The sequence below is a fragment of the Pseudobutyrivibrio sp. genome (assembly GCF_015057185.1).
Lineage (GTDB): Bacteria > Bacillota > Clostridia > Lachnospirales > Lachnospiraceae > Pseudobutyrivibrio.
On record NZ_SVEV01000021.1, the window covers coordinates 1 to 57,671 of the forward strand.

Annotated in this window: 55 protein-coding genes (1 of these 55 running past the window's edge); 10 read left to right on the top strand and 45 right to left on the bottom strand. The window is 38.7% G+C overall.

Annotated elements, in window-relative coordinates; genetic code table 11:
• Positions 1-117: 117 nt before the first annotated feature.
• Both E7276_RS09520 and galT read right to left on the bottom strand, forming a co-directional pair.
• A complete protein-coding gene (locus E7276_RS09520) occupies positions 118-324 on the bottom strand; it encodes a hypothetical protein (RefSeq protein WP_294216779.1) in 207 nt (68 codons plus the stop codon).
• Between the two features lie 90 nt (positions 325-414).
• The gene (galT, locus tag E7276_RS09525) at positions 415-1,908 is read right to left on the bottom strand and encodes a UDP-glucose--hexose-1-phosphate uridylyltransferase (RefSeq protein WP_294216781.1); all 1,494 of its coding nucleotides are present in this window, start codon (positions 1,906-1,908) and stop codon (positions 415-417) included.
• A 112-nt stretch (positions 1,909-2,020) separates the two neighbouring features.
• Here galT and E7276_RS09530 point away from each other — a divergent pair, with 112 nt between their 5' ends.
• Positions 2,021-2,764, top strand: a complete 744-nt coding sequence (locus E7276_RS09530; RefSeq protein WP_294216782.1) for an alpha/beta hydrolase — start codon at positions 2,021-2,023, stop codon at positions 2,762-2,764.
• A gap of 42 nt (positions 2,765-2,806) precedes the next feature.
• Here E7276_RS09530 and E7276_RS09535 read toward each other — a convergent pair whose 3' ends face one another.
• Positions 2,807-3,835, bottom strand: coding sequence for a glycoside hydrolase family 5 protein (locus E7276_RS09535; RefSeq protein WP_294216784.1), 1,029 nt, complete (start codon positions 3,833-3,835; stop codon positions 2,807-2,809).
• Between the two features lie 279 nt (positions 3,836-4,114).
• Between E7276_RS09535 and E7276_RS09540 the strand changes: the two genes are divergently transcribed.
• Positions 4,115-5,629 carry a DUF5722 domain-containing protein gene (locus E7276_RS09540; RefSeq protein WP_294216786.1) on the top strand — a complete coding sequence of 505 codons (1,515 nt, stop codon included), beginning with the start codon at positions 4,115-4,117 and terminating at the stop codon, positions 5,627-5,629.
• 187 nt (positions 5,630-5,816) lie between these two features.
• On the top strand, positions 5,817-7,382 hold the full coding sequence (locus E7276_RS09545; RefSeq protein ID WP_294216787.1) for a DUF5722 domain-containing protein: 1,566 nt from the start codon (positions 5,817-5,819) through the stop codon (positions 7,380-7,382).
• 63 nt (positions 7,383-7,445) lie between these two features.
• On the opposite strand, the gene ade is transcribed toward E7276_RS09545, so the two are convergent.
• From ade to E7276_RS09665, 24 genes are all read right to left on the bottom strand, one after another.
• On the bottom strand, positions 7,446-9,161 hold the full coding sequence (gene ade, locus E7276_RS09550) for an adenine deaminase (RefSeq protein ID WP_294216790.1): 1,716 nt from the start codon (positions 9,159-9,161) through the stop codon (positions 7,446-7,448).
• A gap of 9 nt (positions 9,162-9,170) precedes the next feature.
• Positions 9,171-9,431 (bottom strand): hypothetical protein, encoded by a 261-nt coding sequence (locus tag E7276_RS09555; protein WP_294216791.1) that lies wholly within the window; start codon positions 9,429-9,431, stop codon positions 9,171-9,173.
• Between the two features lie 14 nt (positions 9,432-9,445).
• The gene (gene hypB, locus E7276_RS09560) at positions 9,446-10,120 is read right to left on the bottom strand and encodes a hydrogenase nickel incorporation protein HypB (RefSeq protein WP_294216794.1); all 675 of its coding nucleotides are present in this window, start codon (positions 10,118-10,120) and stop codon (positions 9,446-9,448) included.
• 340 nt (positions 10,121-10,460) lie between these two features.
• Entirely contained in the window at positions 10,461-11,219 is a 759-nt protein-coding gene (locus E7276_RS09565; RefSeq protein ID WP_294216796.1) for a class I SAM-dependent methyltransferase, read from the bottom strand.
• Positions 11,220-11,239: 20 nt separating this feature from the next.
• On the bottom strand, positions 11,240-12,016 hold the full coding sequence (locus E7276_RS09570) for a class I SAM-dependent methyltransferase (RefSeq protein ID WP_294216798.1): 777 nt from the start codon (positions 12,014-12,016) through the stop codon (positions 11,240-11,242).
• A 42-nt stretch (positions 12,017-12,058) separates the two neighbouring features.
• Positions 12,059-12,814: an ABC transporter ATP-binding protein gene (locus tag E7276_RS09575; RefSeq protein ID WP_294216800.1), complete on the bottom strand. Its 756-nt coding sequence runs from the start codon at positions 12,812-12,814 to the stop codon at positions 12,059-12,061.
• Between the two features lie 9 nt (positions 12,815-12,823).
• Positions 12,824-13,606 carry an ABC transporter ATP-binding protein gene (locus E7276_RS09580; RefSeq protein ID WP_294216803.1) on the bottom strand — a complete coding sequence of 261 codons (783 nt, stop codon included), beginning with the start codon at positions 13,604-13,606 and terminating at the stop codon, positions 12,824-12,826.
• 15 nt (positions 13,607-13,621) lie between these two features.
• Positions 13,622-15,181 (bottom strand): ABC transporter substrate-binding protein, encoded by a 1,560-nt coding sequence (locus E7276_RS09585; protein ID WP_294216806.1) that lies wholly within the window; start codon positions 15,179-15,181, stop codon positions 13,622-13,624.
• Positions 15,182-15,206: 25 nt separating this feature from the next.
• On the bottom strand, positions 15,207-16,055 hold the full coding sequence (gene nikC, locus E7276_RS09590; RefSeq protein WP_294216808.1) for a nickel transporter permease: 849 nt from the start codon (positions 16,053-16,055) through the stop codon (positions 15,207-15,209).
• Positions 16,048-16,992: a nickel ABC transporter permease gene (gene nikB, locus E7276_RS09595; protein WP_294216810.1), complete on the bottom strand. Its 945-nt coding sequence runs from the start codon at positions 16,990-16,992 to the stop codon at positions 16,048-16,050. The genes nikC and nikB overlap by 8 nt, the downstream gene beginning before the upstream one ends.
• Positions 16,993-17,138: 146 nt before the next feature.
• Positions 17,139-17,282, bottom strand: a complete 144-nt coding sequence (locus E7276_RS09600) for a FeoB-associated Cys-rich membrane protein (protein WP_294216813.1) — start codon at positions 17,280-17,282, stop codon at positions 17,139-17,141.
• Between the two features lie 241 nt (positions 17,283-17,523).
• The gene (gene feoB, locus E7276_RS09605; RefSeq protein ID WP_294216818.1) at positions 17,524-19,899 is read right to left on the bottom strand and encodes a ferrous iron transporter B; all 2,376 of its coding nucleotides are present in this window, start codon (positions 19,897-19,899) and stop codon (positions 17,524-17,526) included.
• 22 nt (positions 19,900-19,921) lie between these two features.
• The gene (locus E7276_RS09610; protein WP_294216822.1) at positions 19,922-20,140 is read right to left on the bottom strand and encodes a FeoA family protein; all 219 of its coding nucleotides are present in this window, start codon (positions 20,138-20,140) and stop codon (positions 19,922-19,924) included.
• Between the two features lie 38 nt (positions 20,141-20,178).
• A complete protein-coding gene (locus E7276_RS09615) occupies positions 20,179-20,388 on the bottom strand; it encodes a FeoA family protein (RefSeq protein ID WP_334298476.1) in 210 nt (69 codons plus the stop codon).
• A 216-nt stretch (positions 20,389-20,604) separates the two neighbouring features.
• Complete coding sequence (arcC, locus tag E7276_RS09620) at positions 20,605-21,537, bottom strand: carbamate kinase (RefSeq protein WP_294216828.1); 933 nt, start codon at positions 21,535-21,537, stop codon at positions 20,605-20,607.
• 13 nt (positions 21,538-21,550) lie between these two features.
• Positions 21,551-21,994: a VanZ family protein gene (locus tag E7276_RS09625; protein WP_294216831.1), complete on the bottom strand. Its 444-nt coding sequence runs from the start codon at positions 21,992-21,994 to the stop codon at positions 21,551-21,553.
• Positions 21,995-22,738: 744 nt separating this feature from the next.
• Positions 22,739-24,049 carry a S1C family serine protease gene (locus E7276_RS09630; protein ID WP_294216833.1) on the bottom strand — a complete coding sequence of 437 codons (1,311 nt, stop codon included), beginning with the start codon at positions 24,047-24,049 and terminating at the stop codon, positions 22,739-22,741.
• A gap of 65 nt (positions 24,050-24,114) precedes the next feature.
• A complete protein-coding gene (gene glmS / locus E7276_RS09635; RefSeq protein WP_294216835.1) occupies positions 24,115-25,947 on the bottom strand; it encodes a glutamine--fructose-6-phosphate transaminase (isomerizing) in 1,833 nt (610 codons plus the stop codon).
• Positions 25,948-26,081: 134 nt separating this feature from the next.
• On the bottom strand, positions 26,082-27,575 hold the full coding sequence (locus tag E7276_RS09640; protein WP_294216837.1) for an LCP family protein: 1,494 nt from the start codon (positions 27,573-27,575) through the stop codon (positions 26,082-26,084).
• A gap of 147 nt (positions 27,576-27,722) precedes the next feature.
• The gene (locus E7276_RS09645) at positions 27,723-29,081 is read right to left on the bottom strand and encodes a glycosyltransferase family 2 protein (RefSeq protein WP_294216839.1); all 1,359 of its coding nucleotides are present in this window, start codon (positions 29,079-29,081) and stop codon (positions 27,723-27,725) included.
• A complete protein-coding gene (locus E7276_RS09650; protein WP_294216842.1) occupies positions 29,081-30,505 on the bottom strand; it encodes a sugar transferase in 1,425 nt (474 codons plus the stop codon). The genes E7276_RS09645 and E7276_RS09650 overlap by 1 nt, the downstream gene beginning before the upstream one ends.
• Positions 30,506-30,544: 39 nt before the next feature.
• Positions 30,545-31,771, bottom strand: a complete 1,227-nt coding sequence (locus tag E7276_RS09655) for a UDPGP type 1 family protein (RefSeq protein ID WP_294216844.1) — start codon at positions 31,769-31,771, stop codon at positions 30,545-30,547.
• Between the two features lie 16 nt (positions 31,772-31,787).
• On the bottom strand, positions 31,788-33,638 hold the full coding sequence (locus tag E7276_RS09660; RefSeq protein ID WP_294216847.1) for a glycosyltransferase family 2 protein: 1,851 nt from the start codon (positions 33,636-33,638) through the stop codon (positions 31,788-31,790).
• A gap of 5 nt (positions 33,639-33,643) precedes the next feature.
• Positions 33,644-34,708 (bottom strand): acyltransferase family protein, encoded by a 1,065-nt coding sequence (locus tag E7276_RS09665; RefSeq protein WP_294216849.1) that lies wholly within the window; start codon positions 34,706-34,708, stop codon positions 33,644-33,646.
• Between the two features lie 115 nt (positions 34,709-34,823).
• On the opposite strand from E7276_RS09665, the gene E7276_RS09670 reads away from it, so the two are divergent.
• On the top strand, positions 34,824-36,446 hold the full coding sequence (locus tag E7276_RS09670; RefSeq protein ID WP_294216851.1) for an LTA synthase family protein: 1,623 nt from the start codon (positions 34,824-34,826) through the stop codon (positions 36,444-36,446).
• 688 nt (positions 36,447-37,134) lie between these two features.
• Here E7276_RS09670 and E7276_RS09675 read toward each other — a convergent pair.
• Positions 37,135-37,758, bottom strand: coding sequence for a M15 family metallopeptidase (locus tag E7276_RS09675; protein WP_294216854.1), 624 nt, complete (start codon positions 37,756-37,758; stop codon positions 37,135-37,137).
• A gap of 270 nt (positions 37,759-38,028) precedes the next feature.
• Between E7276_RS09675 and E7276_RS09680 the strand changes: the two genes are divergently transcribed.
• Positions 38,029-38,823, top strand: coding sequence for a hypothetical protein (locus E7276_RS09680; RefSeq protein ID WP_294216857.1), 795 nt, complete (start codon positions 38,029-38,031; stop codon positions 38,821-38,823).
• A 14-nt stretch (positions 38,824-38,837) separates the two neighbouring features.
• Here the strand turns inward: E7276_RS09680 and E7276_RS09685 are convergent, their stop codons facing one another.
• The 4 genes from E7276_RS09685 to E7276_RS09700 form a co-directional block, all read right to left on the bottom strand.
• Positions 38,838-39,428 (bottom strand): hypothetical protein, encoded by a 591-nt coding sequence (locus E7276_RS09685; RefSeq protein ID WP_294216860.1) that lies wholly within the window; start codon positions 39,426-39,428, stop codon positions 38,838-38,840.
• Positions 39,428-39,976 (bottom strand): ECF transporter S component, encoded by a 549-nt coding sequence (locus E7276_RS09690; protein ID WP_294216862.1) that lies wholly within the window; start codon positions 39,974-39,976, stop codon positions 39,428-39,430. Before E7276_RS09690 ends, E7276_RS09685 begins: the two co-directional genes overlap by 1 nt.
• Positions 39,977-40,087: 111 nt before the next feature.
• Positions 40,088-41,500 (bottom strand): PTS transporter subunit EIIC, encoded by a 1,413-nt coding sequence (locus E7276_RS09695; protein ID WP_294216866.1) that lies wholly within the window; start codon positions 41,498-41,500, stop codon positions 40,088-40,090.
• Between the two features lie 24 nt (positions 41,501-41,524).
• Complete coding sequence (locus E7276_RS09700; protein ID WP_294216868.1) at positions 41,525-42,970, bottom strand: 6-phospho-beta-glucosidase; 1,446 nt, start codon at positions 42,968-42,970, stop codon at positions 41,525-41,527.
• A gap of 214 nt (positions 42,971-43,184) precedes the next feature.
• On the opposite strand from E7276_RS09700, the gene E7276_RS09705 reads away from it, so the two are divergent.
• Complete coding sequence (locus E7276_RS09705; RefSeq protein WP_294216870.1) at positions 43,185-44,210, top strand: LacI family DNA-binding transcriptional regulator; 1,026 nt, start codon at positions 43,185-43,187, stop codon at positions 44,208-44,210.
• Positions 44,211-44,263: 53 nt separating this feature from the next.
• On the opposite strand, the gene E7276_RS09710 is transcribed toward E7276_RS09705, so the two are convergent.
• From E7276_RS09710 to E7276_RS09725, 4 genes are all read right to left on the bottom strand, one after another.
• Entirely contained in the window at positions 44,264-45,721 is a 1,458-nt protein-coding gene (locus tag E7276_RS09710; RefSeq protein ID WP_294216872.1) for an alpha/beta hydrolase domain-containing protein, read from the bottom strand.
• A 15-nt stretch (positions 45,722-45,736) separates the two neighbouring features.
• Positions 45,737-47,254: a sugar ABC transporter ATP-binding protein gene (locus E7276_RS09715; RefSeq protein WP_294216875.1), complete on the bottom strand. Its 1,518-nt coding sequence runs from the start codon at positions 47,252-47,254 to the stop codon at positions 45,737-45,739.
• 20 nt (positions 47,255-47,274) lie between these two features.
• Positions 47,275-48,240, bottom strand: a complete 966-nt coding sequence (locus E7276_RS09720) for an ABC transporter permease (RefSeq protein WP_294216879.1) — start codon at positions 48,238-48,240, stop codon at positions 47,275-47,277.
• A 66-nt stretch (positions 48,241-48,306) separates the two neighbouring features.
• Positions 48,307-49,347 carry a sugar ABC transporter substrate-binding protein gene (locus E7276_RS09725; protein ID WP_294216881.1) on the bottom strand — a complete coding sequence of 347 codons (1,041 nt, stop codon included), beginning with the start codon at positions 49,345-49,347 and terminating at the stop codon, positions 48,307-48,309.
• A 258-nt stretch (positions 49,348-49,605) separates the two neighbouring features.
• On the opposite strand from E7276_RS09725, the gene E7276_RS09730 reads away from it, so the two are divergent.
• Entirely contained in the window at positions 49,606-50,628 is a 1,023-nt protein-coding gene (locus E7276_RS09730; protein ID WP_294216883.1) for a LacI family DNA-binding transcriptional regulator, read from the top strand.
• A gap of 167 nt (positions 50,629-50,795) precedes the next feature.
• Here E7276_RS09730 and E7276_RS09735 read toward each other — a convergent pair whose 3' ends face one another.
• The 8 genes from E7276_RS09735 to E7276_RS09770 all read right to left on the bottom strand — a co-directional run bounded on the left by E7276_RS09735 (position 50,796) and on the right by E7276_RS09770 (position 54,725).
• Positions 50,796-51,008: a hypothetical protein gene (locus E7276_RS09735; protein WP_294216885.1), complete on the bottom strand. Its 213-nt coding sequence runs from the start codon at positions 51,006-51,008 to the stop codon at positions 50,796-50,798.
• A gap of 38 nt (positions 51,009-51,046) precedes the next feature.
• Complete coding sequence (locus E7276_RS09740) at positions 51,047-51,517, bottom strand: cupin domain-containing protein (protein WP_294216886.1); 471 nt, start codon at positions 51,515-51,517, stop codon at positions 51,047-51,049.
• Positions 51,492-52,214, bottom strand: coding sequence for a hypothetical protein (locus E7276_RS09745; RefSeq protein WP_294216888.1), 723 nt, complete (start codon positions 52,212-52,214; stop codon positions 51,492-51,494). The genes E7276_RS09740 and E7276_RS09745 overlap by 26 nt, the downstream gene beginning before the upstream one ends.
• A 20-nt stretch (positions 52,215-52,234) precedes the next feature.
• The gene (locus tag E7276_RS09750; protein ID WP_294216889.1) at positions 52,235-52,603 is read right to left on the bottom strand and encodes a zinc ribbon domain-containing protein; all 369 of its coding nucleotides are present in this window, start codon (positions 52,601-52,603) and stop codon (positions 52,235-52,237) included.
• 3 nt (positions 52,604-52,606) lie between these two features.
• The gene (locus E7276_RS09755) at positions 52,607-52,915 is read right to left on the bottom strand and encodes a hypothetical protein (protein WP_294216892.1); all 309 of its coding nucleotides are present in this window, start codon (positions 52,913-52,915) and stop codon (positions 52,607-52,609) included.
• Between the two features lie 10 nt (positions 52,916-52,925).
• Positions 52,926-53,489: a GNAT family N-acetyltransferase gene (locus E7276_RS09760; protein ID WP_294216894.1), complete on the bottom strand. Its 564-nt coding sequence runs from the start codon at positions 53,487-53,489 to the stop codon at positions 52,926-52,928.
• A gap of 363 nt (positions 53,490-53,852) precedes the next feature.
• Positions 53,853-54,470, bottom strand: coding sequence for an MBL fold metallo-hydrolase (locus tag E7276_RS09765; protein WP_294216896.1), 618 nt, complete (start codon positions 54,468-54,470; stop codon positions 53,853-53,855).
• A gap of 117 nt (positions 54,471-54,587) precedes the next feature.
• Positions 54,588-54,725 (bottom strand): hypothetical protein, encoded by a 138-nt coding sequence (locus tag E7276_RS09770; RefSeq protein WP_294216898.1) that lies wholly within the window; start codon positions 54,723-54,725, stop codon positions 54,588-54,590.
• 185 nt (positions 54,726-54,910) lie between these two features.
• On the opposite strand from E7276_RS09770, the gene E7276_RS09775 reads away from it, so the two are divergent.
• The 3 genes from E7276_RS09775 (at position 54,911) to E7276_RS09785 (ending at position 57,579) form a co-directional block, all read left to right on the top strand.
• The gene (locus E7276_RS09775; RefSeq protein ID WP_294216900.1) at positions 54,911-55,537 is read left to right on the top strand and encodes a DUF6088 family protein; all 627 of its coding nucleotides are present in this window, start codon (positions 54,911-54,913) and stop codon (positions 55,535-55,537) included.
• Positions 55,521-56,423, top strand: coding sequence for a nucleotidyl transferase AbiEii/AbiGii toxin family protein (locus E7276_RS09780; protein ID WP_294216901.1), 903 nt, complete (start codon positions 55,521-55,523; stop codon positions 56,421-56,423). The genes E7276_RS09775 and E7276_RS09780 overlap by 17 nt, the downstream gene beginning before the upstream one ends.
• Before the next feature lie 430 nt (positions 56,424-56,853).
• The gene (locus tag E7276_RS09785) at positions 56,854-57,579 is read left to right on the top strand and encodes a nuclease-related domain-containing protein (protein ID WP_294216904.1); all 726 of its coding nucleotides are present in this window, start codon (positions 56,854-56,856) and stop codon (positions 57,577-57,579) included.
• A 64-nt stretch (positions 57,580-57,643) separates the two neighbouring features.
• On the opposite strand, the gene E7276_RS09790 is transcribed toward E7276_RS09785, so the two are convergent.
• Positions 57,644-57,671 carry the 3' portion of a metallophosphoesterase family protein gene (locus E7276_RS09790; protein WP_294216907.1) on the bottom strand. 3,017 nt of this gene lie beyond the right edge of the window, so 28 of the gene's 3,045 nt are visible here — the last part of the coding sequence; its start codon lies off the right edge, out of view; it ends in the stop codon at positions 57,644-57,646.

Consider the following 57,671-nt stretch of genomic DNA (forward strand, 5'->3'; position numbering starts at 1 on the left):
CAGCTATATACTTCCTTGTTACCTAGGCGTATTCGGGACTTTCACCCGTTGGAGCGCGCCCATGGCGCGCAAACCACAAAAAGGATGGCACTAGGCCATCCTTTTAAACCCCCCTTGCTACTGTAGAGCAAGTTCATCTGCAAATCTGATTAGTTCTCTTTCGACTCTATCATAATCAGAATCTACAAATCTATATAAATATGCGTCACCAATAACGTTATCCTTTGGCTCCTCATAATAGAACTCTTCGTATTCGTCTGCTGTGTAGACGATAATTGCTAAACCAACAAGTGCAAAAACCATGTAACCAATAATAATCATCATTTTCATTTCCTCCTGCGTCCCCGCTCAACTGTTTTTGTTATTTGTTGAGCTAAGTATACGATAGGAAATATCACAAAAGTATCACACGGTTTATAAAGTATTTACAAAGCGAAGGAACGCATCCATTCCCTCTGGTGTGTTCTTGTAAACACCAGCACATTCAAGGACTTGGCAGAAAACCTTTCCAATCTCCTGCTGGAGAATTTCATTGACGTTGCTTTGATCAATCACATCATACTTTGTGCTAAAGGAGTCTACCCAGTCAGCATGCTTTGCAAGAGCTTCGTTTGTACGAAGGTCCTTTTTGTTGACAATGTAGTCTGCAAGCTGTTCCATTTCTTGCTTGAGACGACTTGGCAATACTGCAAGTCCCATAACCTCAATAAGACCGATATTTTCCTTTTTGATGTGGTGTAAGTGCGCATGTGGATGATATACACCAAGTGGATGCTCCTCTGTTGTAATGTTGTTTCGAAGAGCTAAATCTAATTCAAATAAGTCACCACGTTTTCTAGCAATTGGTGTTATTGTGTTATGCTTTTCTCCGTTTGTTTCAGCAAAAATAAATGCAGCTTCGTCGGTATAACCACGCCATGCATTTAAAATGTGGTCTGCTAAATCAATGATTCTCTTTTCGTCCTTGCACTGAAGTCGAATAACTGAAAGCGGCCATTTAACGATGCCTGCATGAACGTCCTCAAATCCCTTTACAGAAAACTCCTTTATGATAGGGGCCTTTTCCATTGCGAAGGTATAGTGTCCACCCTGGAAATGGTCATGACTAAGAATCGAACCACCAACAATTGGAAGGTCTGCATTACTTCCCAAGAAATAATGTGGGAAAAGTTTTACGAAGTCAAAAAGCTTTACGAATGTAGCTTTCTCAATTTTCATTGGCGTGTGCTGTCCATTAAATACGATGCAGTGCTCATTGTAGTAGACATATGGGCTGTACTGAAATCCCCAGCTGCTGTCGTTGATTGTAATAGGAATAATTCTGTGGTTCTCCCGGGCTGGATGATTTGTTCTTCCGGCATAGCCTTCGTTTTCCATGCAAAGCTGACACTTTGGATAAGCAGACTGCTTTGCATTTTTTGCTGCTGCGATGGCCTTAGGGTCTTTCTCTGGCTTTGAAAGGTTAATAGTGATATCAAGTGTTCCGTAGTCTGTCTCAGTAGTCCACTTTAAGTCCTTTTTCACTCTATATGTACGAATATAATCTGTGTTGCGGCTAAAATTGTAGAAATAGTCTGTAGCTGCCTCAGGTCCCTTTGAGTCATAAATCGAATTAAACTTATCAATTACCTGAGATGGTCTAGGGCAAAGGCAATTCATAAGCTTTGTATCAAACAAATCTCTGTAGGTAACGGAATCTTCGATGATTCCCTTTTTTACTGCTTCATCTAGTAAATCCTTTAATACATCCTCTAATACGATATTAGTCAAATCGCATTCTGGGTCAGTATATTCATCTTCATTCATACATTCCAGAAGCAAGTTAGTTGTATAAATTCTCTCACACTCTGGTGTAATTCCTGTATCGATTCCGTATTGAACTAATTTCTTGATACTTTCTTGTAACATAATCCCCTCCGCAAATAACAAAAAATCTTTTGGAAACTATTGTACAACTATTTAGTTTTTAACTTCAAGTATTCTTTATATTAAATTAGATAATTAATGATATAATTGTCTCATGAGTAAACGATTTAACAGACGTAGAATAGTAACCTGGATTATCATAATCTCGGTTTTTTTCTTAGGAACAAATAGAATATCTTCATATTTACATAATTACTATCACGCAACCTCAGAGGCTTTGGAATGCATTAGTTCACCGGCTGAAGGAATCACGGTAGATTATTTAGATAATGCCATAGTTTTCAAGTCCGAAAATCCTACAGCTGGACTTATATTTTATCCAGGCGGTCTGGTGCAGACAGAAGCCTATGCACCTCTTATGGAGCAGCTGGCACAGCAAAATATTATGTGTGTACTTGTAGAAATGCCTTATTACCTAGCTCTTTTTGACGCAAATGCAGCCAGAGGAATCCAAGCACAATTTCCAGAAATCAGTGATTGGTACATTGGTGGCCATAGCTTAGGCGGTGCCATGGCTTCACTTTATGCAGATAGGCACAAGGAAGAATATGAAGGTCTGATTTTGCTTGCAGCATATTCCATGGTGGATTTGACTGATGGTGCGCCAGTTGATGTACTTACAATCAGAGGCTCTGAAGACGGCGTTTTAAATATGAAAAACTATAACAAGAATTTGTCTAATCTTCCTGCTGATTATACAGAAGTTATAATAGAAGGTGGTTGCCACGGATATTTCGGAGATTACGGAATGCAAGCAGGGGATGGGACACCTACTATTACAGTCCAAGAACAAACTACTCAAACGGTAGATGCAATTCTCAATTTTATGAATAATTAGATAATAATAGCTCCAGAATCAAATTCTGGAGCTATTTTCTTTCTATATAATATTTATTAGTTCTTTTATAACTGGCTTCATATGATCATCTACAAGGCCGAAATCCATTTCCTTATAGCTCCATGCAGCACGTCCAATATTGAACTCATCAAAGCACTGACAAATATTTTTGTACCATTTTAAACTATCCTCTGGTGTAGCAAGATTGATAACACCAAATTCTCCACAATAAACAGGTACATTTCTCTCCTCAGCGATGCTTACTGCCTCAGCCAAAAGGTCACGGAAAAACTCTACGCCCATTACCGCATCCTGCTTGTATTTACTATAGTCTGCTACGTGCCCCTCAAGATTTCGGGCTGTATTCTCAGCATACTGACCATAGGTAACATCAAATGGCATTCTAAAGCTTTTGTCCATAGCCTCAATCCAATATGCACCCTGATGTGTAAAAATAAGTGGCTCATAGCAGTGGAAATTATAAACAATATTCTCATCATATGGTTCCGCCAAAGCCTTCATTCCCTCTACGCTATTGTTATAGTAGCCGCCAATAAGGATTTTAACATCTGGAGCAATTTTTCTGATTCGCTCAACGCATTTACGTGAAATCTCATTCCATTTTGGTCCATATGCTTTGTCTGTTACCTCATTTAATAATTCAAAAGCAAGTCTATCAGAATACTTTCCGAAACGCTTTGCGAATTCTTCCCATAAAAGATAAAATCTCTCCTGATATTCTTCGTTATCAAAAAAGCCTGACTCAGCCTCGCCAAAGTCAAAGCTAAAGCCTGCTGTTTTGTGCAAATCAAGAATCATATTAAGACCATTCTTGCCTGCCCAATCAATTGCATTTTGAATGTACTTAAAACCCTCTTCCTTGTAGTCTCCAGCGCCTCTTTCTACTAATTCATAATCTACTGGAACCCTAAAGTGGTCCATTCCCCAGCTTTTTATTATCTCGATATCCTTTTCATGAATAAAATTATCATAGCGCTCCTTTGTGTGGTCACACTGGGATAACCAACCGCCCAAGTTTACACCATGAAGATATCCTTCGAATTTTCTCATAATCTTCTCCTTATACAATAATATTCTTCCATAAATAATATTTGGATTTTTGCCCCTTGACTAAATCAATATACCAAATTCTAATGGCCATAACTACCCTTTGAGCTTACGAAAATCTACGAAAATTCAAATTTTGTGAAATATCATTTATGAACAATTTGTGTATATATGATGTTTCCTTGTTTCAGTTCACATTTCCTTTATATTTTGAGGCTATAGTGGGAAATGTCCACCGGCGTGGACGTAGGTGAATGAAGCTTTTGAAAGGAGCTATGGTATATGAAATTATTCAAGAGTCTTGCAAGCGTAACACTTGCCCTTACACTTGTAATTGCCTCACTTTTGGTGGAGCCAGCTTCTAGCGCTAAGGCTGCTAGCGGTGTCACAATCGGTGGCGTACTTATTCAAGGTTCTGATGTAGTTGTTGCTACAGCAGGATCATCTTCCTCAGATGATGGTTTATATCATCTAGTTGTTTCTGATCCATATCAAACAGCACCAGAGGGCACTGATATCGCCCAGGCTACTGCTGGAGCTAATGCATCTTTTACTGTTCCTTTGAATAAAGATAGTGCAGATTCTGTTTTATATAAGAAGTTTACAGTATGTGTAATGTCAGGTGGTGCCTTAAAGGCCGTTTCAAACAGCATGTACATTACAAATCCAGAGGCTTGTGCCACATATGCACCAGCACGTATGGACTATGGAAAGAAAGGTATCCTTCCAGCTCTTGAAAAGAATATTGCAGACAAGAATCAGCCTGCAGCTCTTGGAGCAAAACAGGTTAACCTTAACATCCCACTTTCAATGATTGGCTCACTTTCAGGATACGATTATTCTGTTCGTAAATATAATTCACTTGGTATTCAGGTTAACGTTATTATCCTTGCTGATATTAACTGCCCACAGGAATACTTTAATCCTTATTCTTATGATGGCCTTGGTGCTCATAACTATTATGGTCTTAATGCTAAGACAGCAGAAGGTTGCCAAACACTTGCAAACGCAGCTTCATTCTTAGCAAGCCATTATTCAGGCTCACAGGGCTACGGCCAGGTTGATAACTTTATTATTGGTAATGAGGTTAATGCTTGGTGGCTTTGGAACTACATGAACTGCGGTTCTAATGATATTTTCATGAGAGAATACTACAATGCTTTCCGCATTATGTATAACGGAATTAAGTCACAGAATGCAACTGCAAATGTTTACACATGTATCGACCATCAGTGGGCACGCGCAGAAGCTTCATACTATATTTCAGGAAAAGAGTTCCTTACAAAATTAAACAATAATATTAAGAGCGAAGGTAACGTGGATTGGAGAGTTGCAGTTCACCCTTACAACGCACCTCTTTATGCTCCACGTGCATGGGAAACATCATCTAATGTTTCTCACAGCCAGAGTTCACCATATGTAACGATGGCAAATATCGATGTTTTAACAGACTTTATGTGCAACTCAGATATGCTTTCTCCTACAGGAGCAGTTCGTACCGTTAAGGTTTCTGAGGTTGGATATATCAGCCACGAGGGTGAACAGCTTCAGGCTGCATCACTTGTATACGCATATCTTGTAGCTGAAAATAACAGCCATATCGACGGCATTATCGTAACAAGAGAATTAGAGCATGCTGCAGAATTGGCACAGGGATTATCATACGGATTATGTAATGTAGATGGTTCTCCAAAATTAGGATACACATTCTATCAGAATGCAGCTGATCCAGCTACAATTGCTGAGGCAAGCGCTTACGCAGGTGTTGATTTAACAACATTGATTACTCCTAGATAATGATTTGCTAAGTACATTTAATGGCTCGCATACATTCTATGCGAGCCATTATTAATTAAATCGTGAATAAAGTTATATTGTGAAAAAATACAGAAATGTCTATATTTTTTGTAATTTTCATGATATAGTATGTTTTGTCAAATATATGAACGTACACAATTAAATAATTGAAAGGACTATGGTAATTATGAAATTTTTACACAAGCTCGCAAGCGTAGCTCTTGCTTTAACACTTGCTGTTAGTGCTTTCGCTGCAGTTCCTAGCATGGATGCTGAGGCAGCTGGCGCAGTTACAATCGGCAGTGTTCTTATTCAGGGTTCAGATGTAGTTATCGCTACTGCAGGCTCTACTTCTTCAGATGATGGTTTATATCATCTTGTTGCTTCTGATGTAAATCAAACAGCTCCAACTGGTACTGATGTTGCTCAGGTTGCTGCTTCTGCAGGCGCAACATTCACTGTTCCTCTTAACAAGGGCGCAGCTGATTCAATGCTTTTCAAAAAGTTTACAGTATGTGTAATGTCAGGCGGCGCATTAAAGCCAGCTTCTAACAGCATGTTTATTACAAACCCAGAGGCATGCGCTACAGTTTCTGCTAACAGAATGGATATCTCAAAGAAGGGTGTTCTCCCAGCTCTTGAGACATGGATGGCAAGCAAGAACCAGCCTAGAGATTTAGGCTGCTCACAGGTAACACTTACTCTTCCACTTTCATGGATTACAGGTGGTTCTGGTGTTCCTTATAACTACAATGGTAAAACTTATAACTTTGAGACAGCTAGACTTTCAGGATACGATTTCTCTCTTAGAAAGTACAATGCTCAGGGTTGCCAGGTTTCAGTAATCATCGTAGTTGACCAGGGCGCAGATGGCAACTTCATCAGCCCTTACTCATATGATGGACTTGGCGCACACAACTATTATGGATTAAATGCAACAACAACTGAGGGTGTTGAAATGCTCGGTGCTGCTGCTTCATTCCTTGCAAATCGTTGGACAGGCCGTGGCTTCGGTCAGGTAGATAACTTCATCATCGGTAATGAGGTTAATGCTTATTGGATGTGGAACTACATGAACTGTGGTTCAAACGAAGTATTCGTTAACGAGTACGCTAATGCATTCCGTGTAATGTACAATGGTATTAAGTCAGAAAACGCTTCTGCTAATGTTTACACTTGTATCGATCACCAGTGGGCACGTGCTGAGGCTTCTTACTACATGAGCGGTAAGGGATTCCTTACATCATTCAACTCAAAGATTAGAAGCGAGGGTAACATCGACTGGAGAGTTGCTGCTCACCCATACAGCGCTACACTTACAGATCCATGCGCTTGGAGCGGTGCTAACGCGCCACACAGCCAGAGTGCTGCATATGTAACAATGTACAACTTAGATGTCCTTACAGACTTACTTTCAACTTCTGAATTCCTTTCACCATCAGGTGCAGTTAGAACTGTTAAGGTTTCAGAGCTTGGTTACACAAGCCTTGGTGGCGAAGAGATTCAGGCTGCATCTATCGTATACGCATACATGGTTGCAATGAACAACAGCCACGTTGACGGATTTATTCTTTCAAGAGAATCTGATCACGCTGATGAGGTAGCACAGGGTCTTGCATACGGTATTTGTAACGCAGACGGTTCAAAGAAGCTTGCATACTCATGGTACCAGAGTGTAGACAATCCAAACACAATTGCACAGGCTAGTGCCGTTGCAGGTGTTGATTTAAATACACTTATTACACCTAGATAATTTCATCGACAAAATAACAATAGCCATCTAGCAACTGCTAGATGGCTATTATATATTTAGTATTTATTTAAAAAGTCTCCAAGCTGGCACATCAACTACGCCGTGTGTAGTTATACGTAATTCAGGAATAACTGGAAGTGCAGTAAAGCTAAGCGTCATAAATGGATCAATTCCTCTATTAACGCCAAACTCGTATGCTGTTTTATTAACATTTTCTAGGGCCGTTTTAGCTGAAAGTGCATCAGTTTCGCTCATTAAGCCCGCCACTGGCAGAGCATATGATGCTTTTACTTCTCCATCTGCATAAACAATCATTCCGCCGCCTATATTTTTGAGCTCGTTAATAGCCTGAGCAATTTCTTCTTCACTAGCTCCAATAGCTATTATATTGTGAGCGTCATGGGCAACAGAAGTTGCAATTGCACCTTTCTTTAAGCCATATCCTTTGATGAAGCCCATTCCAATATGCCCTGTGTTTTTGTGTCTTTCTACTACAACAGCCTTTAAAATATCCTGTTCCACATCAATCTTTGATGCCAAGCCTTCTCTGGTAGTATACAGCTGCTCATTTACCAAACCAAGAATAGGAAGCTCATCATTAGATTTAAGCATCCCAGTAGTAACAACAGGCATATTAAATGTATTGTGAGATTTGTCTATTAATTCCTTAGATATATTGCTCTTACAATTGTTATCTAAATACTCATCTGTAAGCTCTATACCACTTTTATAAACACCGTCAATATCTACTGTATTTACATCATTTACAACAATGAAATCAGCCAGAAAACCTGGAGATATAGCGCCTCTATCTCTAAGTCCAAAATAGGTTCCTGCAGAATAGGAAGCCATTTTATAAGCTACAACAGGATCAACCCCAAGCTTAATTGCTTTTCTAACAATATTATCAATATGCCCCTCGGACATAATGTCATTAATATGCATGTCATCAGTACAGAACATACTTCTAGAGCTATATGGCTCCTTACAAAGCCCGATAAGTGATTCTAGGTTTTTTCCAGCTGTACCCTCTCGAATCATTATCCAAATACCCACGCCCATTTTCTCAATTGCTTCATCAAATGTTGTACATTCATGGTCAGACAATACACCTGCTGCAATGTAGCTCATCAATTGAGTCCCTTCTATCATAGGGGCATGGCCGTCAATCATTTTATCATTTTGTATTGCTGAAAAAGTTTTGTCTAAAACATCCTTGCGTCTGGTGACAACACCATTTACATCCATAAGCTCCGCAATTCCATAGACCCTTTCATCCTCATAAAATGGTTCCATGTCCTCAGCAAGAATTTGAGCTCCAGGCTCGTCAAACTTGCAAGATGGTACGCAGGATGGAAGCATGAATAAAATGTCCATTGGAAGTCCTTCAGAGGCTTCTAGCATGTATTTCACGCCATCTACGCCCATCACATTGGCTATCTCGTGTGGGTCTGTAAGAATAGCTGTTGTACCGTGCTTTAAAGCTTCTTTGGCAAATATGGCAGGCACCACGGTTGTGCTCTCAATATGAATGTGAGCATCTATAAATCCTGGCACAACAGTTTTACCGGTCATATCAATTTCCTTTTCGCCTTGATATTCACCGATTCCTGCAAAGCTGCCATGAGAAATTGCAATATCTCCCTGTCTAAACTTATTGGTAAAGACATCTAGATAAGTAGCATTTTTAAGAACAAGCCCAGCCTTAACGTGGCCTGCTGCTACCTGCAAAAATTCTTCATACTCACCTCTCGACATTTTTCTCTGTTGATAACGCATTTAAATCTCCTACATTTTAAAAAAAGCCGAAAAAATATCTATGCCAGATGCCATCTTCTTTAATGCTCCAAGATTGTCCTGCATGTATTTTTCCAGCTCTTGAACCTCAATAACCGCAAAACCGCTATTATTAATTATTTTACATTCAGGGATGCGCCCCTCAGCACTGCGAACTCCATCAGAAAAGGCGACAAATGCATACTTCTGCCCTTTATCATTTTGGCAAACGGCAGAAACAGACATATTCAATTCGCCCTTGTTCTCTTTCATAACCCCTCCAATTATTAGTTCTGCTTTACTGCAACAATCTCCTCCTCGAACCAAGCAACAACTTCATCTAAGCCCTCGCCTGTTTTACCACTAACAAAGAAAATCTTTGCATTTGGATTGAGCTTCAAGATACGCTCTGTAACCTTTTCCTTACTGAAATCAAAATACTCTAAAGTATCAATCTTGTTTATCAAAACAACATCACTGATTTCAAACATCAAAGGATATTTAAGTGGTTTATCATCACCCTCAGGAACCGACAAAAGCATAAGATTTTTATTGGCACCAACATCAAACTCTGCTGGGCATACAAGATTGCCAATATTCTCTAAGATAAGCAAATCCAAATCTGTAGTATCATACTCAATTAATGCACGACTAGTCATGTCAGCATCAATATGGCAAAGCCCCATATTATGAATCTGAATGGACTCGACGCCTGTGGCATCAGCAACTCTCTGGGCATCGATACTAGTCTCAATATCAACGTCCATCTCTCCAATCTTATATTTGTCCTTCATTCTATTGATAATTGCAGAAAGTGTAGTAGTCTTTCCTGAACCTGGACCAGACATTACATTAACAAAAAATGTACCCTGCTTTTTCATCTGCTCTCTAATGGCAGCGGCAGCAGCCTCATTTTCTGCAAATACACTCTCACCTATCTCAATTACTTTTACTTCACTCATTATTTATAACTCCTATAATTCGTCGACATGCTCCGCCGACCTCATTAATAATCCTCACTTTTTATTATAATCTATACTCGCTACAAAATGCCACCAATTAATCTATCGTCTTCATATGCAACCATATCCATATTGCAGAGAAGTTAAAAAAAGCCGGTGCAAAATGCATCGGCTGGAAGTTCGGGGAGTGCGACCAAAGTTACCCTTGGTCGCTGAGTTATGAAAAATTTGGTATTAGCTTTTCGCTAGTACGTGTTACAATATATCATTTTGAAAACGGTTTCGCAACAGCATTTTTCAAATTTTTTTGTATTTTTTTGTATTCTGATTTCCACTCTTTTTATTTTGTTGCAGTAATACTAAACATTCTGTCTGGAATGTAAAATTTGTCGTGTTCTACGAATATTCTAGAGCCAAAATCTGTGTCCGTATTTACGTTATTGAAACCAATTTCGTCCAAAATTTTAGCATCCCAATCTGGGCGATTAAGCATACTGATTGTCAGCATATGATAGATGTCGTGACATTCATCCTTTAATGCATCATCGATTTGACTGTGAGCAAGATTCTCAGGGCTCTTTAGATTGTGTGCCCCCTTAGCATATTCAGCGTCAAAATTGATGAGCTTGCCACCCTTTTTCAACAGTTTGTACCAACTTTTGTAGGCATCATCAGGGTGAGGCAGTGTCCATGTGAGGTTTCGAGTAATGACGACATCAAAGGATTCTGGCTCAAAATCAGGATTCTCTCCATCACCAATTAGAGCCTTAGCATTGTCGTCTATACCGTAAATGCCAATCATTTCGTTGGCTTTTGAAACCATTTCCTCTGTTAAATCTATTCCTGTAATCTTGTGACCAAGTCTGCCTAGAATAACCTCAAAATAGCCTGTGCCGCAGCCTACATCTAATATATTAAGAGCTTTGCCCTCTGGTAAAAGCTTTGATATTTCCTTTACCCAACGCTCAGACTTTGTGCTTTCGATTTCATCATGTCGTAGTTCAAAAAAGCTATCTGCACGCTTGGTCCAATAGCTTTCAACTTTTTCTTTTATATTGTCAGCCTCATCCTCGAAAGCTATATAGTGTAACTCACCCATTATTAATTATTCCTGTCTATTTATACTTTTATAAATTTCACCATAAACATTGGTGTGGATCTATAATTTATTTTTTCTTTTTCTGAGTAGAGGACACTCCCGATATCCTCTATGTACTCTACTGCTCCCTCATTTTGCTCCTGCAGAAAATTGACATCCCATGCTGGTCGATTTCTTTTTGTCATAGGAAGCGTCATGGCAATCGCTTCCATTTTGTCAAAGTCATTGCCTATATTGTAATCACCAAGCCCATGCTCAGCAACATTCAAACGGTCCTGATTGTATTCCTCAAGCTTGTCTTCGTCTACTAAATATGAATACCAATTTGCATCAAATACAAGCATTATTCCTTTTGGTTTCAAAAGTGAAATCCACTGTCTATAGGTCTCCTCTGGTTGTGCCAGGTTCCAGGTAAGATTTCTTGAGAAAACTACATCAAAGGATTCCTTTTCAAACCTTGGAGACAGTGCGTCTCCTTGGACGAAAGCTATACTGTCAGCAAGGCTTCCTGCATTACTTCTAGCCTCTGACAGCATCGACTCCGAGAAATCATAGGCAGTAACCTGATAACCGGCCTCAGCCAATATGATGGAAATAAATCCAGGTCCTGCACCAACATCTAATATTTTAATTTCAGATGGTGTTTTATCTGGAAAAGCATCATTTATTGTTTTACTTAAAAAAGACGTCCAATTATCCCGTTGGACGCCTGCTAATTCTTCTTTATTAACCTCTGAATAACCAGAGGCTCTATTCTGCCAGTAAAGGTAATTATCCTTGTTATTTTCCGTAATCATAGCTCAAAGTATACCACATACCATCCATTTCCCAAACCACAGTTAAAGCACCGAGTCCAATAAGAGCTTAGTATATTCGGCTTGAGGATTATTTATGATATAATCTGGCTCTCCTTCTTCAACTATTTTACCATTGTATAACACAATCACTCTATCACAAAACATTTGCACTAAGGCAAGGTTATGGGAAATGAATATTATGCTTAGATTTTGCTTGTTTTTTAATTCTACAAGCAAATCAATAATCTGCCTTTGAACAGTAACATCAAGTGAGCTAGTGGCTTCGTCGCAGATTAGAATCTCAGGCTGTACCGCCAAGGCTCTTGCAATTGCTGCTCTCTGACACTGGCCGCCACTTACACTGGCTGGTGTCTTTGCGGCAAAATCTGCTGTCAGTCCGCACATTTCAAGAAGCTCTACCACTCTTTTTTCTATTTCCTGTTTTGAATAGCCTCTGTTTTTAAGAGGCTCAGCAATACCATCACCAAGTGTCTTTCTAGGATCAAAGGATTCGGCCGGATTTTGAAATACCATCTGAATCTTGCTGTATAAATCAAGGGGGTTCTTTTTTAGGGTCTTTAAATCATTATCGTATATACGAATCTCCCCACGATCTGGAGCGATAAGTCCCATTAACAATCTAGCAATAGTGCTTTTTCCACTACCAGACTCTCCAACTAGCCCCAAGGTTTCACCCTGGTTCAATACAAAGGATACCTCCCTAACGGCTGCTGTTTTGTCGTTTTTTCTAGTTGTAAAAGTTTTACTTAAATTGCTTACTTTAATAATTTCTTTCACAAGCTTCTCCTACTTTTTATTCAATCTAGGAACGCACGATAACAACAATTTGGTGTATTCATGCTTAGGGGTGTTTAAAACATCCCTGGCAACGCCATATTCAACAGAATAACCGTCCTTCAAAACAAGTATTTTGTCAGCCATGGCAGACACTACCCCTATATCGTGGGTAACAATAATAATGGCAGTATTAAAAATCTCACGTAAGCTTAAAAGCTCCTGAACCACCTGCTTTTGAACTGCCACATCCAATGCACTTGTAGGCTCATCCGCCAATAACACAGAAGGCTCCGTAAGCATTGACATAGCAATCCCTATTCGCTGATTCATCCCCCCAGAAAGCTCAAATGGATGACTATTCCATATTTTCTCAGGGTCATGAAAATTAAGTCTATTAAATAAATCTAGAGCCTTGGCTTTCGCCTCTGATTTGTTGATTTTGGCATGAGCTGCCATGCTCTCCAAAATCTGGGAACCGATAGTTCTTATTGGAGAAAGGGAATCCTTGGAATCCTGAAAAATCATTCCAATCTCAGCGCCTCTGATTTGACGCATTTCCCTCTCAGAAAGACTCAAAAGATTTTCACCCCTATAGTTAATGTTGCCTTTTGATACTACACCATCATTTAATAAACCAAGGATAGATTTGATAGCGGTAGTTTTACCGCTACCAGACTCTCCTACGAGACCAAGGATTTCTCCCTCCATTAGAGAAAAGCTTATGTCATGGAGAACTTCTCCATTTTCATATGATATATCAACTGAATCAAAGGCAAGAATTTCTTTGGCCATACTTTAAATTATCTCCTACTGCACATCCAAATCTGCTGTAAATTCATAGTAGTCACATGGATGAGCTTCAAGTCCTGTAACATTTGACTTTGAAATCATGCTCATACGAAGGAATGAACAGAATACAAATGCATTGTCATCAAGAATCTGCTGCTGCATATTTATTGCTATATCGCTTCTGGCATCAATGTCCAAAGTACTATTCATTTCATCAGCAAGTGCCTGTATTTCATCACTATGATAACCACCACGATTCTTTGTTGAATCATCCAAGCAATGTGTTGCAAAGAAATACATTGGATCACCAATACCACATGTAACAAATGCAGCTGCATATACATCCCAAGCGCTAGGGTCTGCAACAATTGTTCCATGGTCAGCTGTAATATTTAACTGAACATCGAATCCAATATTCTTAAGTGTAGACTGAGCACTCTCTGCTAAAAGAGGAAGCTCCTGACGGCTAGGATAGCTAATCCATCTGATTGTAAGTGTCTGACCATCCTTTTCACGGATTCCATCTCCATCAGTATCAAACCATCCTGCTTCTTCAAGGACTGCCTTTGCGCCTTCTGGGTCGTAGCCTTCTGTGCTAACAGCATCTCCACCGAAGGAATAATTATCTGGAAAGGCTCCGATTCCTACTGTTCCATAGCCATTTAATAACGTATTTACGAATCCTTCTTTATCGATTCCCATTGCAAATGCTTTTCTAACAGCATCATCTGCCATTACTGATGACTGGTAATTCATCTGACAGTAGAAAGCTCTACTTGTTGATGTGCTTGAGAATGTGTAGGCATCATTTTCAAAAAGAGGATATGAAGCGTAAGCCATTCCGTATGCTGCATCAATATCTCCATTTTGAAGGGCTAGAGCAAGTGTATCTCCATCTGAGATTGTGAGAACTGTTATCTCATCAAGCTTAACATCTCCATCCCAGTAATTTTCATTTTTTGCTAAATTCAAATGATCGTCAGTTACCAACTCAGTGCAAACAAATGGGCCAGTACCAACAACGATACCGTCAGCATTTCCTGCTTCTACATCAATGATGCAGCCATATGGATCACAAAGGTAATTTATAAGTGTTGGCTTTGGTGTTTGTGTCTTAATTGTAAGAGTCTGTCCATCTGCCTCAATAGAATCAATAGCTAAATCTCCTGCTGCGCGTTCATGTTTAGCCACCAAGTCCTCTATGCAAGCCTTTACTGCTGCTGCATCGCAAGCCTTACCATTGGAGAATGTAACACCATCCTTGATTACAACCTTCCATGTGAGTTCATCAACGTTCTCGTAACTTTCTGCAATCCATGGCTCTAATTCCATGTTGTCATTAAATTTAAAAAGTGTTTCTCCAACACCGTAGCGAATACATGGCCATCCACAATATGTGTCATGTGGATCAATGTTAGCCTCTTCGTTTTCTGCGTTAAAGGTAGTATCTCCAAATACTAGAGTTTTCTCTCCAGTTGAAGCACTATCAGCATCCTTTGAAGCTCCACAGCCTGTAAATGCAGTAGCTCCTAAGGTCATTGCCATAAGCAATGCTAAAAATCTCTTAGTACATTTCATATTATTCATACTCCTTAAAAATGTATTACGATAAATGGTGCTTTGACGCAAAATAGTCTCTCACCGAATCGCCAAATAAATTAAAAATAACTACTGAAACAAATATAGCAAAACCAGGTGATAGCACCACCCAGGGATAAGTCTGAAGCATACTTCTACCATTTGATATCATGCTTCCCCACTCTGCTAATGGTGGCTGCGCGCCCAAACCTAAAAACGAAAGGCCTGCCAGCTCCATCATCATTGTTCCAATATCAAGCATGGCGGTAACAAGAACTGGACCAAAAATATTAGGCAATATATGTCTAATCATTATTTGTCCTGGTTTATCTCCTGCCAATATTGCGGCTTGGATAAAGGTAGAATTCTTTACAGAAAGAGTCTGGCTTCTAGCTACTCTTGAATACTTTGGCCAGCTAATTACAGCCAAGGCGATTACCGCATTGGCCACACCGCCACCAAGCAGTGCTGCAATAGCAAGTGCGAAAACCAATCCCGGAAAAGCCAAAAAGAAATCTGATATTCTCATAACTATTCCATCTATTAATCCGCCCATATAGCCGCAAATCACCCCCACAAAGGTTCCAAAAACAGATATGGTAATAACTAGCAGCAAGGTTGTTAATATACTTAATTTAGCCCCCACAAGGACTCTAGAGAACAAATCTCTACCATAAGCATCTGTTCCCATAATATGAAGGGCGTCTGGTGCTTTATAGGCCATACTCAAATCCTGTTCATATGGGTCAAATGGACATAGCCTCTCAGCAAAGATTGCAATTAATACTAGGACAAGTACTGCTATCGCATATACGATAATCCTTACTTTTGCATTCTTATATTTTCTCTGAAGGGATTTAATCTTTCTAGTCATTACTACAGCCCTCCAGTCTAATTCTTGGATCAAGCACTCTATAGAGCAAATCAGTGATTAAATTTACAAGAACATAAATAATCGCCATCCACATTACATAGGCTTGTATTATTGGATAATCTCTCATATTAATTGCATCTACGGCAAGCTTTCCAACTCCATCCCACATAAAGATAGATTCCACAATGGCTGTTCCACCAAGCAAGCTACCAATTGATAATGCAAGCAAAGTGATTATGGTTACAAGAGATTCTCGCAGAACGCTTTTCCAAAGAACTACCGAGAATTTTATTCCTCTTGCTTTGGCACCCATTACGTAGCCCTTATTTAGTTCTTCTAAAACTGTTGCCCTAACCTGGCGTAAATATTTTGCGCTCATTGCTATAGCTAAGGTCAATGTAGGCATTGCAACGCTTTCCCAGCTCATTTCCCTTGAAATAATAGGAAATGCCCCAAGCTTTATTCCCAAAACATACATAAGCACAAGTGCTACAAAAAAGTTTGGTAAGCTATTTCCTATAAAGCTTAGAAATCGGATTATGTAATCTAAAATTTTATTTTTTTGAACAGCAGCTATGATTCCAAGAGGTATGGAAATAATCACCGTTAAAACAATTGAAGTAAAGGTCAAAAACAATGTGGCCGGCAATTTAGAAGTGAAGGTTGAAAAAACCTCCTTGCCCGATACGTAGCTCACGCCCATGTCACCATGGAGCATATTGGAAAGCCAGACGCCATACTGAGTCAGAAATGGTTTGTCTAAACCTAATTCTATCTTTGCCGCCTGCAGCTGAGTCTCTGTAACTACTTGACCTGTATTTAACATTTTCTGCTCAACTACATCTGAGCCTGCCAATCGCATCATGGCAAATGAGAGAAATGTAATTGCAAACAATAATGGAATTAATTGAAGAATTCGTTTGATAATATATTTCAAAAAAGAATACCCCTTAAGTCTTTGTTAACTAGTCAATTATATTAAGTAATCCAACTAATTACAATAAACTTAAGGGGGTATATATCATTCTAAAAGAGCATATTGATATTCCAAAAGGGAATATTAAGCAGTAATATAGTTATCCTTTAGTGACATCCACAGCTTCCGCCACAATGACCACAGTCACCGCCACAAGCAGGGTGCTCACCACGTTTATGCGCCTTCACCATAGAACGAATAATTCCGCCTACGATTGCAACCAATATAAGTACTACTATAAATGTTCCCATATGTACCTCATCTCCGTCGGTTACGTTCTCAAGCCTTAGTGTTTCCTCATTCAGCTAAAATGCCTCATTCAGAAACCTAAGAGCTTGATAACTACCGACTCACCTAATTGTGCCACATATTGTAGCAATCTTTTTAAATCATAGCTGGTAGGTAACAAGCTATTTATATTCTCAAGCGAGACATTTTAGTCGAGCGGAGAATATTAAATGCTTGTAACCGTAACCAGCTTAATATTTAAAACTACTTGTTGTACTTATCCTTGCGGAATAATCCGTAAAGAAGTACACAGATTGCAGCGATTCCGAAGATTGTTCCGAATGTGAAGCCTTCGCCTGTGAATACCTTACCTACCTGGTATACGATAAGTCCGATTACCCATGCGAATCCACACTGGTATCCGATTGCTGTCCAGAACCACTTTGTATTGTTCATTTCACGCTTGATTGCACCCATAGCAGCGAAGCAAGGAGCGCAAAGAAGGTTGAATGCTAAGAATGCAAAACCTGAAGCTGATGTAAATGCATTAGCCATTGTCTCATATACATCACCAGCTGCACCGTAGATAATAGCAAGTGTACCTACGATATTTTCCTTTGCAACAAGACCTGTGATAGAAGCAACTGTTGCTTCCCAATCGCCAAATCCAAGTGGGATGAAAATCCATGAAAGACATCTACCAAGTGTAGCAAGGATTGAATGATCAATCTGGTCTTCCTCGAGCATTGTAAATGCTCCATCAACAACACCAAAGAATGTACAGAACCAAACTACGATTGTTGAAAGTAAAATAATTGTACCAGCTTTTTTGATGAATGACCATCCACGCTCCCACATACTGCGGAGAACATTACCAACTGTTGGCCAGTGGTATGCTGGAAGCTCCATAACGAATGGTGCTGGATCCCCGGCGAATAGCTTTGTCTTCTTTAACATGATACCTGAAACAATTATTGAGAATATTCCAAGAAAGTATGCTGAAGGTGCAACCCATGAAGCTCCACCGAAAATAGCACCTGCAACCATTGCGATAAATGGAAGCTTAGCTCCACATGGAATAAATGTTGTTGTCATGATTGTCATCTTGCGGTCTCTATCATTCTCGATAGTACGTGATGCCATGATACCAGGAACACCACAACCTGTACCGATAAGCATTGGAATGAATGACTTACCAGAAAGACCAAACTTTCTAAAGATACGGTCCATGATGAATGCAACACGTGCCATGTAACCGCATGCCTCAAGGAATGCAAGGAAGATGAATAAGATGAGCATCTGTGGAACGAATCCAAGTACTGCACCAACACCTGCTACGATACCATCAAGGATAAGTCCCTTAACTACATCGTTGCAATTGATTGCATCAAGGCCTGCCTCGATGAATACCGGAATACCAGGAATCCATACACCGTAATCGGCTGGGTCTGGCTCTTCGTTAGACTCTACATACTCTAATGCTGCAGCATAATCTTCAAGTGATGCTGTCTCGTAATCAACAGCAGCTGTCTCTTCATCCTCTACAGGATACTCGAAATCACCTGTTGGCTCTGTGCCATTTTCCTCAACATAGAGGTCATAACCATCAACAATAAGCTGATTTGCAGTAAACTCATCTGCTGCATCTGCGTAATCACTAGATCCGATAGCGAATAAATGCCATCCATCACCAAACACACCATCATTTGCCCAGTCTGTAGCCCATGTACCAACTGTTGTAACAGAAATATAATATACAAGCCACATAACTACTGCAAAGATTGGAAGAGCAAGCCATCTGTTTGTAACAACTTTATCAATCTTATCAGAAGTTGTCATTCCCTTAGCTGCCTTCTTAACACAACCATTGATAATTGTTCCAATGTAGTTGTATCTTTCGCCTGTGATGATTGACTCTGCATCATCATCAAGCTCTTTTTCACATGAAGCAATATCCTGCTCAATATGATTGATTACATCTGATGAAAGACCAAGCTTTTCCTGAATCTTTTCATCACGCTCGAACAACTTGATAGAGTACCATCTCTGAACATTCTCATCATCGATGCTATGTAAACAAAGCTCCTCAATATGAGCAAGTGCATGCTCAACTGAGCCATTGAATCTATGCTTTGGAGACTGTGGATTTGCTTCCTTAGCAACCTTTACTGCAGCATCAACAATTTCCTTAAGGCCTCTATTTTTAAGAGCTGAAATTTCGATAACTGGAACACCAATCTCCTCTGAAAGCTTCTTTGTATTAATCTTATCGCCATTCTTTTCAACAACATCCATCATGTTGATAGCGATAACAACAGGGATACCAAGTTCTACAACCTGTGTTGTAAGATAAAGGTTTCTCTCAAGGTTAGTACCATCAATAACGTTGATGATCGCCTCTGGCTTCTCATCGATGAGGTAATTACGAGATACAACCTCCTCTAATGTATATGGTGAAAGTGAATAGATACCAGGAAGGTCCACGATTTTAACTTCCTTGTCACCCTTATATTTTCCTTCTTTATACTCTACAGTAACACCTGGCCAGTTACCTACGAACTGGTTAGAACCTGTGAGCGCATTGAATAATGTTGTTTTACCGCAGTTTGGGTTACCTGCTAACGCAATACGAATTCCCACTTCTCTGTCCTCCTACTATTTCTTATTGAACTTCAATCATCTCAGCATCAGCCTTGCGTACTGAGAGTTCATAGCCTCTAACTGTAATTTCTACTGGATCTCCAAGTGGAGCAACCTTGCGCACGTAAATCTCTACGCCCTTAGTGATACCCATGTCCATAATTCTGCGCTTTACTGCGCCTTCTCCGCCAATTTTGACAACCTTGACAGTCTCACCAGTTTTAACATCTTTAAGTGTCATATCTTCTCTCCTTTTTCTTCAACAAAAAAGTTGATGTATTAAATAAAAATCTTTTGAGCAAGCTGTTTATCCACAGCAACTCTAGATTCTTTAACGTTTACAATGAGATTTCCGCCAATCTCACTTACAACCGTAACGTATCCGCCAGGTACAAACCCCAGCTCCTGCAAATGGCGTTTAACTTCTTCGTTACCACCAATTCGCTTAATCATTTGTTCTACGCCTGTTGGCGCTACAACTAATGGCATCATATATACTTCCTTTTACATGTAAAAAATTTTTAGATAATTCTAACAGTTGTGTCGAATTTTAGTTACATTCGCATAATTTATGTTAGACTTCTCTAACAACCTAAACTACTATAGCATTATTTAACTCAAGTTTCAAGAGACTAACTAAAGTTTTTTATGATAATTTCACAAAAAAAGAGGCACTGTTTCTACAGCACCTCTAACCATCTTTTATTACTTTCCAATCATCGTACCAGTCTGACCACCAACTGCGTTGCCAGCATCTGATAGTTTTGTAATCAGTACCTTACGGATTGCTGAATCGCCAATATAATCAATGGCAGCCTGAATCTTTGGAGCCATATCTGTGGCACCAAACTCACCAGCTGCAAGCATCTTCTTAGCCTCAGCAACTGAAATATAATCAAGTGGCTCCTGATTTTCTTTGCCAAAGTTCTTACAAACCTTTGACACAGAAGTAAGGATAACCAACATATCTGCATCAACCTCTGATGCGAGAAGTCCAGCAGCAGTATCTTTCTCTACTACAGCCGAAGCTCCCTTTAGCTTATTATCCTGAGTAAGCACTGGAATACCGCCACCACCAGCTGCAATAACAACCTGGTCTGCATCACAAAGCGCTCTGATAGCATCAATCTCTACAATCTCCATAGGCTTTGGAGCAGCTACGATTCTACGGAATCCGCCCTCAACCTGAACTGTATGATTTCCTTTTGCTTCTTCAGCCTCGGCCTCCTGAGCATTCATAACTCGGCCAATAATTTTTGTTGGTTTATAAAAAGCCTCATCATAAGGGTCAACTGTAACCTGGGTAAGCACTGTAGAAACAGGCTTATAAATGCCTCTACCTACAAGCTCCGAACGAATAGCCTGCTGTAAATCATATCCAATATAGCCCTGACTCATTGCCGAACAAACTGACATAGGAGTAGGTGTATAATCCGGATGATTCTGATAAAACTCAGAAAGTGCAGTATGAATCATACCAACCTGTGGTCCATTACTATGTGTGATAACCACCTGATAATCCTGCTGAATAAACTCAGCCACTGCAACAGCTGTACGCTTTGTAGCGTTCCACTGCTCCAATACTGTAGTACCAAGTGCGTCATGTCCTAATGCAATAACAATTCTCTTCTTACCCATGTGATGCCTCCCTTTAGTAGCGTTTTCTGCCTCTTTTATTATTAACTATTGCCAGAATAATAAGTGCCCCCAAAGCTACTCCAGCAAAGTCAATCCACATGTCTCTAATCTCTCCTGAGCGTCCCACAACAAAAAGCTGAATAGTCTCATCTATAAACGACACAAACAACCCAACAAACGTAGGAACCGCAAACTTATTAAACGGACCATAAATATCATCAGACAAATCCGAACAAAGCAATGCGCCCAAAATTAAATACTCCAAAAAATGAGCCGTCTTCCTAACAATAAACATGCCATTTTCACTGCTCAACAAAAACGGAAAAATCTTCCCGAGCAACTCAAGAAATCTGCCGCTCTCACCTTCCGAAACCACTGCCGGTTGCAAGCTGTGCCCCCAAATCACACACAACCACAGTAAAATAATAATTCTAAGTACTATTCTCTTCTTATTCATGCTCATTATTGTAGCATATTCACACCCCCATGGGGACACAATTTGCCACATTTTCTATTATTTGCCATCCGGCACCCTTCGCCCCGCCCGTCCAGGGCCTTCCACCCCTTCATATACACAATTTCGCGAATATTTCAGTTTTCCAATACGCAAAAGGGAGCATCCCGCATGTGTCTTTCTATGGATGAACTATTTTGAAAAATGTATTTATACTGGGCGGACATACTAGTATATCCCAATTGGTACAACTCAGGTCTCAAGGGGGAATCGGGCTCATGTTACGTTCGCTAAGAAAAATTAAAAAGCAGGTTTTGTAGATTTAGACACCGTGCTTTATACGACATCGTGTCGCGTGTCGCACTTGCGCCGCCGTCCTAGCGGCGCATGCCTAAATCTTACAAAACCTGCTTTTATTTTTCTAAGCTCACTCCAAAATCGCCCAATTCCCCCTGAGCCTGAGTTGTACTAGTTTAGTTTTATTTTGTCCGCCCATTAAATACATTTTGCAAAATTGTACAGACATGAGAAAGACACATGCTAATAAAAGATGCGATTCTTTGCGTATTAGGAAAACGAAATATTCTTGCGAAGTGTATATGAAGGGGTGGAAGGCCCTGGACGGGCGGGGCGAAGGGTGCCGGATGACGTTGGGAGAGAAAATGTGGCAAAGGGTGGCAATGCAGAGGTGTGAATATGCTACAAAAAAGAGGACCTCATAAGTGAGATCCTCTTAGAATTATTATTTTACTGGTCTGTGTCGAGTTTGTGGGTCAGCGTGACTTTTACGGTTTCTTCTTTGTAGTCAGCGTCATGCTTGGCCACGGTGATTTCTACGGTTGTGCCAGCGGATGTGTATTGCATGATGTTGTTGAGTGTGTTGAAGGATGTGACGGCGCGTCCGTTGAAGCCTGTGATTACGTCTTCAGCTTCGATTCCGGCTGCTTCAGCGCCTGAGCCTTCGATTACTTGTTTGATGTATACGCCAACTGGAATGTCGTATGCTTCAGATGTTTCAGTTGATACATCGAATCCTACGATGCCGAGGTAGCCGGCGTCCTCATCTGATACAACATCATTGTCAATCATTTGCTGGATGATGTCCCAAGCGTATGAGATTGGGATTGCGTAGCCCATACCTTCGACTGTAGTGTCAGAAAGTTTTGCTGATACAATTCCGATTACTTCGCCCTTGACGTTTAAAAGTGCTCCACCAGAGTTACCTGGGTTTACGGCTGCATCTGTCTGAATCAAGGAATTAGTAACTACGTTACCATCGCTGTCTGTGATAGATACTTCTCTGTCTAATGCAGAAATGATACCTGTTGTAACTGATGTGCCGTAGCCCATTGCGTTACCGATTACAATGGCTGCTTCACCAACTACGCTGTTGTCTGAATCTCCAAGTGTGGCTACCTTTATTGCTGATAATGTTTCCTTAGGAATATCATCAACTTTTACCGATACAACGGCTAAGTCACATGAAGAATCTGTTCCTTTGATTTCACCCTCTACTGATTCTCCATCATTGAATGTGATGGTAAGGTCCTGTGAACCAGTAACTACGTGATTGTTGGTTGCAATGTAAATGTAGTCCTCATCCTGAGAGATGATGATTCCGGAACCTGCAGAGGTCTGCTCCTCTTGGTATGGTCCGAACCATGTCTGATACTCAGTTAGACTGACATTTGTAACCTGAACGATTGCTGGCAATACGCTGTCTGCAACCTTTGATACATCTGTGGAAATGATGGTTGATTCAGTAGTAGATGAAGCAGTTGTGGCAGTTACATTGTCTAATATGTCTGATGCTAATTCTTCACTGGCAGTCTCTTCTGCTGCACTTTCAGATGAGTTAGCAAAATATTTATTTGACACAAGTACCACCGACTGGAAGGATATTCCAGCCACTAATCCAAATACTAGTGCTATCAACGCCGCGCGACCTAGCTTCGCAGGGAAATCTCTGTTTTTTTTAGGTTTACGAGGCTGTCTACCATCATCATATGGTGTCCACTGATAGTATGATTCACTTTGATTGTTGTTAAAATCACTCATATAAACGCCTCCATTTGTTATTCTGAGGGTAGTTTAGTCCCCCAATGTGACGGTTAAGTGACGAATTATTCAACAGTTACTGATTTTGCTAAGTTTCTTGGATGATCTACATCATAGCCTTTTCCAACAGAAACATAGTAGCCAAATAACTGAAGTGGAATAATTGCAAGAGAGTTAGTAAAGTACTTGTTTGTCTGTGGAATGTACATTACATAATCTGCAATTTCTTCGATATCTTCGTGTCCAACTGTAGTAACAGCAAGAATGAATGCTCCACGAGTCTTGCATTCTACTACGTTAGAAATTGTCTTTGCATAAATATTTTCCTGTGTGGCAACTGCACCTACAAGTGTGCCATCTTCGATAAGAGAAATAGTGCCGTGCTTGAGCTCACCTGCAGCATATGCCTCTGAGTGAATGTATGAAATCTCCTTGAGCTTTAATGAGCCTTCCATTGCGATGGCGTAGTCAATACCTCTACCAATGAAGAATACGTCCTTTGCTGCAACGAATCTGTTAGCGAACTTCTGGATACGCTCTTTATTTCCAAGGAGCATCTCGATCTGCTCTGGAAGCTTCTTAAGATCTGAAATAAGCTCCTTCATCTCGTCAGCTGAAAGTAATCCTCTTACGTCTGCAAACTTCATCGCAAGTAAGTAGAAGGCAATAAGCTGTGCTGAGTAAGCCTTTGTAGTAGCAACTGAAATCTCAGGACCAGCCCATGTGTACATAACCTTTTCAGCCTCACGAGCGATTGAAGAACCTACAACGTTAACAATTGCAAGAGTCATGTTGCCCATAGCGCGAGCCATACGAACAGCTTCCTTTGTATCAGCTGTCTCACCTGACTGCGAAACGGCGATAACAAGCTCGTTCTCCTGAAGGATTGGATTACGATATCTAAACTCTGAAGCGATGTCTACCTCTACTGGGATACGAGCCATCTCTTCAAATACATATTTAGCTGTAACACCTGTGTGGTAAGCACTACCACATGCTACGATACGGATACGAGAGATTGCTTTAATCTCTTCGTCTGTCATACCAAGCTCTTCAATATCTACAGTGTTGTTTTTGATACGTGGATTTAATGTATCACGAACAGTCTTTGGCTCCTCGTGAATTTCCTTGATCATAAAGTGGTCATAGCCACCCTTTTCTGCTGCATCAACATCCCAATCGATAGTCTTTGACTGCTTCTCGATTGGCTGACCATCAACATCAAAGAACTCAATAGCGTCCTCTGTAAGTCTAGCGATTTCCTCGTTCTCGATGAAATAAACTTCACGAGTATATTTCAGAACTGCAGGCACGTCAGATGCGATTAAGTTACCATCCTTGCCTAGGCCAACAATAAGTGGGCTATCCTTACGTACAGAGTAAATCTGATCTGGATAATCAGCAAAGATAATACCAAGTGCATAAGCACCCTCTACACGGTGCATAACCTTTGTTACACATGTAAGTGGGTCGTTGCCCTGCTTGTAGTAATAATCAAGTAAGTGAGCTACAACCTCTGTATCAGTCTCAGACTTGAATGTGTAGCCACGTCCAATAAGCTTTTCTTTGAGCTTTGCGTAGTTCTCGATAATACCATTGTGAACTACTGCGATTGTCTCTTCCTCATTAAGATGTGGGTGAGCGTTTACTTCGCTAGGCTCACCGTGAGTAGCCCAACGTGTATGACCGATACCGATTGTACCCTTCATGCTCTCGCCATCATGAGTTTTCTCGCTGAGAAGACGAAGACGTCCCTTAGCCTTCTCAAATTCTATTTTCTCTCCGTCAAAAACTGCCATTCCGGCAGAATCATATCCTCTATATTCAAGCTTGCTAAGTCCATCAAGCAAAATAGGCGCTGCCTGTGACTTTCCTACATAACCAACTATTCCACACATATATAATTATCCTTTCAGTGTTATTATCATGATTTATATATAAACCATATGATTTTACTACGAAATATATAAAAAGTAAAATCTCCCCATAAAATATCAATTCATGGGGAGAAAAATCTTGAACTATTTAATTATCAATCAGATTCCTGATTTACTGTTGCACTGCCTTCGCTTGTACCTGTATCATTTTGAATCTTGTCGCTGATAGCATCTACTGCATCAGTTGTATCGTAATCAGTCTGATCATATAAGTACTCGTGAAGCTTTGTAACGTTGGTTGTAAGTGTACATGGAACAACTAAGCTTCCCTTGCTACCATAGGTTCCAGTAGTCAAGTCAAATGGGAATCCTGTAGAATCCACAATTGAGTAATCTGCAACTGATGAAGCCATTGAAATAATCTGTGTAGATGACAAGCTAGTTGAGATTGATGGGAATACATCATCTGTAATCTTGTTAAGTGTAGCTATGTCAGCCTTCTTAGCTTTTTCAATGATTAGCTTTACAACTAAACGCTGATTTTCAGCTCTCTCATAATCGTTGTTAACTGCGTATCTGTTTCGGCAATAACCAACTACCTGAGCACCATTTAATGTGTATGTACCTGGTGAATCAAAATAGCAATCGCTCATTTTGAATCCATCTTCTTCATTTGGATAGTAATCAAGTACATTTTCTACTTCGGCAATGTATCCGGCAAGTGCATTTTGATTTGTCTTTGGGTTGTCTGTGTTAATCATCTTTGATGTGATTTCAAGCTCTAATCCGCCCAAATCATCTACGATAGTAGCAAGCGCATAGAAGTCTACTGCAACGTACGCATCAATGGAAATATCAAGGTTCTCATTGAGCATGTTACATGCTGATTCTGCGCCTCCAGCATTGTATGCATAATTACACTTTCTATATTTATCACTTGTAACCTTGAGGTAAGTATCACGCTGTACTGAAACAAGCTTAACCTCTTTGGTGTCGTTATTGATTGCGGCAATCATGATGGTATCAGAATTACCAGAATCTGTATTTCCTGAAGAACGGTTGTCAACACCAAATAAAGCTATGGTGGTGTAGTTGCTCAAGAGCTCTACTGTCTCTTCATCCAAGTCGTTAGTCTCAGCTTCATATTTCATGCCTGAGTTAATCTTATCAACCTTGTTCCAAAGGAAGAATACAAGCAACAATACTAAGATAATAACTATCTCAACTACAATGATAGCTGTTCTTGCTTTCTTCTTTTTGTTTTTCTTGCCACCCTTTCTACCAGATGGTTTTCTAGATGAAGATGAAGGTCTTCTATGTGAACCACCCTTAGATGATTTGTGTTTTGATGAGCTACCACGTCTAACTCCTGGTGCGCTAGCTGAGTGTGGCGCTGCTGAGCGCGAACGAGATGCTGATCTAGAAGCTGACTGAGATGCAGTTCTTCTAGGCTGTCCCTCATAAGACTCTGAGCCATACTCATACATATCAATATCATCCAATGAAAGATCGTAGCTAACACGATTGTTGTTTGATTCATACCCAGCTCTGCTACGTGTCTGCCCATTATTACTGCGATTTGTAGAACCTGTAGAACGCCCTCTAGTTCTACCGCTCATTCTCAAATCGTAATCTTCAAAATTACTCATTTTAATAATTGTCTCCAATCTCTAGGTTAAAAATAGTAATACTGATTTAGTCTACTCTATAGTTTCAAACATTGTCAAGGATATCGTAATATTTCTGTCATATTTACTAAAATATTAGCAATTATTTTTAGGAAAGGGTCTTTACTCCTAGTTTCCCTCAGATTCCATTCCAGGTAATATGTAATTTTCCACACCTATTGGGAGATTTTTATTGTAAAAACCATCTCCATTACCAATTAATTCCCCATGCTTATTCATAAGGTACTCATGAGATTCTGCTAAGCTAGTGTTATCTTTATTTTTGTATCTGGCAATACACTTGGGGATGACAATAGTTCTGTAGCCTCTCTCTTTGGCCCTGAGGCAAAAATCTAGCATAGCATCTCTGCCTGACAGGTTCTTATCAAAACCATGGAGCATCCTATAAACCTTGGCATCAATCATGCAGCAACCACTGTCCACCATAGATACATCTCTTGGCATACTGCCTAACCCCTCGTAGGTCTCTCTAAAAATCCTCTGTCCATGAAAAGCAGGATACTGAATGCCATCTTCATCATATATATATCCCACATTATCTATAGTAAAACCACGGCCTATAAACCTAACACCCACCACGGCTACATCAGGCTGATTTAAATAGGCATACATTCTTTTGGCATTATTTCTGGTAAATAACTTTACATTTTCATCCTTAAGGAACATATAGTCCCCGGAAAATCTTCTAAAGCTATTTTCATCATATTCAATGTGCCATTTTCTTAAATTAGGATCCACTCGGCCCTGACAGTTTACTCCAGAACGTTTTAAATAAGAAACTGCAAGAGCCATATGTTCATTACAATAGTAACGTTCCTCTGCTCTTATCTCCTTGGTCTTTGGCCTGTTGTCTATTCTTTTGTGATATAAAAGTGCGGGTATGTGCTGAATTTTTTCTTTTTTAAATGTTGCTCTAAGAAGATATTCATACATATAGGCAGTTTTTGCTTTTTCGTTAAACTCACCTAATCTCCTGTACATGCTAACTGGCAAACAAATAAAATCACCAATATAGTTTGTCTGCAAAAGAAGTTCTTTATTAAAATCGCTTTTAAAATGTGGATTCATTCTGTCGAGACCAACAATCTCGTCCGAATCTGTATAGATAATGGAATCAAAATCCTCTTCAGAATTTATCATCTCATTAAAAGAGCTGAGAGTCTTGGCACTAAGTCTGTCATGTTGACCTAGATATACCAAATAATTACCCTCAGCAAAATGAGCGCCAATGTTATACGCATAGGCGCCTCCAGATTTCTTTTTAAGTCTTCTGTAATGAACCTTATCAACAATGTCTGGGAAGAATTCCTTAATTGTCAACTCGATTGCATTAGAAGGATTATTGTCTAAGATATAAAGTTCAAATTCGCGATATTCCTGTTCGTCGATGGATTCAAGACAATCCTTGAACTGGTCCATGTCTGTGTCATTTGTCCATACGACTAAAGTAAAATATGCATCTGCCACTATTTCGAGCCCTTTCCGCCAAAAACAACAGCTATAGTTTTGAATAATAGTTTTATATCAAGTCCAAGTGACCAATTAGATATGTACTCTGTATCCAATGCCACTACTTTTTCAAAATCTTTTATGTCACTGCGACCACTTACCTGCCACATTCCTGTAAGACCTGGTTTGATAGAAAGTCTCGCCTTGTGGTGAAGTGCATATCTCTCATATTCGTCCTCAAGTGGTGGTCTAGTTCCAACCAGTGACATCTGTCCCATTAATACATTCCAGAACTGTGGCAGCTCATCGATAGAATATTTTCTAAGGAAATGTCCAATTGGAATAATTCTAGGATCATTTTCCATTTTGAACATATTGCCTTGAATCTCATTCTGAGCCATTAATTCTTTTTTACGTTCTTCAGCATCCATATACATGGTTCTGAATTTGTAAAATTTGAATCTACGACCGTTTTTGCCGATTCTAGTCTGAGTAAAAAATACTGGTCCTGGGGACTGTATTTTGATTATTGGGGCAAAAATAATAAATGCTATAAAAGCAAACACAAGACCTACTAATGCTCCCACAATGTCCATAAGACGTTTTAGGAATGCCTGTCTGTTGTTGGCGATATGCATACTTGTTGTCAAAACAACATAATCCCCGTAGGTCTCCATTATTCTATTAGGCATAAGATTGTTGGTGTGAATGAGGGACATGTGAACTGTAAGTCCCTGTTCAACTAATCTACCTGCCAAGCTCTCTTCGCTAGCTCTAGTATTTCCATCAAGGAAAACCTCATCAACAACATTAGTTCTCAAATATTCAAACAATGTATCTGCCGAAGCAATAACTGGAATTCCTTGGATTTCCTGGCCTGTCATATCCACGTCAACAACAGCAACGCCCTCAACCTTGAACTCTGTGTATGGGCTATGGGCAATTTCTGAGAGACAGTGGTCAACTGTAGTGGACTCTGCAACTACAATCATTGACGATTTATTAACATCAAGAAGCTTTCTGCGTCTAATGAATCGTTTCCATATAACACGGAACAAATAGGTAAACACTACCATACCTACTGCAGAATAGCCAATAGCTTCTCGTGAGTAGTAGTATGATGTCTTGTTGGCATACATGTAAATGAATATGCCTAAGAAATTAACAAGACAGTGCCAAATCGTCGAGGTTATTTCCTGATATTTAGTTCGTCGCAAAATGCCAGTATAGGTCTCTGTGAAAAGTACTCCTGTCAAATCAATGAATGGCAGAATTTTTGCCAAGCCCTGATAAAGGTTGTACCACTCAAAGCGATCCAGGAAGATAATACTTCCGTCGAACTTAAGGTAAACACCCACGAATAATGCAAGCTCGGCAGCAATCATATCTAGTATTATAAAATCCAGATGCTTGACCCATGAACGTTTTTTCTTTCTATACACGATTTTCTCCCTTAAACTATGGGCACTAGCCCATTAAGTTTAGAGTGTTACTCCGTTTTTCTTGAGTAATTCTTTTGCACTGTCTACAGAATCAACACCGTGAAGATTCTTAATTGGTGCAAACTCTCTCACTCTGTCAACTTCGAATGCAAGATTGCTATCCATCATGTGAACCATATCAAGCACTAAAAGTTCAAATTTGTATCCGTTTGGTTGTTCAGGAGAAACCTTGTTGCCCTCTGCATCAATATGAGCAATCTTTTTCTCCACCACGTGAACAAGCATATTATTGTTAACAATCTCATCTAGCTTTTCAAGTGAGAACAAATAATTAAGGATAACGCCATATTTGTAAAGAAGGCTACCATCCTCCGCTTTTGCCTCTGCCATTTCATCAGACATCTCGTAGTACTCTACGATAGAAGGCTTTCCGTCCTCTAAGCAAAGAAGTCCCATTTTCTCCTGTGGGTCAACTTTACGAACAACCTTTGAGCCTGCCTGGAAGCCACCAGCAATTGTAGCACCAACAAAAACAGGATCAGCGATTCTCTGGCAAACATTATCAACAGCAAAAATGTTAATCCACTTAACACCCTTTGCCTTTAAGTCTTTGTCAAGACCTGCCTTTACCATAGATGCATACCAGCCACCGTTTCCATTAGGAGATGTTGCAAGACGTCCCTTTTCCTCAAGAAGAAGCTTGCCATCGTAATCAACAGCACATGCCATATCCTGAATGAAGTACTGAACATACTCTGGGTTGTATCCAAAATAATCATGCTCCTCAAAGAAAGATCTGGTAGTCTGATCATTTTTTTCACTTGTCATAATATAGAGGGGAATAAAGCAGCCTGCCTGTTTAACCACATCCATAAGATTGTTAATAAGACACTGGAAAATATAGAGCTCTCTAGTCTCGCCAACATTAAAGCATCCTTTTGGCAAATCAAAGCCAAGACGTGTGCCCATTCCACCAGCAAGAAGAACTGCAGCAACCTCACCCTTTTTGAGTGCTTCAAGTCCTACAGCCTCGAACTCATCATGTCTCTTTTCAATCTCTGATATCTCTACAGCAGGAGGAACGGAAAACTCTCCACGTTTAGCAGAATCTCCGCCTCCAATTAACTTAAAATCAGACCAGTTGATATTCTCAATCTGGTTAAGAAGTTCTTTTTGATTTTCTGCAGTAAGCTCATCAAAATACTTCATGACGTGCTCCTGCTTGTTTTCCCTCAATACATTAATAGCTTGCTCTTTAGTAAACATTATAAATTATTCTCCTTTACTTATCTAGCTTAAATGAATAATCAAAGGCCTTTAGCGAAAGATTAGGATTGTAGTATGGGTCCCCCTTGTCCAAAACTGACTTCCATTTAGACATAAAATAATTTGTCTCCGCTTCTAAACGACCTTTTTTCGTAGAATCATTATTATCTAATCCACGACTCAGCGATTCTAAATGATACCATTCTGAAAACGGATTGTAAACGCATAGAAGTTTCTTCTCTCTAAGCTTCAAGCAGTAATCAACATCGTTAAATGCCACTGCCAATCCCTCATCAAAGCCTCCAACACTGAGGAAATCCTCTTTGGAGGTAAGCAGGCATGCTCCAGTAACCGCCGATAAATCCTGCACACAGGTGCTTCGATAAAAATATCCAACCTGCTCGCGACCGCTACCTAAGAACTGAGAATTTGCAACTCCGCCGAGTCCCAAAATAAGTCCTGCATGTTGAACGGTATTATTGCCATAGTACAATCTGGCACCAACGGCGCCTACATCACTACGTCTCACAAATCCCATCATCTCTGAAATGGAATCTGGATTTATCATTCTTGTATCATTATTTAATAGGAGTATATACTCTCCATTTGCTTTGTGTACACCATAATTAACAAGAGCAGAGAAATTAAAATTACCTCTGGTGCTTGGGTGTTCTTTGGTGTAATCATATACCTTTGCATTGATATCACTTCTAAGCTCTAGTTCTCTGTAATATCCACAAAGCTCTGGGTCATTTGAATTGTTTTCCACAATTACAAACTCAATATTATTATATTCGTTTTTATCAATAATGCTATCTATGCACTGCTGTAAATCTCTCAGGTGATTCATGTTTGGAATCACGATTGAAACAAGAGGATTGCCCGGCCAATTATATCTGGTACGGTAATAGCCCAAGTGAGTATCCAGCTCAACTGTGGCAGGAATGCCAAGTCGATTGTAATGCTCCTCCACAGCTCTTCTGCCATTTTCATATGCATACATTTTGGCCTCTGGATGGTCTGCTGTAGAAGCAGGATGTGTTCTCCAGTGGTAAAGGACCCTAGGGATATGATAAATATTGGTGCACTTTTCAAGGACACGTAAATCAAAATCATGATCCTGGGCTCCATCAAACTCTGATTTGATGCCTCCACTGGCCTTTACTATATCTGCACGAACTACAAATAAATGGGTGATATAGTTATGGCTACAAAGTAAATCAATATTGAAATCAGATTTAAAATGAGGAAGGAAATATTCCTTGCCCTCCATATCGATTTTGTCCTCGTCTGAATAGAGAGCCTCAATAGTAGGATCCTCATTCAAAGCCTTTGCTATATAAAACATGGCATCAGCAGTAATCAAATCATCATGATCCGTAAATCCGATATAATCTCCTGTAGCCAATTCCAAAGCTGCGTTGGTATTTCCTGCAATACCTGTATTATCTGTAAGCTTTTTGTAGATGATTCTATCGTCCCATTGACCACCAGTTGCCTTTTTAATAATATCCTCAAGTCCGTCCTTTGGGCTGCCATCTCCCAGGCAAAGCTGCCAGTGTGGATATGTCTGACCTGTAAATGATTTGATTAATTCTGTAAGGAAATACTCTGGTGTGTTGTAAAGAGGAATGACAATGCTGATAACAGGATTGTATTCAAAGTGAGTATTTCTCTGAGCATCTAGCTCTTCTTTTGTAACTGGGTGTGCCTTTAAAAACTGTCTGTAGCTATAATGCTCCTGGTCATGGCCCATGGCCTTGCGGATAGTTTTAGCAACGGTTTTCTTTATTCCATAATGCTGTAAATAAAGAAGCCCCTTTTCTATTTTACTTGTTGGTTCTTTGTATTGTTTTATTTCACTCATTGTCTCTATTTCAACTTTAATAATTGTTTTTCGAAGCAGTGCCAGCTGATAAATGCAAGTGGGATAACTATGAGGAGTGATACTCCCAAGTTAACATAAGGGTCCATGTGAAGGACCTGATATCCATCAGGGCTCTTGCCCATAACATCAATCACTCGCTGCTGTACGAAAAACGATAAAATATATACTCCATAAGAAATATCGCCGAACTTGTTATAGTATTTGGAAATCCAAAAATAACTAAATCCGACATACATAATAATATACGCACCAAATATCGTAAATGCGATTTCAAAATCAGCAAAGTAAACTGTAGCGAAAAGACCTACGATTGCCACAAGTAACAGCTTCCAAGACATAATAATTTTGTCTCTGAAAATGTAATATGCAGAGCCTACCTGAAACTCTAAGGTAAGGCGTCCCACATTGGCCATGACGCTATTTGGTGTATGAAGTCCGTAGCATGCCACAAGGTACAAGGCCAAGGAGATTCCGATACATGCAAAAATTGATTTTTTATATTTTTTAACTAGTGGTACAAGGGCTATTACTAAAAAGTAACATGCCACCTCATAGGCCAAGGTCCATATACTTCCATTTGAGCTTTGATTAATATGGAAAGCAAACACTCCCGGAAGTCTATTGGAAGATGATAAAAAAATCAAATTCAAAAGATATGTAGTTACATGCCCAGTTTTGTCTCCTGCGTAGTAATCCGCTGTAGAGAGTGTGGAAAACATAGGACCAAATATAAATGCTGTAGACAAAATAAAAAGTGCTAATAGCGGCCAGATTCTAAGGAATCTTGCTTTGAAATATTTCCCTAGGCTACTGCTTCGTTCATAGCTTCGGTAAATAAGAAAGCCGCTAATAACAAAAAATATATCAACTCCAACCTGACCTGACAGGGCTTTGTGGAAGGTGAGTGTGTACATCAAGTCCTCCTCCAGGTTGGCCTGACAAAGTGCAAATGAATGCATGTACATGACCATCAAAGCTCCCACCAGCCTCACAAGGTTGAGATTATTATCTCTACCATGAGATATTTTTTCTAATGTATTATTTCCCATTAAAATGTTCCTTATGTTAAGTCTTTTTAACTGATTCATTTTATCATATAGCCACATCTGTTACAAATTGATATAATCTTTTTGATTTTTATTGTTTTAAAAGGGGGATCAAGCCTTGTCAAAATTCATCAAAGAAAAAGAGTCCCGCAGGACTCTTCTTACAATAATAAAGTTTGTTTTTGCTATTGTACTCACCCTACTCAGCTACACAACCACGAAGGATGTCACCTATTTGATAGTGGGGCTTCCTGAGCTATTGCTGATTTTTGTAATCTACAACCTACTTGTGGATACAAAAGTCATTTTTAGATTGATAGCAGACCTTTTGTTTTTCATTTATGTAGCCCAAATGCTTGTGCTTTATTTTGGAAACAGCTACGTTACGCTAACCATGCTAAAGAATGTACAATTCCTCAAGGACCTAGGTGGACGCGCCGTTGCCTATATATTAGGAACAGCTCTTGTACTTGCCATTGTTTTTATGCCTGGCAAGCGCATTATAAACAAGGTGAACAAGAAAATCCTAATTATTCCTATGGTGATACTTCTTATTTTAGAAATTGGAATTCATGGGGCATACAAAAGATACAGTCCTGTGCAAAGCTTTGGTACCATATTTGCCAGCGAAATTCGCTACCAGCAGGTAAAGCGTGCTCAGGTCAATCCAGAGCTCGCCCTTGAAACCTACTACAAGGCATCTCTTGATGATGCCATTGCAAAGCCTGATGACCTTCCAGAAAATCCAAACATAATCATGATTTTCACCGAAGGCTTATCCTACAACATCATTGAAGATGAGCGAAGCATAATGCCAAACTTGGCAGCATTCGAAGAAGAATCACTAACATTTAAAAACTACTACAACCACACCTTCCCAACACTTCGTGGTGTTCAGGGACAGCTATACAGTGGCTACAAGCTAGATGACAATGAAGTTGGAAACAACCTCATCTCAATTCAAAGCATACTCGCCAATGAAGGTTACAACACCTCATTCATCAATGTAGAACCATTTAACGACATATTCAATGAATACTGCGACAACCTTGGATTTGAGAATATCATCACCGATCCCGAAAACGTACATGGTGAAGCAGATGGCATGACCGACAGTGAAGCCTACCGCTTACTAATGGATTCCGCCACTGAGCTTTCTCAAGGCGATGAACCATTCTTCCTAAGCATATACACCTTTGGAACACACGTATCCTTCGATACACCTGACAGCAATTGCGTTTTCGAAAACGGCTCCAACGAAGTGCTAAACCGCTTCTACTACTTAGATGCCTACCTAGGTCAATTCCTCGAAGAGTTCAAAGCATCCGAATTAGCCGACAACACAATCATCGTATTTACAACGGATCACGCCACATACGCTGACCAAAAATACTCCAACGCATTCCCTGACTACAGAAGAGATTGCACTGACGTGGATACCATTCCACTATTCATCTACTACAAAGGAATCGACCACCAGGAAATAGACGTCAACGGCAAAAACTCACTTTGCCTCGCCCCTACCATCCTGGACTACCTAGACATCGACTCCGAAAACTACTTCCTTGGCACCAGCCTCTTCGACGCCAAGGCAAGCACCGACTTCGACAGCACCTTCTACGATGCCTCATACCTGGTCTCAACCAAGGACTGCAGCATCCGCTACCTAGAAGACCTGGAGGTAGACGACTTCCTCAGCCAGGTGCTCTCCTACTACACAGCCCTCGAAGCCGACCGCTAATCTCTGTGGTCTCTCCACTTTAGGGCACCACCCACCCTTCTTGGGTCCGGGGCTTGCCACCCTTGTAAACACAGTTTTGCGAATATTTGAGTTTTCCAATATGCAAAAGTGAGCATCCCGCATGTGTCTTTCTATGGATGAACTATTTTGAAAAGTGTTTTCTTACTAGGTGGACACTGCAGATATATTAGCTGTGCATCTCAGGGCTCAGGGGACTTGGGCTCATGTTACGTTTGCTAAGAAAATTTAAAAAACAGGATTATCATATATTGGCACCGTGCTTTATACGACATCGTGTCGCGTGTCGCACTTGCGCCGCCATCCTAGCGGCGCATGCCAATATATTGATAATCCTGTTTTTAATTTTCTAAGCGCACTCCAAAATCGCGCCAAGTTCCCCTGAGCCTGAAATGCACAATTATTTATAGTTTTTTGTGTGTCCACCTAAAGAAAACAGCTTTTCAAAATTGTACAGACATGAGAAAGACACATGCCAATAAAAGATGCGAGTCTTTGCATATTAGGAAAACCAAATATTCTTGCAAAGTGTCTACAAGGGTGGCAAGCCCCGGACCTGGAAGGGTGGGTGGTGTAGTTAATCCAAGGACCACAGAGGTTAGCCCGCGGTTGCTTGCGAGACCTGTTAGTCGAAGGAGAGCACCAAGGCTTGTTGCCGTAACTTGGCTGCCTACTGCAGGGACTTTTCGAAGTGCTGGTAGTCCTTGGATGAGCGCCAGCTGCCGCCCCATTCGAAGCCGTGGGCGATGAAGAGCTGGTAGGCAAGGTCGTTTTCGTCGATTTTGTGGTCGAAGTCCTGGGTGCGGTCAACGTAGGCAGTGCTGTTGGCCGGTTCTACGTTGAGGCGTCCGTTGACGGTTTTTACGTATGGGTTGTACAGTGGGTTGATGTCTATTGCTAGGCCGTAGCCGTGGTTGGAAACCGTTGTGCTGTGGCTAATGAATCTAAAGTTGAAGGCAGAGGAATTGTTATCTGCCATGGATTTTTCATCGTCGGCATCGTATTCATCAACTAGTTTGATTTTTTCAATTTGGTAGCCAGCATCGTAGAGCTGTCTGAAGATGTCCAGTAAATCGTCGGCGATGGCTTCGTTGCAAATGATTTCGCCTTCGTGGGTTTCACCATCAAAGCCTACGTGTAAAACATGCAGGTATCGTAAATCCGATAATGGGACAGTGCAATTGTCCTTGTAGGATTTTCCTTTTATTCTGGCGAAGATTTCGCTGTTCTCGTCGAATTCTAAGGCGTAGAATTCTTCATCTACGTTTATTTCATTTGCTTCCGCTGTAGTCATAGTTGATTCTCCCTGTGTTTTAGTGCTCGCTGTAGTTGTATTTGCTGTAGTGGTTTCTGTTACCTGCGCTGCGGCTGAACTTTCTCCACAACCTTGGCATGCCAAAAGTGTAATTATCAACAATGCATATATCTTTTTCGACATTTATCGTTCCTCTTATTTTCAATTAATTATTACCTGGTCAACATATATTTACTATAGCATAATACGGATTGTATTTCTCGTAAATAGGCGTATAATGACAACTGTCCATTAAAAGGAGGCTACATCATGACAATGACTTATGAAGAATATTTTAATCACTATTTTCAAATGCCAGGCTTTTTGTTGTTTATTGGCTTGGCTGCAATAATTCTACTTTTGATATATGGGGTGTTCTTTGTTTACGCGAAGTCTACCAATAAAAATAAACTTGAGATTGGGCATGAATTTTACTCATTATCAGAGCGTCTCTACGAGCTGATTTTTTCTGGCGGATCCATTATTGGTTTTATGGCAGTTTATTACCTTATTAATAGATTTGTCACTACTGGAGATTTCAGAGTTTTTTGGGATGCCTATAAGGATTATTTGCTCCTGGCGCTAATGATTATTTCTATTATTTTTAATAGTATTTGGGACCATGTTTTTGTAAGATTGCAGCACCTTGATCATGATGACAAGGCTTCTATCAGACTAACAGGCATGCTTTACATGATATTGATTTTTGCATACATCAAATTCATCTATGAAGACAATAACTATGATATGTTTATCACATATTTTTTGACCCTCATGATTGGTCGATTTGTTTACTTTGACGCAAGCTTTGGAGACTTCCTTAATTGTATCAAAAACGCTGCTAAGAATATTCCAATCATGATAATCGGGTTATGCTATCTAGGTATTATGTGTTTCTATGGATATAGTACCGAGTACCTTTTAAAGCATAATGGTGTAATTACAAATATATTTTTCACCCATATTTTTATTTCCGTTGTAATCCTATTTTTACAATGGGTACCAGGTTTGCTAATAAAAAAGTTCATAATTAACAAAAAAGATTCAGTGGCTGTCAGACGATAGCCACTGAATCTTTTTTACCACATTATTTTAAGTGCATCTGCACCTAAATTAAACTTCTTGAAATAGGCTTCTTCCTTTGGAATCCATTTATCATTGAAATCCTTTAGCTGCTCTATTCCATTCCTCTTAATAATATTTTTCTGCTGAGTGTCAGCATCAATATCTGTCACAACCTTTAAATCGTAAATATCTCCAAAATAAGGATGATGGCTATAGGAGCCCTCAATAATATTCACTCTTTTAGGCTGAATAATTGTACTTTCTTTTAAGCTCATGCTGTGGCAGTCAAAGGGTTGATAGACTATTTGCTTTCCTGCGAGAATAGGGTCCACAACAGTTTCCTTGAAACGCTCATAATCCACATTGCCACCCACCTCTGCCAAACGCTCCTCAGTCCTTTGGGATGCTCTCAAGAAAAAGTCATCCATATGGAATAAATTGCAATCAAACACATCTGTCAAGTAGAAGCCAAGTGTTGTTTTGCCGCTGGCGCAGCGTCCATCGATGCCCACAATTATCCTATCAGAATCTGTATTTTCTATTAAGTCCTTTAACGCACTGACCACCGGTGCAAATCTATGCTTACAATGTTCTTTCAGCTCCATTAAATGCTTTCCTCTCCCGCAAAGGTAATTTGGGCATATTCCTTTACTCTATCAACAATTGTAGGGATGATAATTAACTGAATCAGTATTCCTGGTATCGCATTTACGAATCCTGCTGTAACAAACTGCTGCACTGTAAAATCCATTCCAAGAAAATGGTAGATTACCGTTGCAGCCAAGCCCCAAACAATGCGTCCTACTATCATAGAAATAATCAGCGAAACATATAAATTCAAAATAGAGTACTTCATTTTTCTAATAAGCAATCCTGACACTAATCCATAGGTTGCCAACTCAAATGCCATGCATGCGGCATTTGGTAAAAGCGCAGGCATTCCAAATAGCATTCCTCTAAATATAGGAGTAATAAAACCAATAATCAAGCCATAAGGGGCTCCACAAATAAAGCCGCAAAGCAAAATTGGGATATGCATTGGACATAACATATTTCCTATTGCTGGAATCTGCATTGTCACAAAAGGAAGCACCAATCCAATACCTAAAAATAGCCCTGCAAGCACTATATTTTTAACATTAAACTTCTTCAATTCATCTCCTCCAATACCATTTATAGCTAAAGCTAAATATAGTCATTATTATATTTAAAACCACAAAAAAGGGAACCCTTTTTCAAGGATTCCCAATTAAATTTTGCTTAATTATTTTCCTAACTCAGCTGCATCAAGTTTACCCTGTCTAGCGTATACGCCAAAGAGGATGAATGTTGCGATGAATGAAACAACCATTGCGATACCTGTACCGATGCAAGCATTTACAAGGTTCATCATGCCTTCGCCACCAATGTATGCTGGAAGTACAAGAAGTCCTGGAGAACCTGCTGCATATCTAGCTGTCTTTGTGATTCCAAGGAAAAGACCTCCTGCGAAGCCACCAACCATAGCACCAATAAGTGGATAGATAAATTTAAGGTTGATACCGTAAAGTACTGGCTCAGTGATACCAAGAACACCTGTAAGACCAGCTGATGCTGCAAGCTCCTTTGTTGCCTTGTTCTTTGAGCGAACTGATACTGCGAAACCTGCTGCACCCTGAGCAACGTTTGATGCTAACATACCAGGTCCAACTACTGTATCAAAGCCTGCTGTTGCAAGGTTGTTGATACCGATTGGAATAAGACCATAGTGTGTACCTGTCATAACAAGAAGTGGTGAAAGTGTACCAACAAGTGTTGGAACTGCCCATGCTGCATGTGCATCAAGCCATGTAAAGAATGCTGCGATTCCATTACCAACCCATGTACCGATAGGTCCAAGTAATGCGAGTGTCACAATTCCTGAAACGAAAAGAGAAACAACAGGAACTGAGAAGAACTTGATTGCCTTTGGAGAAATCTTGTTCATGAATCTCTCAACATATGACATGAACCAAACACCTAAAATAATAGGAATAACTGATGAGCTGTACGATGCTGGAGTGATAGGAATACCAAACATTGCGATACCTGTTCCAGCTGCCTTAGCCTCAGTAACCATTGTGATAAATGATGGATAGATTAATAATCCGCCAAGTGCCATTGCTACGTACTGATTGCACTTGAATCTCTTTGCTGTACTAGCTCCAAGAAGAACTGGTAAGAAATAGAATGGTGCATCAGCCATTGCACTTAAAAGAGCATATGTCTGTGTTGTGTTATCAAGTACGTGAAGGGCAACAAAAAGTGCCATTAAAGCCTTTACCAAACCACCTGCTGTAATAGCTGGAATGATAGGCTGGAAGATACTAGCTACAAACTCAAGAGCTTGGCTAAGCTTTGACTGATCCTTTTTAGGTGCATCAGTATCCTCTACCTGCTCCTTGCTTTCGAATTTACCAAGAGTAACTACCTCCTGATAAACCTCTGCAACATCAGGACCGATTACAACCTGATACTGTCCGCCTGCCTGAATTACAGACATGATACCTGGTGTATTTTTAAGAGCCTCTGTGTTTGCCTTTGAATCATCCTTTAGTGTGAATCTAAGGCGTGTAGCACAGTGAAGTGCCTGATTAACGTTTTCTCTGCCGCCAATATTTTCAATTATTGTAGCAGCAAGTGCCTCGAATTTTCCCATTGTGATATCCTCCCATATCATTAATTACTGTAAATCTTCACCATTTGTGGCGATTACTTTTTTGTACCAGAAGAAGCTGTCCTTCTTGTAACGATTAAGCGTTCCATTACCCTCGTTGTCCTTGTCTACGTAAATCATGCCGTAACGCTTTTTCATTTCTCCTGTAGAAGCTGATACTAAATCAATACAGCCCCATGCAGTGTATCCAAGAAGTGGAATGCCATCCTTGTTTACCGCATCTCTCATAGCCTCAATATGCTGACGAAGATAGTCAATACGATATGGATCGTGAATGCTTCCATCTTCTTCTAACACATCATTTGCTCCCAAACCATTTTCAACAATGAAAAGTGGTTTTTGATATCTATCATATAAAGTGTTTAGAGTAACTCGAAGTCCAAGTGGATCAATCTGCCAGCCCCACTCCGAACACTTTAAATACGGATTTTCTACTGCTCTGAAAACTGCATTTCCAGAACGTTTATGTTTCTCAAATACCTCTGGGTCAGCTGTTGTGCATCGTGAAGCATAGTAGCTAAATGCAACATAATCAACTGTTCCTGATTTGAGAATCTCATCATCACCATCTTGCCAATCAAGGTCGATTCCAAGAGCTTCCATTCTCTTCCATGCCCATACTGGATATGAGCCTCTAGCCTGAGCATCGATAAAGAAGTAATTATCTCTATCCTTTTCAAGTCCATCCCAAATATCATCTGGGTTGCAAGTGTATGGATAGAACTGACCTGCTGCAAGCATACAGCCTACCATTGAATCTGGCATAATCTCATGAGCAAGCTTAACTGCCTTGGCGCTTGCTAAAAGCTCATGATGTGCTGCATTGTAGAGAATATTATCGCGATTCTCACCTTTTTCAAAAACAATACCTGCTCCCATAAATGGCATATGGAGGAGCATGTTGATTTCGTTAAATGTAATCCAATACTTAACCAAATCTTTATAGCGAGTGAAAATTGCTTTGCAATATTTCAAATATGCATCTATCATCTCACGACTCTTCCAACCACCGTATTTTTTAATCAAGGCGATTGGTGTATCGAAATGATCTATAGTAACAAGTGGCTCGATGCCATACTTTTTACATTCTTTAAATAAGTCCTCGTAGAATTTAAGACCTACCTCATTAGGAATCTCATCATCACCATTTGGCAAGATTCTTGTCCAAGCAATTGAAAGTCTGTAGCACTTGAATCCCATTTCAGCAAAAAGCTTGATATCCTCTTTGTAATGATGATACATATCTATAGCTTCGTGAGCAGGATACTCAAATTCCTCCTCGCAAGAAAGCATTTTACGAACGCCCCTGGCTACATTCATTCTCTCTGGTCCAAATGGGACCACATCTACGCTTGATAATCCGCGTCCATCTAAGTTATAGCCGCCCTCACATTGATTAGCAGCTGTTGCACCACCCCATAGAAACCCTTCTGGAAATTTATATCCTTCCATAATAGTCCCTCCTTTCAATGTAACGTTACATGAATAATTGTCTTCGTTACATGAGTTAGTATAAGTTCATACAATTGGTTTATCAAGTCTAAATTGGGCGGTTGTTGCACTTTCGTTAAACCTCTACAATTTAGATATAGGCTTTTTGTTACAATTTAATATGTAACGTTACATAAAATATGGTATTATATATATCAGAAAGGGGATTTACAAAATGGCAAAAAGAAAAGATGTTAATGTGAAGTTAATTGCAGAGAAATGTGGCGTAAGCACAGCTACTATTTCACGTGTATTAAATGCTGATTCCAAAGTATCTGAGGCTACCCGTCAAAAGGTAATGGATACTCTTAAGGAATTGAATTATAAAATACCTGAGAAAACAGGAAAGACATATAAAAAGATTGCTGTTATCACTAGAGTCAGCCACCAGGACTATTATGTGAGCCTTGTGCATGAGATTAATAAGTACATGGCAGGTCTTGGTTATGAGGTTATTTCTCTCAGTCAGGAAAATGCCCTGCGCACTTTGCCTGAGCTTTTAGAAACAGCCTACAGCTCTAATATTGCCGGTGTGATTATCGTAAGTGCGGATTACTCTTCTATAAAAAATAATCTCATGCCTTCTATCCCACATGTATGGATTGATTGCAACGATAATCCTGAGGATGTTCTAGATGTTTGCACTGTTGAGAGCGACCACTATATTTCCGGTCGTTTGGCTGCCCATGCGCTTTTTAATCAGAATTGTAGAAAGCCTATTATCATTACCGGCAACAATCCTAGCCGCAGAAGTGAAGAACGCAAAAACGGCTTCTTCGATGAATTCAAAGAAGCCGGTATTACATTAGATAGTGAAAATATTATTGAGGTTCAAACTGGAACTGATGGTTTTACAGTTACAAGGGAAACTGTACGTTATGCTATCGCAAAGGGCATGGATTTCGATAGCATTTTTGCAATCAGTGATTGGCGCGCGCTCGGTGCCTACACTGGGGTAATCACCATGGGCAAAAGAGTTCCTGAAGATATTCGTATAATCGGATTCGATGGTCTGTCTCTTGCCTGCAAAACTGTTGGCATAACAAGCATCCAGCAGAACACTCCAAGATTAGCCCAGTGCTCCTGCGATCAATTGTTAAAGCTAATTGCAGGAGAGGATGTTGAGGATAAACACATAGTTATTCCTACTGGCATCCTACAGGGGCAGACCTTACCTGAACCAGGGATAATGGCGCAGTAGATGGGTTAGAATTGAGGGATGCTTAATGCATCCCTCGTGAATGAAAAAGAAATTTATGAAACTATTTTTTCAACAGTATGCATTGCCCAAGTAATCATTTTTTCAGCATCTATTTCATCAACCCAGCCATCCCTTTTTTGTGCTTCGACCATAGCTTTAAACTTTGTTAGATAAGACTCCTTTGAGTCATACTCTTTTAAAAATTGCTCTTTTGTAAAAAGTATGAGTTTTCCGCTTATTCCTTCAGGGTCTTCTGGATTCGAAGCTATATATGTGCCTATTGGCACATCCAAAAATGGTGTTCTAAACCCACCTAAAGCATTTCCATGAGAATCACGTTTAAGATCATTCTCAGACCTTTCAATTACTCCTATTTCTTCTGGCGCTTGTCCTGTGACTGCCCATTGGTGAAGTTTTTCAAGTATACCACATATATAAAATTCGGTTGGAAAATCATTTATTCCGTGTAAGAGCTTTTCGTCTAGATTTGGCATTTTTGCGCCTGTTTTTTCTATCTCTTCTACTGCTGTAAGTACAGGACAAATGATATCTGTATGTGGTGCTCCAGGAATTTCATAATATCTGCACTTGTTATTAGCTGTATCTGAGTTTGGAATTCTTACATTCATAAGATTTCCATCGAGGAAATAGTTAAACAAATACAAATCAGCCTCACTCGATATGCATATATAAGGTGTTTTGATTGGCTTCATATCTCTAAGAAATAATCTTAGTGGTCCCATTGTATCTTCTTGACGTATACTTCTTTCAACCAATGCTCCTACGATATTTAGATATCCATCTATGATACATTGATCAGCATTTATATATTCATCAAAATTGCTGGCAAATGTATTTAAGTATGCTCCACTTTGACTCTGACCAGTTAAATATAGCTCTTCAATTTGATAACCTTTAAAACAAGGATTGCTATTTGTTTTTATTGCTGTTGCCACTTGTGCTATCATATCCCAAATCAGCCCCTCTTCTGTTCCTGGGAGTGTTGCTGATTTTGAAATCGTTGGCATAGGAACAGGTTCATGACTTGGAAAACATAGAGTTTTATACCTGTCATAATCAAAGTTTTTTAAACTTTGTACGTTTACAGGTTTGCTTGTTATTCCAACATACCCATGTCCATGTGTCATGCACCATAAATAGTTTCGGTGCCATAAATCTTCTATATCATATCCTTGTGTGGCATTTAAAATATCAAAATAAACCCTGCCCGAAAAGTCTTTAACATTTGCAGGTTTACGGACCAATATCCTTGTTTTATATTCAAGTGGACTTCCGTCGATAATAACATTTCTATTTTCGTCTACATCATAAACATTAGCTGATCCACTTACAAAATATTCCTCTTCTAAATAGCCATAGTTTCTAACATCAAGAGGGACTCTCGCATGCATCATATCACAGAATGGATGAGAGTTTTCTGAAACAGGAATTGGTCCTTCTATCTCAGGAATCTTATGCATATCTGATATAATCAAATTCTTGTTATCCATCGTGTCACTCCTCTGTTATTGTTGAATTGCTGATCGCATAACAGCTTCTTCTGATATTTCACTTTTATTAAATTCTCCAGTGATATGACCATTGCTGATAACCAATACTCTATCGCTAATTGAAATTAGTTCCGGCATATCAGAAGATACCATAACTATAGATACACCCTGTTCAACTAATTCACCTAGAAACGAATAGATTTCAGCTTTAGCACCTACATCTACACCTTTAGTTGGTTCATCAATGAATAAAATATGAGGATTCTTTAGAAGCCATTTTGCTAAAACAACTTTTTGTTGGTTTCCTCCCGAGAGATTGTTTATCATCGTATGAATCGAAGGAGCTTTGATTCTTAGCCTATCGAATATAGTCTTGCAGTTTTCATTTTCTTTTTTCTCGTCAATGAATAATCCACGCATAGGTATATCCTTTAGACTTGGCAAATACATGTTGTCACGTATGGAGAGCATCCACACAAAACCGTTTAGTTTACGCTCTTCTGTCACGTATCCTATACCAGCATTAATAGCATCTGCAGGTTTTCTTATCTCTGTTTCTTTCCCATTAATAAATACCTGCTTATCTACTCCTGATACGAGTGAACCAAAAATTGCACTTAATATTTCACTTCTTCCAGCACCAACTAAACCGCCAATACCAAGTATTTCACCTTTTCTCAGATCAAAAGAAATATTGTCGATTATCTTCTTGTTCTTAATTGTTGGATGAGGAATACTAAGATTTTTTACAGAAAGGACCGTATCACCTATCTCTGTTGTAATCTTTGGATATAGATTACTAACTTTACGTCCAACCATTTCTTCAATAAGTGTGTCTTCTTCTACCTCATCAATATTTCTACAAGAAATACATTGACCATCTCTAAGGACTAATACCCTATCACAGATTCTATATATCTCTTCCAATTTATGAGAAATATAAATACATGAAACACCTTTATCTCTGAGTTCATTAAGAATAGTCATCATCTGCTCTACTTCAGAATTTGTTAAAGCAGAAGTAGGCTCATCAAGCACAAGGATTGTTGGTTCATTAATTAGTGTTCTCATTAATGCAATCATTTGCATCTGTCCGCTGTTTAATGAAGCTATTCTATCAGTAGCTTTGGCGTTTATATTTACCTTTTTTAGTATTTCATCTGTTTTCCTATACAATTCCTTAAAATCTACTATACGACCTTTTCCAGGTAGATTTCCTAAATAGAGATTCTCTGCGATACTAGAGCCTAGAACCATGTTTATTTCCTGATATATCATTTCTATGCCAAGGCTTTTAGCTACATTTACATCTGTAAGTTTTACATTTTTTCCTTCATAGAAAATCTCACCTTCATATGTTCCATGAGGGTATGTTCCACTTAATATCTTCATAAGAGTAGATTTGCCGGCACCATTTTCTCCACATATACCTAGTATCTCACCCTTTTTAAGATTCATAGTAACATCACTAAGCGCAGTTACTCCGGGAAACTTCTTTGTAACATGATTCATTTCTAGCAAATATTGTTCCATGTTTACCTCCATTCCCCAACTTATACTTTGTTGAATAACATCTGTCTATATTTATCAATAGCTACTGAAATAAGAAGAATGATACCGAAAATTAAATTCTGCCAGAAGCTATCTATTCTCATAAGAACAAGACCATTGCTAATAACAGCAAGTAAAAGACAGCCAAGAATACTTCCAAGTACTGAACCTGAACCACCAAAGAGACTTGTACCACCTATGATTACCGCTGCCATAACAGTAAGTTCTGTACCAGCACCTGATGTAGACTGTGCACTTGCAAAACGAGATGCCATAAGTATTCCTACAAGTGCTGCAAATACAGATACAAGTACATGTACTTCTCTACGTCTCTTTTTTACAGGGATACCAGAAAGTCTAGCGGTTTCTGGATTTCCACCAACTGCAAATAGAGAATGTCCATACTTTGTTTTTGATAAAACAAATTGGAAAATAACTGCAATAATAAGAGCAATTACAATCGTAATATATATCTTTCCAAATATACGAGCCTGACCAAAGCTCTTGAATAATGGAGTTGCACCATTAACAGACATGCCTTTTGTTGTAATAGATACAATTCCATTTACGACATACTCAATACCTAAGGTAACAATCAAAGCTGGAAGTTCGCAGTCAACAATAATCCATGCTTTAAATACTCCCACTGCTGCTCCTGATAATAATCCAAGCAGAATACAAACTATAAGTGGCAAACCTGCCTTCATTGCGAACATTGTGCAAACGCCACCTAATGCTGTAACAGCACCTATTGATAAATCCATGTCAGCACAAATAAGCAAAAATGTTAATGGAGCACCTACTATTAGGTAGAAACTTGTTGTTCTAAAAATGTCAATAACATTATCAAATGCTATAAAACTAGGATTAATGATTGTTGTAACAATACACATTAAAACTAAAGGAAGTAATGTTCCTATTTCATTTTTCGATGCAAGATACTGAATTATATTTTTTTTCTTATCCATTATTTTTCCTCTTCTTTTTATAAAAGGCTGAACAGATAAACACCTGCTCAGCCTCTAAAATACATATTAAAGACCTCTAGATTTTAATAAGTCGAGATGTTCTTGAACACCATCTGCATCAATAACTATTGTTCCAGAGTCATTATCAAACTCAGGTGTCTTGCCATCCTTAATATCCTTAATGAAATAAACTGCCTGATAGCCCATCTTGTAGAAATCCTGAGCTATTGTGCAATCAAGAACACCATTTGAAACATAATCTAGAATTTCTTCAGAATCATCGATACCGATTGTAATAAGCTTATCCTGAAGACCTTCGCTCTCTACATAGTTAGCAATACCTGGGCATCCATAGCCATCCTGGCTTACTACTACATTTAAATCTGGATATGCTTTCAATAAAGCTGCTAGCTTATCTGATGCTTCTGTTGCGTCTGAATTACATTCTTCCTGAATTAAAGTTGCATCAGGATATTTCGCCTTAATTGTTTCGCAGAAAGCTTCGTACTGAAGGTTCTGTGTTTCTGTCTGCAATGTTGTTTGGATGTAGCAAGCTGTAACATGATCAAATGATGAATACTTTGCATCTTCAAGATATTTTAAAACTGTTTCACCCTGAGTCTTGCCCATGTTTACTGGATCTGTTCCAATCCAACAATCCTGTAATTCTGGTGTTGTATATGTATTACATGTAACTACTGGAATACCTGCATCTCTTGCTTTTCCTAAAACATCAGATGCTTGATCTGAATCAAGAATTACAGTAATGATACCATCAGCATTATTGGTAACAGCCGTATCCAAAAGATCAATTACACCAGTAGTATCATTTGCTGATGTTGGTGATGTATACTGACCAGTCCAACCAAGTTCTGCTAAAGCATCTTCAAATCCTTTTTGAGCGTTTCCCCATGCAACGCCACCGGTAACGATACTTACAAACATGATATCTTGAGAGTCCCCAGATGCTTCTGTGCCAGCAGTACTAGAACTAGATTCTCCTGTGTTTGCATCATCTCCTGTGTTTGCATCATCTCCCGTTGCCCCACAACCAACAGAAAGAGCCATTAATGTCGACATCATAAGTGCCAATAATTTTTTCTTCATACTTCTCCTCCTTAGTTTTCCTCTCTATGCTCTACCGAGCACGTGCTCTTTTCTAAAAAGTAACATTGTGACGTGTTAATTGCAAGACTATTTATACAAAATTTATTAATTTGTGGTATTTTACAATTATATTTTATAATTTTTGTCAATACTTACATATTGATTTCCGGTCACGTGCTCATTTATATTAAAAATTGATAAGTATTAATCTTTACAGTAAACTAGTGACAAAATAACAACTTATTGGGGGAGAAATCATTGATAACACAAAGTAAAATCGCTGAACTAGCTGGAGTATCAAGATCAACAGTAGAACGAGTTCTAAATAATAGAGGGGACGTCAATGAAGAGACTAGAAAAAGAATACTTGAAATTGCCCAAAAACATGATTATCAGCCAAATCGTGCTGGTCAAACGCTTGTTATTCGCCAAAAAAATATAACCATTGGTTGTATTATCATTGAAGCAGACAATCCATTTTATGCAGAGCTTAATAAAGGTATTGAAGAAAAGGCAAAAGAATTCCAGACATATGGAATAAAGGTTATTGTCCGTAAAGCACCTTTTGCAGCTGAAGCACAGATTAAAGAAATAGATTACCTTTTGGAACAGAATATAAATGCTTTGGTTATCCAACCAATAGTTAATGCTCCTGTAACAGATAAAATAAAATCATTGGAAGAAAAAGGTATTCCTGTAGTTACTATGAATACAGATATACCAGATCATGATTCTCAATTTTGCTATGTGGGAAACGATTTTTATCTATGTGGCAAGACTGCAGCTAATCTCATGACTTTGTTTACAGGTGGTAAATGTACTATTGGTATCATCACAGGATTTGCTGATGCTAAATCGCACTACGATCGTATTGATGGATTTAAAGATTACATCAAGGATTACCCAGATATGAAAGTAATTGATGTCGTTGAAAATCAAGATGATGACTTAGAATCATATCACATCACAAAAGAGTTGATAGAAAAGCATCCTGAAATAGATGCTATCTTTATCGTTGCAGGTGGTGTATATGGAGCTGGACGAGCAATCAAATCTTTTTCCAATAGACATTTTAAAACCATTTCATTTGATGAAATGCCAGAAACAAGAAAACTTGTAAAGGACGGAACAATATTAGCTACTATATGTCAACAGCCTGTAAGACAAGGTGAATTGGCAATGTCTGTACTCTTCGACTATTTTGTAGATGGAAAGAAACCAGACGATAATCGTGTTTACACTGATATTCAAATCAAAGTGGCTGCAAACATAGATCAATAATAATGATAATTTCATAATAGTTTTACTTGCGGCACTTATCCTTATAGGAACTAATGCATTTGCTGTTTAATAAATCTTTTGCCGTTATAATCCTTTTACAAGAAGAACGCGATATCATTTGATACCGCGTTCTTCAAAATAATAGGGATTATTTAAATTTCTTAGTTTTAATGAAATAGCCCTCCGGCAATATCCTTAATCTCTTTCATGTCAATTTTACCGTCAGCTAAGGCTTCTTTTACCTTCTTAACATCAGCCTCATCGACCTTTACACCAGCTTTGTCTAATAGCGCTCTTGCCTGTTTAACATCTGCAGACTTAAGCTTGTCTAAAAGATCCTTGTTACCTGCTACCTTAGTAATAATATCCTTTACATCCATTTCAAAACCCCCTTTTTTATAAGTTGTTATTAATATTATTAGTAAGCAAGATATTCAACATCAGCTGCAAGTTCAGGGAACTGCTCTCTTATCTCTTGCTTTTCAACTAATCTAAACCCTTCATAAGTGAAGTTTGGTGTTGTGGCACAGGATACAAAAGTGAAGCTATCTGGTTCAAGATTTTCTGCAGCAAAGATTGCTCCTTTTGGAATAAGAACCATTGCGTGTTGTCCGTTTTCTACATCATTTCCAAAAAGAAGCTCTTCCCTTCCATTTTCTGTAAGCATTGTGACTTTCATCCCACATCCTTCATGGAAGTACCAAATCTCGTCGCAATCAATCTGATGAAAATGAGAAATTTCTCCTTTATCTAGTAAGAAGTAGATACTACCTGCAAGTGGTCTACCTTCCTTTTCAAAAGGGGCTGTATATACATCAACAAACCATCCACCTTCAGGATGTTTTTCAAGGTTATATTTTTTCTTAAGTATGTCTGCTCTTTTTTGCATTACTTTCTCCTTTCCTCTTGGGATTATGTTTACATAAATCTACACCTTGTAAGCCGGTCATCTCATTATAGAATCTGTCCCATGGTCCAAAACCACTCATGTCCATGGAAGCCAGTTTGTTTCCATCTTTATCCCAGAAAACAAATTTTCCATAAAAGGTGCCTTTTTTTCCAATATAGTAATCTATTTTACTAATATCCTCTTTGTTAAAGAAGATTTTTTTCTTATTCCATCTAATAAAGCAGTATTCTTTTCGCGGTTTTATTACCACAAACTTGTTTCGAAATATATCTTGCTGAATATATTCATAGTTTTCAATGCCAATCTTTCGTGGGTAATCTCCAATAATAATATGGTGAATCTTTGATGATATTACTTCAAGAATTTGCTCTTTCTTTTCACTTGGCCAAGAAAATATAATCAATGCAACAGAGCAAAGAAACAATAGGATAAAGAAAATTCCTAGTATTATTGTGAACCATATACGAGTGTAAAAGCAAAAATAAGCCAGTATAGGAAAGATTATAGAACCAGGCACAAAAAGAAATGGAGTTAGATAGTCTTCACCAAGTATTTTATATACTAACCAGAAATATAGATTTATAACTACTGTTATCAAAATTAATGACAATGCTAAGATGACAGCATCTTCAAGCAACATCATTATTATATTGTTAATTGTATCTTCTGTATTCAAAGCATTTCTTCCAATCTATTTTAGAATTTAGTGCCACATTTAGGGCAAAAATCAAAGTCTTCAGATGTCTCGTAGCCACAGTTATTGCAATGCTTAAAGAACCCTCTAGACTGGCCTACTTTGGTGAGATTTTGAGGCTTTATTTGCAAGTCTTCTCCTGAAGCTATTCTTCTACCTATTTCAGGATCAAGTTCGTATACACTGCCACAGCAGCTCATCTGAACATAATATCTTTTATTCCATTTAAAAGTTGGGATAAAGAAAAGAGATAGAACTGTATAGAGCATGAAGACCTGATATCTTCCATATTTTCCGCAGTTATCACAGATGACAGTCTGGCTAAAGTCGAAGTCTTTGCGACCATCTGTTATTCCCATAATAAAAAACATAACTTATTCTTCCTCGTTGTTATCAAATATTCCAGCTTGTCTGTAGTTGTTCCAAGCTGCGTTGTATCCTTCGGTTGCTTTTTTATCCATAATTTGCTTCCGCTCTGTAAGTATGGCCAACATTTCATCCGTGATTTCTTCAATCGGTAAATGGTCATAATGAGATAAGTAAGTCAGCATTCTATCAGCAGTATAATCTGTGTTAAGATTATCTGTTATCAGAGTGGCAAACTGCTCAGGGTATCCATCCTGAATGAGCGTATTATATAGTTCTAAACTAAGTTGCGATTTTTCTCTAGCATAAAAATCCATTAGTCTGCTCCTAATTTAATCTCCTGATATTTTTATTGAACTTATCTTCTGGTAGGAAGCTCTTATAGAATCTTTCATATAGATTCCATACCTCATCCTTATCTTTAAAATGGGTCTTTCCCGCTTCAAGAATGATATATTTCACACCAAAGCAATTTACACGAAGACCTGTATCTTTGCAGCTGTTACGAACATAAAAATTAAGACGTCGTGTTTGAAGAGATTTTTGAGCTTCATCTTCTGTATATGCAGGATCTTCTACTTCTCCAAAGATTCTATTTGCGGTTTCAAGCTGCTCATCTATGATTGTAAGAAGGTTAGCTCCGATACCTTTATTTCTAAACTCTGGGAAAATAGCTATGTAATCTATGAGGTAGTTGTTATCAAGCTTTACCATAAAGGTATAGCCTACCATTGTGTCTTCATCAAAAAGTCCAAAAGAATCGTAGAAACCATCTTCTACTGCTTTTAGAATCATGTTTAATGGCTTTAATTCATCCTTTGGAAAGTCAATTATCATATGCTCTTGATAGAGTTTTGATATTTCTTTCGAATCTAGTAGTTTAAGTCGCATTATTATTTCCTTATATCTCCTATTCAACTTCTGCAAAGGCAACATTAAGCTTGCGAAATTTTTGTCTAAGATTTGCTGAGGCTATCAAATCACTGTTTCCACGTATTCATCACTTCGTCTATAGTATACAACTATATTGAGCAAAATAATTCAAAGAAAAATTAGAAATATAGAAAAACTTTATCCAAAAGCTCTGATTCTTCAGGAAGCATATACTGGAACAAAAAATAGCGTTTTCTGAGATAATATCAGTGTTCCCAAAAGGTTCTCTGATATTCTAGAAAACGCTATTTTTTAGAAGTAAAGATGTTGTTCTCTTGGGAGCCTTTTTTCACATAAAATATCCTTGTTGGTGTATAACGTTTATCTAGTTGCATCAAGTACAATTGCGGCAAAACCAGGCTTGCCAAAATCAGCCATGGTCATATCATCTATAACGCATGCGCGTATTTCTGGTAACTCTTCTTCTATTTCCAAAATCGGAGCACTGAAAGGCTCACCTTTTTCAAATGATGCTTCAACTGCTGCTCTACGATATAGCTTTAAATCCTCCAATGTCATGTAATTCGGATTGTGCCCACCATATATTCTTTTAGGCTCTAATGATATAGCCTTGTCTAGACCCTGCAAATATGTTTTTCTATCTGTTGAATCCTTATCAAATAACCATATAAAAAAACTAAAAGCATCTCCACAATATAGCCAGCCTTCTTCCTTATAATAAAAAGACATCCCGCCTTTTGTATGTCCTGGAGTTTTTATAGTTTCGATTGTAATTTTACCTAAATCAAAAACTTTTCCATCTTCAAGTGGAATTAGTTTGCCCTCTGTTTGAGTTAAATAATATTCTCTATTAAAATCTTCGGGCAAAATATTGGAACGTGTTTTTGTAATATAATCCAGTTTATCTGACATATCTTGCACAGTAAAGTTTCTTTGCTTTTTGCTATTATGTCGTCTACATAAATTCATATCATCCATAGATAAATAAATAGGCTCGCTAAACTGACAATTACCGGCTGTATGATCCACATGACCGTGTGTGCATACAATTATCAGAGGTTTATCTGTGATACTACGAATAGTAGAATGTAAGTCTCAAATACCATAAGTTGTATCTATGAGCATTGCTTTTCTATCTCCAACAAGTAGCTCACAAAAAACGCCTTCGCGACTTGTTATTCTATAAGCTCTTTTAGATAGTTTATCTATCTGATAGAAATCTTTCCTCTTCATTTCATTTTCCCCCAACATCATTTTATGTTGGTATTTTAGCACTAGCTATTCATCAAATATCCGACTTATTTTATCGTCTTTTATGCTTATTTTGAACTACTTTTTCTTTGACATATTCTAATAACATGTTAAAATAGACTTAACGAATTATATTATATTTTTCAGATTGTTAAGGCGGTGATGATATGATATACAACTACATAAAATATAAATATAAAGAAGGTGAGCCAATCTTCTTCTCAGATATATATGATGGCACCATTTCAAAGCCAGCCCTTACCCAGCAGCTATCAACGCTATGCAAAAAGGGGTTACTTGTTAAGTATGATAACGGCATTTATTATATTCCAAAGAAAACCAGGCTTAAATCAGCAGTTGGACCAACAGCAGATACCGTTGCAAAATATAGGTTTATAGTCAAGAATGGAAAGGTTGATGGATTCTATACTGGAAATACCTTTGCAAATCAAATTGGCATCTCTGCCCAAGTTCCTCATGTGGTTGAGATAGTAAGTAATAACACTAACTCAGCCCCTAGAGATGTTATCATTGGTAACAGAAAATTTAATGTAAAAAAACCACTTACAGCCATCACTGATAAAAACGTATACATATTGCAAATGCTGTACCTATTGTCGGATTTAGACTCATATTTAGATTATGATTATGAAGAAGCCAGACAATGCTTTTTGAAATTTATTGAATCACATAACATAAAAAGAAGCGATGTGGATGAATATATAAGAAAGTTTCCACTCACAGCATTCAAATTTTATTATGAATTGAGGTTGGACAATGTACTTGCACAATGATAAAGAATTATTTGGTGATATCATCGCCCTTACTGCAGAAAAGATGGGGCAAGCCCAAGATATCATAGAGAAGGATTACTATGTCACAATTATCCTTAAGGAGCTCTCTTCATGTGATTATCCTATCTGCTTTAAAGGCGGCACTTCTCTTTCAAAGGCCTTTGGCGTAATAGATCGTTTTTCAGAAGATATTGATATTACATTCACTGAGCATTTAGGAAAAAGCAGACGAAAGAATCTTAAGTATGATATCTTGAAATCCATTGCAGATAAGTTAGGATTTACAATAGCAAACTGGGATTCTATTGAAAGTAATAAAGATTACAATCACTACGATTTTGCATATAGCTCCATAGTAGATAATCCTTTTTTAACTACATATGTAAAGCTGGAAACTGCCCTAATGTCTTATGCTTTTCCAACCGAAGAGAGAATGATAGGAAACTATATCTATGAAGCTTTAAAAGATGATGAACCTGAATTAATTGAAGAGTATAATCTTCTGCCATTTCCTATGCAGGTGCAATCTTTAGAGCGAACATTGATTGATAAGCTGTTTGCTTTATGTGACTACTACATTCAAAACAAAGCTGCAAGAAACTCACGCCATCTATATGATATTTATAAGCTTGGACGGCAAGTTGCAGTAGATGAAAATTTCAAATCTCTTGTCAATGAGGTTCGTAATCATAGATTAGAAATAAAAGATAATGCAGCTCCTTCTGCCGAACCTAGCGTAGATATAGCTGCCACAATCAAAGAATTTTGTGATAAAGATTTCTACAAAAATGATTACGAGCGTACCACCAGAAATCTCATATCTGATGAGATTTCATATCAAGATGTGAAGGCATTTATAATGGAGTTTACAAAAGATATTTTTTAATGGTCCTGCGAGCCCTTTTTAAAAATCGTCCTCGGATTGAGGACGATTTTCTTTTGCCTAAATTTTAGAAATCCCACACATCCGTTCAGTATAATCATACCTGCATTCTTTAAAATAATGTCAGATTATACAACATTTTCCACATGACCTCTTATCGATTCTCTTCTTCCGTTGTAACCAAAACATAATTCTACTCATAGATTCCCTTTCAACGTCTTAGTTCTTTATCTGATTAAAAATCTACTCCTCACCTTGGTTATAAATCAGACATCTAAAAAGGCACCTAGTCAGAAGACTAGATGCCGTGATTCTTTGCAGTTTACGAACTTCCGATTTTCCTATATCGCGCAGTTAGTTCTTTTATTAAATCTTGAAAGGGAAATCAAATAATGCAACAATAATTATATTGATATATCAATGGAGGCGTGTCATGAATCTAATCATTATGTGGGTCTTAATAATTCTTATCTTTATGGTTTATCATGCTATAAAAATTGAAGCTTTCAATGCCAGCTCTTACCATAGATCAACTGGAAAAACCTATTTTCAAGTAATTTTTGATAAAGGATTAAAAGGTGAATATCTTACATACAAAGAACTAAGATTTATAGAAAAAGATGGTAACATGTTCCTTTTCAATGTATATCTTCCAAAGAAATCAAACAACCAAGAGACAACAGAAATCGACGTAATTGCCGTCACCCATTATGGCCTAATGGTCTTTGAAAGTAAAAACTATGGTGGATGGATATTTGGTGATGAAAATTCTGCTAAGTGGTGTCAATCACTACCCGCAACAAAAGGTGCCAAAAGCCAAAAAGAGTATTTCTTTAATCCAATCAATCAAAATAAAGGACATATTTCTGCTTTAAATCAGCTGTTGGAAGACAAGGGCATAAATGTACCTTATTGGAATGTAATCGTCTTTTCAGAACACTGTGAATTAAAGAAAATATCAATTACCAGCCCAAATATCTCCGTTGTAAAAAGGAACGATATTCATAAAGCTATAAAGAAGATTAATACTCTTGGCTCTCCTGTAGTTAGTGATGTAGATATCCTAAGAATATACGAAAACCTTTATCCATATTCTCAGGTTTCTGATGAAGTAAAGACAAAACATATAGAGGATATAAAGAATAGGGTTAAGAAATGAGATTTCTCCTTGTTAAAAAAATAGTCAGTGAAATGAGAATTCCCATACTCACTGACTATTTTTGCTAATCTTCAATTAAATGTTGACTAATA

Coding starts and splice junctions, on each gene's coding strand:
- E7276_RS09685 (WP_294216860.1), bottom strand. CDS start 39,428: ATGGAGCTGAAAGAACATTGTAAGCATAGATTTGCACCGGTGGTCAGT.
- arcC (WP_294216828.1), bottom strand. CDS start 21,537: ATGGGTAAGAAGAGAATTGTTATTGCATTAGGACATGACGCACTTGGT.
- ade (WP_294216790.1), bottom strand. CDS start 9,161: ATGCGTTATCAACAGAGAAAAATGTCGAGAGGTGAGTATGAAGAATTT.
- E7276_RS09640 (WP_294216837.1), bottom strand. CDS start 27,575: ATGAGTAATTTTGAAGATTACGATTTGAGAATGAGCGGTAGAACTAGA.
- E7276_RS09675 (WP_294216854.1), bottom strand. CDS start 37,758: ATGACTACAGCGGAAGCAAATGAAATAAACGTAGATGAAGAATTCTAC.
- E7276_RS09715 (WP_294216875.1), bottom strand. CDS start 47,254: ATGGAACAATATTTGCTAGAAATGAATCATGTTACAAAGAAGTTTCCC.
- nikC (WP_294216808.1), bottom strand. CDS start 16,055: ATGACTAGAAAGATTAAATCCCTTCAGAGAAAATATAAGAATGCAAAA.
- E7276_RS09540 (WP_294216786.1), top strand. CDS start 4,115: ATGAAATTATTCAAGAGTCTTGCAAGCGTAACACTTGCCCTTACACTT.
- E7276_RS09735 (WP_294216885.1), bottom strand. CDS start 51,008: ATGGATGTAAAGGATATTATTACTAAGGTAGCAGGTAACAAGGATCTT.
- E7276_RS09780 (WP_294216901.1), top strand. CDS start 55,521: ATGTACTTGCACAATGATAAAGAATTATTTGGTGATATCATCGCCCTT.
- E7276_RS09710 (WP_294216872.1), bottom strand. CDS start 45,721: ATGGATAACAAGAATTTGATTATATCAGATATGCATAAGATTCCTGAG.
- E7276_RS09660 (WP_294216847.1), bottom strand. CDS start 33,638: ATGAGTGAAATAAAACAATACAAAGAACCAACAAGTAAAATAGAAAAG.
- E7276_RS09615 (WP_334298476.1), bottom strand. CDS start 20,388: ATGCCATTAGTTGTAGCGCCAACAGGCGTAGAACAAATGATTAAGCGA.
- E7276_RS09535 (WP_294216784.1), bottom strand. CDS start 3,835: ATGAGAAAATTCGAAGGATATCTTCATGGTGTAAACTTGGGCGGTTGG.
- E7276_RS09555 (WP_294216791.1), bottom strand. CDS start 9,431: ATGAAAGAGAACAAGGGCGAATTGAATATGTCTGTTTCTGCCGTTTGC.
- E7276_RS09695 (WP_294216866.1), bottom strand. CDS start 41,500: ATGGGAAAATTCGAGGCACTTGCTGCTACAATAATTGAAAATATTGGC.
- E7276_RS09760 (WP_294216894.1), bottom strand. CDS start 53,489: ATGCGACTTAAACTACTAGATTCGAAAGAAATATCAAAACTCTATCAA.
- E7276_RS09520 (WP_294216779.1), bottom strand. CDS start 324: ATGATGATTATTATTGGTTACATGGTTTTTGCACTTGTTGGTTTAGCA.
- E7276_RS09720 (WP_294216879.1), bottom strand. CDS start 48,240: ATGGATAAGAAAAAAAATATAATTCAGTATCTTGCATCGAAAAATGAA.
- E7276_RS09570 (WP_294216798.1), bottom strand. CDS start 12,016: ATGATTACGGAAAATAACAAGGATAATTACCTTTACTGGCAGAATAGA.
- E7276_RS09740 (WP_294216886.1), bottom strand. CDS start 51,517: ATGCAAAAAAGAGCAGACATACTTAAGAAAAAATATAACCTTGAAAAA.
- E7276_RS09700 (WP_294216868.1), bottom strand. CDS start 42,970: ATGGAAGGATATAAATTTCCAGAAGGGTTTCTATGGGGTGGTGCAACA.
- E7276_RS09585 (WP_294216806.1), bottom strand. CDS start 15,181: ATGAAATGTACTAAGAGATTTTTAGCATTGCTTATGGCAATGACCTTA.
- E7276_RS09625 (WP_294216831.1), bottom strand. CDS start 21,994: ATGAATAAGAAGAGAATAGTACTTAGAATTATTATTTTACTGTGGTTG.
- E7276_RS09765 (WP_294216896.1), bottom strand. CDS start 54,470: ATGGATGATATGAATTTATGTAGACGACATAATAGCAAAAAGCAAAGA.
- E7276_RS09600 (WP_294216813.1), bottom strand. CDS start 17,282: ATGGGAACATTTATAGTAGTACTTATATTGGTTGCAATCGTAGGCGGA.
- E7276_RS09775 (WP_294216900.1), top strand. CDS start 54,911: ATGATATACAACTACATAAAATATAAATATAAAGAAGGTGAGCCAATC.
- E7276_RS09565 (WP_294216796.1), bottom strand. CDS start 11,219: ATGGGTGAGTTACACTATATAGCTTTCGAGGATGAGGCTGACAATATA.
- glmS (WP_294216835.1), bottom strand. CDS start 25,947: ATGTGTGGAATAGTTGGTTATGTAGGAAAGTCACAGGCAGCGCCTATT.
- E7276_RS09705 (WP_294216870.1), top strand. CDS start 43,185: ATGGCAAAAAGAAAAGATGTTAATGTGAAGTTAATTGCAGAGAAATGT.
- E7276_RS09750 (WP_294216889.1), bottom strand. CDS start 52,603: ATGTTTTTTATTATGGGAATAACAGATGGTCGCAAAGACTTCGACTTT.
- E7276_RS09785 (WP_294216904.1), top strand. CDS start 56,854: ATGAATCTAATCATTATGTGGGTCTTAATAATTCTTATCTTTATGGTT.
- E7276_RS09655 (WP_294216844.1), bottom strand. CDS start 31,771: ATGTTTACTAAAGAGCAAGCTATTAATGTATTGAGGGAAAACAAGCAG.
- E7276_RS09545 (WP_294216787.1), top strand. CDS start 5,817: ATGAAATTTTTACACAAGCTCGCAAGCGTAGCTCTTGCTTTAACACTT.
- E7276_RS09680 (WP_294216857.1), top strand. CDS start 38,029: ATGACAATGACTTATGAAGAATATTTTAATCACTATTTTCAAATGCCA.
- E7276_RS09755 (WP_294216892.1), bottom strand. CDS start 52,915: ATGGATTTTTATGCTAGAGAAAAATCGCAACTTAGTTTAGAACTATAT.
- E7276_RS09610 (WP_294216822.1), bottom strand. CDS start 20,140: ATGACACTTAAAGATGTTAAAACTGGTGAGACTGTCAAGGTTGTCAAA.
- hypB (WP_294216794.1), bottom strand. CDS start 10,120: ATGAGTGAAGTAAAAGTAATTGAGATAGGTGAGAGTGTATTTGCAGAA.
- E7276_RS09630 (WP_294216833.1), bottom strand. CDS start 24,049: ATGAGTGATTTTAACAACAATCAAAGTGAATCATACTATCAGTGGACA.
- E7276_RS09725 (WP_294216881.1), bottom strand. CDS start 49,347: ATGAAGAAAAAATTATTGGCACTTATGATGTCGACATTAATGGCTCTT.
- E7276_RS09580 (WP_294216803.1), bottom strand. CDS start 13,606: ATGGCCAAAGAAATTCTTGCCTTTGATTCAGTTGATATATCATATGAA.
- E7276_RS09770 (WP_294216898.1), bottom strand. CDS start 54,725: ATGAAGAGGAAAGATTTCTATCAGATAGATAAACTATCTAAAAGAGCT.
- E7276_RS09665 (WP_294216849.1), bottom strand. CDS start 34,708: ATGGGAAATAATACATTAGAAAAAATATCTCATGGTAGAGATAATAAT.
- galT (WP_294216781.1), bottom strand. CDS start 1,908: ATGTTACAAGAAAGTATCAAGAAATTAGTTCAATACGGAATCGATACA.
- E7276_RS09530 (WP_294216782.1), top strand. CDS start 2,021: ATGAGTAAACGATTTAACAGACGTAGAATAGTAACCTGGATTATCATA.